This is a genomic window from Bradyrhizobium sp. SPXBL-04 (assembly GCF_051853035.1).
GTDB classification, from domain to species: Bacteria; Pseudomonadota; Alphaproteobacteria; order Rhizobiales; family Xanthobacteraceae; genus Bradyrhizobium; species Bradyrhizobium zhanjiangense.
In genome coordinates this window covers 6,538,931-6,594,430 of record NZ_CP182472.1, presented here as the reverse complement: position 1 = coordinate 6,594,430, position 55,500 = coordinate 6,538,931, and the positions used below count along the sequence as shown (strand labels likewise).

Annotated in this window: 51 protein-coding genes (2 of these 51 only partly in view); 26 read left to right on the top strand and 25 right to left on the bottom strand. The window is 65.3% G+C overall.

Annotation, left to right across the window (positions count from 1 at the left end; all coding sequences use genetic code 11):
* A protein-coding gene (queE, locus tag ACNJX8_RS31710) for a 7-carboxy-7-deazaguanine synthase (protein ID WP_128935591.1) crosses the window boundary here: on the bottom strand, positions 1-268 show its 5' portion. Its footprint begins 365 nt before the window's first position; only the first 268 of its 633 coding nucleotides appear in the window; its start codon is at positions 266-268; its stop codon lies beyond the left edge, outside the window.
* A gap of 10 nt (positions 269-278) precedes the next feature.
* Entirely contained in the window at positions 279-746 is a 468-nt protein-coding gene (locus ACNJX8_RS31705; protein ID WP_439362002.1) for a tRNA (cytidine(34)-2'-O)-methyltransferase, read from the bottom strand.
* Between the two features lie 278 nt (positions 747-1,024).
* Between ACNJX8_RS31705 and petA the strand changes: the two genes are divergently transcribed.
* The 5 genes from petA (at position 1,025) to ACNJX8_RS31680 (ending at position 7,619) form a co-directional block, all read left to right on the top strand.
* Positions 1,025-1,555: a ubiquinol-cytochrome c reductase iron-sulfur subunit gene (gene petA / locus ACNJX8_RS31700; RefSeq protein ID WP_011085272.1), complete on the top strand. Its 531-nt coding sequence runs from the start codon at positions 1,025-1,027 to the stop codon at positions 1,553-1,555.
* A gap of 62 nt (positions 1,556-1,617) precedes the next feature.
* Complete coding sequence (fbcH, locus tag ACNJX8_RS31695) at positions 1,618-3,690, top strand: cytochrome b/c1 (protein WP_128935589.1); 2,073 nt, start codon at positions 1,618-1,620, stop codon at positions 3,688-3,690.
* A gap of 234 nt (positions 3,691-3,924) precedes the next feature.
* Positions 3,925-4,599, top strand: a complete 675-nt coding sequence (locus tag ACNJX8_RS31690; RefSeq protein WP_439358016.1) for a dienelactone hydrolase family protein — start codon at positions 3,925-3,927, stop codon at positions 4,597-4,599.
* 304 nt (positions 4,600-4,903) lie between these two features.
* On the top strand, positions 4,904-7,069 hold the full coding sequence (locus ACNJX8_RS31685; protein WP_439358015.1) for an anthranilate synthase component I: 2,166 nt from the start codon (positions 4,904-4,906) through the stop codon (positions 7,067-7,069).
* 10 nt (positions 7,070-7,079) lie between these two features.
* The gene (locus tag ACNJX8_RS31680) at positions 7,080-7,619 is read left to right on the top strand and encodes an adenine phosphoribosyltransferase (RefSeq protein ID WP_128935586.1); all 540 of its coding nucleotides are present in this window, start codon (positions 7,080-7,082) and stop codon (positions 7,617-7,619) included.
* Positions 7,620-7,646: 27 nt separating this feature from the next.
* Here ACNJX8_RS31680 and ACNJX8_RS31675 read toward each other — a convergent pair whose 3' ends face one another.
* The 8 genes from ACNJX8_RS31675 to ACNJX8_RS31640 form a co-directional block, all read right to left on the bottom strand.
* Positions 7,647-8,315: a hypothetical protein gene (locus ACNJX8_RS31675; protein ID WP_439358014.1), complete on the bottom strand. Its 669-nt coding sequence runs from the start codon at positions 8,313-8,315 to the stop codon at positions 7,647-7,649.
* A 59-nt stretch (positions 8,316-8,374) separates the two neighbouring features.
* Positions 8,375-9,127 carry a hypothetical protein gene (locus tag ACNJX8_RS31670; protein WP_128935584.1) on the bottom strand — a complete coding sequence of 251 codons (753 nt, stop codon included), beginning with the start codon at positions 9,125-9,127 and terminating at the stop codon, positions 8,375-8,377.
* Positions 9,128-9,323: 196 nt separating this feature from the next.
* Entirely contained in the window at positions 9,324-10,562 is a 1,239-nt protein-coding gene (locus ACNJX8_RS31665) for a M48 family metallopeptidase (protein ID WP_439358013.1), read from the bottom strand.
* A 33-nt stretch (positions 10,563-10,595) separates the two neighbouring features.
* A complete protein-coding gene (locus ACNJX8_RS31660; RefSeq protein ID WP_439358012.1) occupies positions 10,596-11,156 on the bottom strand; it encodes a LemA family protein in 561 nt (186 codons plus the stop codon).
* Between the two features lie 138 nt (positions 11,157-11,294).
* Positions 11,295-12,272, bottom strand: a complete 978-nt coding sequence (locus tag ACNJX8_RS31655; protein ID WP_439358010.1) for a small ribosomal subunit Rsm22 family protein — start codon at positions 12,270-12,272, stop codon at positions 11,295-11,297.
* Positions 12,273-12,464: 192 nt separating this feature from the next.
* Positions 12,465-15,929, bottom strand: coding sequence for a chromosome segregation protein SMC (gene smc, locus ACNJX8_RS31650; protein ID WP_128943717.1), 3,465 nt, complete (start codon positions 15,927-15,929; stop codon positions 12,465-12,467).
* A gap of 216 nt (positions 15,930-16,145) precedes the next feature.
* Positions 16,146-16,817 carry a DsbA family protein gene (locus ACNJX8_RS31645; RefSeq protein WP_091894218.1) on the bottom strand — a complete coding sequence of 224 codons (672 nt, stop codon included), beginning with the start codon at positions 16,815-16,817 and terminating at the stop codon, positions 16,146-16,148.
* A 138-nt stretch (positions 16,818-16,955) separates the two neighbouring features.
* On the bottom strand, positions 16,956-17,447 hold the full coding sequence (locus tag ACNJX8_RS31640; protein WP_128935580.1) for a DUF721 domain-containing protein: 492 nt from the start codon (positions 17,445-17,447) through the stop codon (positions 16,956-16,958).
* A 161-nt stretch (positions 17,448-17,608) separates the two neighbouring features.
* Between ACNJX8_RS31640 and mutY the strand changes: the two genes are divergently transcribed.
* Both mutY and ACNJX8_RS31630 read left to right on the top strand, forming a co-directional pair.
* Positions 17,609-18,709 carry an A/G-specific adenine glycosylase gene (mutY, locus tag ACNJX8_RS31635; RefSeq protein ID WP_439358009.1) on the top strand — a complete coding sequence of 367 codons (1,101 nt, stop codon included), beginning with the start codon at positions 17,609-17,611 and terminating at the stop codon, positions 18,707-18,709.
* Between the two features lie 70 nt (positions 18,710-18,779).
* On the top strand, positions 18,780-19,199 hold the full coding sequence (locus ACNJX8_RS31630) for a PaaI family thioesterase (protein ID WP_439358008.1): 420 nt from the start codon (positions 18,780-18,782) through the stop codon (positions 19,197-19,199).
* Positions 19,200-19,393: 194 nt separating this feature from the next.
* On the opposite strand, the gene ACNJX8_RS31625 is transcribed toward ACNJX8_RS31630, so the two are convergent.
* Positions 19,394-20,674 (bottom strand): flavin-dependent oxidoreductase, encoded by a 1,281-nt coding sequence (locus ACNJX8_RS31625; RefSeq protein ID WP_439358007.1) that lies wholly within the window; start codon positions 20,672-20,674, stop codon positions 19,394-19,396.
* 128 nt (positions 20,675-20,802) lie between these two features.
* On the opposite strand from ACNJX8_RS31625, the gene ACNJX8_RS31620 reads away from it, so the two are divergent.
* Entirely contained in the window at positions 20,803-21,423 is a 621-nt protein-coding gene (locus ACNJX8_RS31620) for a glutathione S-transferase family protein (RefSeq protein WP_128935576.1), read from the top strand.
* A gap of 109 nt (positions 21,424-21,532) precedes the next feature.
* Here the strand turns inward: ACNJX8_RS31620 and ACNJX8_RS31615 are convergent, their stop codons facing one another.
* The gene (locus tag ACNJX8_RS31615) at positions 21,533-22,456 is read right to left on the bottom strand and encodes a LysR family transcriptional regulator (RefSeq protein WP_091894200.1); all 924 of its coding nucleotides are present in this window, start codon (positions 22,454-22,456) and stop codon (positions 21,533-21,535) included.
* Between the two features lie 91 nt (positions 22,457-22,547).
* Here ACNJX8_RS31615 and ACNJX8_RS31610 point away from each other — a divergent pair, with 91 nt between their 5' ends.
* The 3 genes from ACNJX8_RS31610 (at position 22,548) to ACNJX8_RS31600 (ending at position 25,438) form a co-directional block, all read left to right on the top strand.
* Positions 22,548-22,991, top strand: a complete 444-nt coding sequence (locus ACNJX8_RS31610) for a nuclear transport factor 2 family protein (protein WP_128935574.1) — start codon at positions 22,548-22,550, stop codon at positions 22,989-22,991.
* 53 nt (positions 22,992-23,044) lie between these two features.
* The gene (locus tag ACNJX8_RS31605) at positions 23,045-23,212 is read left to right on the top strand and encodes a DUF1127 domain-containing protein (protein WP_439358006.1); all 168 of its coding nucleotides are present in this window, start codon (positions 23,045-23,047) and stop codon (positions 23,210-23,212) included.
* 216 nt (positions 23,213-23,428) lie between these two features.
* Positions 23,429-25,438, top strand: a complete 2,010-nt coding sequence (locus tag ACNJX8_RS31600; protein ID WP_439358005.1) for a methyl-accepting chemotaxis protein — start codon at positions 23,429-23,431, stop codon at positions 25,436-25,438.
* A gap of 55 nt (positions 25,439-25,493) precedes the next feature.
* On the opposite strand, the gene ACNJX8_RS31595 is transcribed toward ACNJX8_RS31600, so the two are convergent.
* From ACNJX8_RS31595 to ACNJX8_RS31585, 3 genes are all read right to left on the bottom strand, one after another.
* Positions 25,494-26,180, bottom strand: a complete 687-nt coding sequence (locus ACNJX8_RS31595; RefSeq protein WP_249760259.1) for a glutathione S-transferase family protein — start codon at positions 26,178-26,180, stop codon at positions 25,494-25,496.
* A gap of 130 nt (positions 26,181-26,310) precedes the next feature.
* Positions 26,311-26,637 (bottom strand): hypothetical protein, encoded by a 327-nt coding sequence (locus tag ACNJX8_RS31590; RefSeq protein ID WP_091894190.1) that lies wholly within the window; start codon positions 26,635-26,637, stop codon positions 26,311-26,313.
* A 189-nt stretch (positions 26,638-26,826) separates the two neighbouring features.
* The gene (locus ACNJX8_RS31585) at positions 26,827-27,957 is read right to left on the bottom strand and encodes a site-specific DNA-methyltransferase (protein WP_128935570.1); all 1,131 of its coding nucleotides are present in this window, start codon (positions 27,955-27,957) and stop codon (positions 26,827-26,829) included.
* A gap of 427 nt (positions 27,958-28,384) precedes the next feature.
* Here ACNJX8_RS31585 and ypfJ point away from each other — a divergent pair, with 427 nt between their 5' ends.
* Positions 28,385-29,326, top strand: coding sequence for a KPN_02809 family neutral zinc metallopeptidase (gene ypfJ, locus ACNJX8_RS31580; RefSeq protein WP_091894186.1), 942 nt, complete (start codon positions 28,385-28,387; stop codon positions 29,324-29,326).
* A 154-nt stretch (positions 29,327-29,480) separates the two neighbouring features.
* Positions 29,481-30,044 (top strand): molybdenum cofactor biosynthesis protein B, encoded by a 564-nt coding sequence (gene moaB / locus ACNJX8_RS31575; protein ID WP_128938030.1) that lies wholly within the window; start codon positions 29,481-29,483, stop codon positions 30,042-30,044.
* 245 nt (positions 30,045-30,289) lie between these two features.
* On the opposite strand, the gene ACNJX8_RS31570 is transcribed toward moaB, so the two are convergent.
* Positions 30,290-31,219, bottom strand: coding sequence for a bifunctional helix-turn-helix transcriptional regulator/GNAT family N-acetyltransferase (locus ACNJX8_RS31570; RefSeq protein WP_439358004.1), 930 nt, complete (start codon positions 31,217-31,219; stop codon positions 30,290-30,292).
* A 61-nt stretch (positions 31,220-31,280) separates the two neighbouring features.
* Entirely contained in the window at positions 31,281-31,856 is a 576-nt protein-coding gene (locus tag ACNJX8_RS31565; RefSeq protein ID WP_439358003.1) for a glycosyl transferase, read from the bottom strand.
* A gap of 339 nt (positions 31,857-32,195) precedes the next feature.
* Between ACNJX8_RS31565 and ACNJX8_RS31560 the strand changes: the two genes are divergently transcribed.
* Positions 32,196-33,035, top strand: coding sequence for an RMD1 family protein (locus ACNJX8_RS31560; RefSeq protein ID WP_128935565.1), 840 nt, complete (start codon positions 32,196-32,198; stop codon positions 33,033-33,035).
* Positions 33,036-33,272: 237 nt separating this feature from the next.
* On the opposite strand, the gene ACNJX8_RS31555 is transcribed toward ACNJX8_RS31560, so the two are convergent.
* Both ACNJX8_RS31555 and ACNJX8_RS31550 read right to left on the bottom strand, forming a co-directional pair.
* Entirely contained in the window at positions 33,273-34,475 is a 1,203-nt protein-coding gene (locus ACNJX8_RS31555; protein WP_439358002.1) for an acetate/propionate family kinase, read from the bottom strand.
* Positions 34,476-34,479: 4 nt separating this feature from the next.
* Positions 34,480-36,894 carry a phosphoketolase family protein gene (locus ACNJX8_RS31550; protein WP_439362001.1) on the bottom strand — a complete coding sequence of 805 codons (2,415 nt, stop codon included), beginning with the start codon at positions 36,892-36,894 and terminating at the stop codon, positions 34,480-34,482.
* 209 nt (positions 36,895-37,103) lie between these two features.
* On the opposite strand from ACNJX8_RS31550, the gene ACNJX8_RS31545 reads away from it, so the two are divergent.
* From ACNJX8_RS31545 to ACNJX8_RS31530, 4 genes are all read left to right on the top strand, one after another.
* On the top strand, positions 37,104-38,279 hold the full coding sequence (locus ACNJX8_RS31545) for a PA0069 family radical SAM protein (protein WP_439358001.1): 1,176 nt from the start codon (positions 37,104-37,106) through the stop codon (positions 38,277-38,279).
* A gap of 23 nt (positions 38,280-38,302) precedes the next feature.
* Positions 38,303-38,758, top strand: coding sequence for a VOC family protein (locus ACNJX8_RS31540; protein WP_439358000.1), 456 nt, complete (start codon positions 38,303-38,305; stop codon positions 38,756-38,758).
* A 75-nt stretch (positions 38,759-38,833) separates the two neighbouring features.
* A complete protein-coding gene (locus ACNJX8_RS31535) occupies positions 38,834-39,745 on the top strand; it encodes a ribonuclease HII (protein WP_439357999.1) in 912 nt (303 codons plus the stop codon).
* Between the two features lie 177 nt (positions 39,746-39,922).
* Positions 39,923-41,431: a glycosyltransferase family 39 protein gene (locus tag ACNJX8_RS31530; protein WP_128938021.1), complete on the top strand. Its 1,509-nt coding sequence runs from the start codon at positions 39,923-39,925 to the stop codon at positions 41,429-41,431.
* A 114-nt stretch (positions 41,432-41,545) separates the two neighbouring features.
* Here the strand turns inward: ACNJX8_RS31530 and ACNJX8_RS31525 are convergent, their stop codons facing one another.
* Positions 41,546-42,355: a uracil-DNA glycosylase gene (locus ACNJX8_RS31525; protein ID WP_439357998.1), complete on the bottom strand. Its 810-nt coding sequence runs from the start codon at positions 42,353-42,355 to the stop codon at positions 41,546-41,548.
* A 135-nt stretch (positions 42,356-42,490) separates the two neighbouring features.
* On the opposite strand from ACNJX8_RS31525, the gene ACNJX8_RS31520 reads away from it, so the two are divergent.
* From ACNJX8_RS31520 to ACNJX8_RS31510, 3 genes are all read left to right on the top strand, one after another.
* Complete coding sequence (locus ACNJX8_RS31520; RefSeq protein ID WP_439357997.1) at positions 42,491-44,152, top strand: electron transfer flavoprotein-ubiquinone oxidoreductase; 1,662 nt, start codon at positions 42,491-42,493, stop codon at positions 44,150-44,152.
* 325 nt (positions 44,153-44,477) lie between these two features.
* A complete protein-coding gene (locus tag ACNJX8_RS31515; RefSeq protein ID WP_439357996.1) occupies positions 44,478-46,274 on the top strand; it encodes a tetratricopeptide repeat protein in 1,797 nt (598 codons plus the stop codon).
* Positions 46,275-46,297: 23 nt separating this feature from the next.
* Positions 46,298-47,182 carry a 4-(cytidine 5'-diphospho)-2-C-methyl-D-erythritol kinase gene (locus tag ACNJX8_RS31510; protein WP_439357995.1) on the top strand — a complete coding sequence of 295 codons (885 nt, stop codon included), beginning with the start codon at positions 46,298-46,300 and terminating at the stop codon, positions 47,180-47,182.
* A gap of 124 nt (positions 47,183-47,306) precedes the next feature.
* Here the strand turns inward: ACNJX8_RS31510 and ACNJX8_RS31505 are convergent, their stop codons facing one another.
* The 5 genes from ACNJX8_RS31505 to ACNJX8_RS31485 form a co-directional block, all read right to left on the bottom strand.
* A complete protein-coding gene (locus tag ACNJX8_RS31505; RefSeq protein WP_439357994.1) occupies positions 47,307-48,182 on the bottom strand; it encodes an alpha/beta fold hydrolase in 876 nt (291 codons plus the stop codon).
* On the bottom strand, positions 48,175-48,807 hold the full coding sequence (locus ACNJX8_RS31500; protein WP_249760272.1) for a LysE family translocator: 633 nt from the start codon (positions 48,805-48,807) through the stop codon (positions 48,175-48,177). The genes ACNJX8_RS31505 and ACNJX8_RS31500 overlap by 8 nt, the downstream gene beginning before the upstream one ends.
* 44 nt (positions 48,808-48,851) lie before the next feature.
* Positions 48,852-50,114, bottom strand: coding sequence for a beta-ketoacyl-ACP synthase II (gene fabF, locus ACNJX8_RS31495; protein WP_439357993.1), 1,263 nt, complete (start codon positions 50,112-50,114; stop codon positions 48,852-48,854).
* Position 50,115: 1 nt separating this feature from the next.
* Positions 50,116-50,631: a winged helix-turn-helix transcriptional regulator gene (locus ACNJX8_RS31490; protein WP_128943216.1), complete on the bottom strand. Its 516-nt coding sequence runs from the start codon at positions 50,629-50,631 to the stop codon at positions 50,116-50,118.
* Positions 50,632-50,912: 281 nt separating this feature from the next.
* Entirely contained in the window at positions 50,913-51,920 is a 1,008-nt protein-coding gene (locus ACNJX8_RS31485; protein WP_128942627.1) for a polyprenyl synthetase family protein, read from the bottom strand.
* 134 nt (positions 51,921-52,054) lie between these two features.
* Here ACNJX8_RS31485 and ACNJX8_RS31480 point away from each other — a divergent pair, with 134 nt between their 5' ends.
* From ACNJX8_RS31480 to ACNJX8_RS31460, 5 genes are all read left to right on the top strand, one after another.
* Positions 52,055-52,282, top strand: a complete 228-nt coding sequence (locus ACNJX8_RS31480) for a putative signal transducing protein (protein ID WP_080135683.1) — start codon at positions 52,055-52,057, stop codon at positions 52,280-52,282.
* On the top strand, positions 52,275-53,042 hold the full coding sequence (locus tag ACNJX8_RS31475) for a tRNA1(Val) (adenine(37)-N6)-methyltransferase (RefSeq protein WP_439357992.1): 768 nt from the start codon (positions 52,275-52,277) through the stop codon (positions 53,040-53,042). The genes ACNJX8_RS31480 and ACNJX8_RS31475 overlap by 8 nt, the downstream gene beginning before the upstream one ends.
* A gap of 214 nt (positions 53,043-53,256) precedes the next feature.
* Complete coding sequence (locus ACNJX8_RS31470) at positions 53,257-54,165, top strand: S49 family peptidase (RefSeq protein ID WP_128935549.1); 909 nt, start codon at positions 53,257-53,259, stop codon at positions 54,163-54,165.
* Positions 54,166-54,270: 105 nt separating this feature from the next.
* On the top strand, positions 54,271-54,462 hold the full coding sequence (locus ACNJX8_RS31465) for a hypothetical protein (RefSeq protein ID WP_091892621.1): 192 nt from the start codon (positions 54,271-54,273) through the stop codon (positions 54,460-54,462).
* A gap of 227 nt (positions 54,463-54,689) precedes the next feature.
* Positions 54,690-55,500, top strand: partial view of a glycine--tRNA ligase subunit alpha gene (locus ACNJX8_RS31460; RefSeq protein ID WP_439357991.1) — the 5' portion only. 125 nt of this gene lie beyond the right edge of the window; 811 of the gene's 936 nt are visible here — the first part of the coding sequence; the start codon lies at positions 54,690-54,692; its stop codon lies beyond the right edge, outside the window.

Here is a 55,500-nt window from a genome sequence, read left to right as displayed (position 1 = left end):
TGAGCACCACGTAGCGGTTGGCAGTGGATGCGGCCCATTGCGCGGCGATGGTGTCGGCGAGTTCCGCAGCCGAGGCGTAGCGGCCGCCGAGCGTGCCGTCGGTGCCGACGAAATCCGTGTCGCAGAACTTGCAGGTCGCCTCGCTGCGGTCCGCCTCGCGGCCGCTCCAGAGGTTGCAGCCGGCAAAACGGCAAAACACCGACGCGCGCCCGGCATGGGCGCCTTCGCCTTGCAGGGTCAGGAAGATTTCCTTGACCGCGTAACTCAACTCTCTCTCCTCAATCCTTTGGGCCTTCGGGGTTCCGGATCTGGCGCAGCGCCTCGCCGGCGGCCATCGCCGCGGTCATGGCCACATTGAGCGACCGCAGGCCGGCCCTGATCGGTATCACCAGCCGCGCATCCGCAGCCTCGAGCACCGCATCCGTGACGCCGGCGCTCTCGCGTCCGAATAGCAGGATGTCCGACGTCTGGTAACGGAAATCGCGGTAGTCGGTGGCACCTTTGGTGGTGAACAGCAACAGGCGGTAGCCTTGTTCCGCACGCCAGTCCTCGAATCTCGCCCAGGAGTCGTGCCGGGTGATGCTGACCTGGTCGAGGTAGTCCATTCCCGCCCGGCGGAACGAGCGGTCCGAGACGGGGAACCCTGCCGGTTCGATGATGTGAGCGGCCATGCCCAGACAGGCGCAGAGCCTGAGAATCGTGCCGGTGTTCTGGGGAATGTCGGGTTGGAAAAGCGCTATCTGCATGGGCTGTGGCGGGTTGGTTGCGGGGGCAAAATGTCTCAATAAAACATCGCATCCCCGGGAATTCGTGCATTGCACGCTCCCGCGCCGATAGCGGGCTTGCGCTCGCCCGGCAAGGGTGCCAATAGAACGATTCTGGACTGCTGTTTTCCCCGTTTTGGGCGTGAGCAAGCAAAGTTCTGCCGCCGCGGGGGGCCGCGGGCGCCGGCAGCCTTCTGGGGACCTCATGGGCGCCCCCCGGAGCGGTTCGACCGGTCGCATAAGAAGAAAGGGTTGGAATCGTGACGACAGCGTCTTCGGCGGACCATCCGACACGCCGTGATTTCTTATTCGTTGCAACGGGGGCAGCCGCTGCAGTAGGGGGCGCGGCCGCGCTCTGGCCCTTCATCTCGCAAATGAATCCGGATGCCTCGACCATCGCCGCCGGTGCGCCGATCGAGGTCGATCTTAGCCCGATCGCCGAGGGTCAGGACATCAAGGTGTTTTGGCGCGGCAAGCCGATCTACATCAGCCACCGCACCAAGAAGCAGATCGACGAAGCGCGCGCCGTCAACGTGGCGAGCCTGCCCGATCCGCAGTCCGACGAAGCCCGGGTCAAGTCCGGCCACGAGCAGTGGCTGGTCGTGATCGGCATTTGCACCCATCTCGGCTGCATCCCGATCGCTCATGAGGGCAATTACGACGGGTTCTTCTGCCCCTGCCATGGGTCGCAGTACGATTCGTCCGGCCGCATACGCCAGGGGCCTGCGCCCGCGAACCTGCCAGTGCCGCCGTACCAGTTCGTTTCCGACACCAAAATCCAGATCGGCTGAGCTTCGGACCCGCGTCCGAAGCTTCGCGCCGTCTCGTCGTACTATTTCCTCAGGATCGCATCATGAGCGGACCATCCGACTACCAGCCGAGCAATCCGGCCCTGCAATGGATCGAGCGGCGTCTGCCGATCTTTGGTCTCATCCATTCCTCCTTCGTCGCCTATCCCACCCCGCGCAACCTGAACTATTGGTGGACCTTCGGCGCCATCCTCTCCTTCATGCTGGCGATGCAGATCCTGACCGGCGTGATCCTGGCGATGCACTACACGCCGCAAGCCGATCTCGCCTTCAAGTCGGTCGAGCTGATCGTTCGTGACGTCAATTACGGCTGGCTGCTGCGCAACATGCACGCGGTCGGCGCGTCGATGTTCTTTGTCGCCGTCTACGTTCACATGTTCCGCGGCCTTTACTATGGGTCGTACAAGGAGCCGCGCGAGGTGCTGTGGATCCTCGGCGTCATCATCTACCTGCTGATGATGGCGACGGGCTTCATGGGCTACGTGCTGCCCTGGGGCCAGATGAGCTTCTGGGGCGCCACGGTCATCACCAATCTGTTCTCCGCCATTCCCTATGTCGGCGAGAGCATCGTGACGCTATTGTGGGGCGGCTATTCGGTCGGTAACCCGACGCTGAACCGCTTCTTCTCGCTGCACTATCTGCTGCCGTTCCTGATCGCGGGCGTTGTCGTCCTCCACGTCTGGGCGCTGCACGTCGCCGGTCAGAACAATCCTGATGGCGTCGAGCCGAAGACGGAAAAGGACACGGTGCCGTTCACGCCGCACGCGACCATCAAGGACATGTTCGGCGTCGCCTGCTTCATGCTGCTCTACGCCTGGTTCATCTTCTACATGCCGAACTATCTCGGCGACGCCGACAACTACATCCCGGCGAACCCGGGCGTGACGCCGCCGCACATCGTGCCGGAATGGTATTACCTGCCGTTCTACGCGATCCTGCGCTCGATCCCGAACAAGCTCGCGGGCGTCATCGCGATGTTCGGGGCGATCATCATCCTTGCCTTCCTGCCCTGGCTCGACAGCGCCAGGACGAGGTCGTCGAAGTATCGTCCGCTGGCCAAGCAGTTCTTCTGGATCTTCGTCGTGGTCTGCATCCTGCTCGGCTATCTCGGCGCGCAGCCGCCGGAAGGCATCTACGTGATTGCCGGCCGGGTGCTGACGGTGTGCTACTTCGCCTACTTCCTGATCGTGCTGCCGCTGCTCGCGCGCATCGAGAAGCCGCGACCGGTTCCGAACTCGATCTCGGATGCTGTGCTGGCCAAAACCGGGAGCAGATCGACGCCGATGGTGTCGACCGCGATCGTGCTGGCGCTCGCCGGTTCGTTGTTCGCGGGTTCGATCGACAGCGCGAAAGCGTCCGAAGGCAGCGACCAGCCGCCGGCCAACAAATGGTCGTTCTCGGGCCCTTTCGGTAAGTTCGACCGCGGCGCGCTCCAGCGTGGCCTGAAGGTCTACAAGGAAGTCTGCGCCAGCTGCCACGGCCTGTCCTACATCGCCTTCCGCAACCTCGCGGAAGCCGGCGGCCCCGGCTATTCGGTGGCGCAGGCGACGGCGTTTGCCTCCGAGTACAAGGTCAAGGACGGCCCGAACGATGCCGGCGACATGTTCGAGCGTCCGGGCCGGCCGGCGGATTATTTCCCCTCGCCATTCCCGAACGAGCAGGCCGCGCGTGCGGCGAACGGCGGTGCGGCACCGCCGGACCTGTCCCTGATCACCAAGGCGCGCTCTTATAAGCGTGGCTTCCCCTGGTTCATCTTCGACTTCTTCACCCAGTACCAGGAGCAGGGTCCGGATTACGTCGCGGCCGTGCTTCAGGGCTTTGAAGAGAAGGTGCCCGAGGGCGTCACCATCCCGGAAGGCTCCTATTACAACAAGTACTTCCCGGGTCACGCCATCAAGATGCCGAAGCCGCTCAGCGACGGCCAGGTGACCTACGATGACGGCTCGCCGACCACGGTCGCGCAATACGCCAAGGACGTCACCACGTTCCTGATGTGGACCGCAGAGCCGCACATGGAAGCGCGCAAGCGCCTCGGTTTCCAGGTGTTCGTGTTCCTGATCATCTTCGCGGGCCTGATGTACTTCACCAAGAAGAAGGTCTGGGCCGGCTCGCACTGAGTGGCGCGAGACGAGAATGAAGAAGCCCCCGCGGGGGCTTTTTTGTTGGGCTGTCATTCCGGGGCGATGCGCAGCATCGAGCCCGGAATCCATTCCTCCACCAACGCCGTAGCCCGACGGATTCCGGGTTCGCCCCTGCGGGCGCCCCGGAATGACCTGAGTGTGGATTGCGTCATCCTCTTGCACCCGCCAGAATACCCACAACCGCTCCCCCAAAACTCATCGGAGGACACCATGGGAACCACCATCACCTTCAAGCGCCCGGACGGCAAGGACGCCTCGGGCTATCTCGCCAATGCCGGGCGCGGCAACGCGCCGGGCGTGGTCGTGATCCAGGAATGGTGGGGCCTGTCGGACCAGATCAAGGGCCTGTGCGATCGCTTTGCGCTCGCGGGCTTCGATGCGCTGGCGCCGGATCTCTACAAGGGCAAGGTGGTGCCCTATCACGATACGGACAGTGCCAACAAGGAGATGAACTCGCTCGACTTCATGGACGCCACCACGCAGACGGTGCGCGGCGCCACGCAATATCTGTCGCGCAACGGCGCCAAGGTCGGGCTAACAGGCTTCTGCCTCGGCGGCGCCGTCACCATCATCGGCGCGACCAAGATCCCGGAGCTCGCGGCCGGCGTCGTGTTCTACGGCATCCCGCCGGAGCAGGCGGCCAAGCCCGCCGACGTCAAGATCCCGCTCCAGGCTCACTTCGCCAACAAGGACGATTGGTGCACGCCGGAGTTGGTCAATGGCTTCGAAAAGGCCATGAAGGCCGCCGGCAAGTCGCTGGAGCTGTTCCGCTATGACGCCGAGCACGCCTTCGTCAACGAGCAGCGCCAGGCCGTGCACGACCGCGAGGCCGCCGAGCTCGCCTGGGGCAGGGCGACGGAGTTTTTCCGAAAGCATCTCGGCTGATAGCCCGTAGCCCGGATGGAGCGAAGCGTAATCCGGGGATTGTCTCGTGGCATGACCCCGGATTACGCTGCGCTCCATCCGGGCAACAGCCCTTGGCGCCGCCCTTGACGCCGCCCCCGCGCCATGGTGAGTATCCGCCCCATGAGCACCGCCGTCCGCCCAGCCCGTCTCTGGTGGCGCACCTCCTAACGAGGTGGCCGTGCGATTTTCTTTTCCCAAATCGTCTGAGGTCGCCAACGCAGTGCGGCGGCCTGATCGTTTGTCCTGTGTGGCGTTCCCTCGGCAAGTTTCGTAAGAGGACGACATGAACAGGACAGTCTTTGCCCTCCCGGCCAGAAGCGACTACGTGACCCGCGCAGGTCTCGCGATCACGCGCGTGGCCGAGCAGTTCACCGGCGGCGCGAGCCGGCTCGACGATCTCGTCAACCTGCTCGACCGCCGCCGCGGCGTGGTGCTGTCCTCGGGCACGACCGTGCCCGGCCGCTACGAGAGCTTCGATCTCGGCTTCTCCGACCCGCCGCTCAAGCTCGAGACATCAGGCGTCAATTTCAAGCTGGAAGCGCTGAACCAACGCGGGCAGGTGCTGATCGCCTTTCTCACTGAGGTCCTGCGCGAGCCCTGCGTGGTGATCTCCGAGAAGACGGCCACGCGGCTTGCAGGTCACATCATCCGCGGCGATGCGCCGGTCGAGGAGGACCAGCGCACCCGGCGTGCCAGCGTGATGTCGCTGGTGCGCGATCTCGTCGCCGCCTTCTCCGCCAATGACGACGGGCTGCTCGGCCTGTTCGGCGCCTTCGCCTACGACCTCGTCTTCCAGATCGAAGACCTCGTGCAGAAGCGGCCGCGCGAAAACGACCAGCGCGACATCGTGCTCTACGTGCCCGATCGCCTGCTGGCCTATGACCGCGCCACCGGCCGCGGCGTGGTGCTCACTTACGATTTCGCCTGGAAGGGCAAGTCGACCGAAGGCCTGCCGCGCGAGACGGCCGACAGCCCATATCTGAAGACGCCGCGCCAGGGCTTTGCCGATCACGCGCCCGGCGAATATCAGGCCACCGTCGAGACGGCGCGCGCAGCCTTCGCGCGTGGCGATCTGTTCGAGGCGGTCCCGGGCCAGCTCTTCGCCGAGCCCTGCGACCGCTCGCCGGCCGAAGTGTTCCAGCGCCTCTGCGTCATCAACCCCTCGCCCTATGGCGCGCTGATGAATCTCGGCGAGGGCGAGTTTCTCGTCTCGGCCTCGCCGGAGATGTTCGTGCGCTCGGACGGCCGCCGCGTCGAGACCTGCCCGATATCAGGCACGATCGCACGCGGCACCGATGCGATCGGCGATGCCGAGCAGATCCGCCAGCTCCTGAACTCGGAGAAGGACGAGTTCGAGCTCAACATGTGCACCGACGTCGACCGCAACGACAAGGCGCGCGTCTGCGTGCCCGGCACCATCAAGGTGCTGGCGCGGCGGCAGATCGAGACCTATTCGAAGCTGTTCCACACCGTCGACCACGTCGAGGGCATGCTGCGCCCCGGCTTCGACGCGCTCGACGCCTTCCTCACTCACGCCTGGGCAGTGACGGTAACAGGCGCGCCAAAGCTCTGGGCGATGCAGTTCGTCGAGGATCACGAGCGCTCGCCGCGGCGCTGGTATGCCGGCGCGATCGGCGCGGTGAATTTCGACGGCAGCATCAACACTGGTCTTACCATCCGCACCATCCGCATGAAGGATGGCTTGGCTGAAGTGCGTGTCGGCGCGACCTGCCTGTTCGATTCAGATCCCGCCGCGGAAGACCGCGAATGCCAGGTCAAGGCTGCCGCCCTGTTCCAGGCGCTGCGCGGCGATCCGCCAAAGCCGCTGTCGACCTTTGCGCCCGATGCCACCGGAAGCGGCAAGCAGGTGCTGCTGATCGATCACGACGACAGTTTTGTCCATATGCTCGCCGACTATTTCCGCCAGGTCGGTGCCAGCGTTACCGTGGTCCGCTATGTGCATGCGCTCGACATGCTCAAGCAGAAGAAGTGGGATTTGCTGGTGCTGTCGCCCGGCCCCGGCAGGCCGGAGGATTTCGCGATCAAGAGGACCATCGATGCGGCGCTGGAGAAGAGGCTGCCGGTGTTCGGCGTCTGCCTCGGCGTGCAGGCGATCGGCGAATATTTTGGCGGCGAACTCGGCCAGCTCACCCATCCCGCCCACGGCCGGCCCTCGCGGGTGCAGGTGCGCGGCGGCCGCCTGATGCGCAATCTGCCGAACGAGATCGTCATCGGCCGCTATCACTCGCTGTTCGTCGAGCGCGACAGCATGCCCGAAGTTCTTAACGTCACCGCCAGTACCGAGGACGGCGTCGCCATGGCGCTCGAGCACAAGACCCTGCCCGTCGCCGGCGTGCAATTCCACCCGGAATCGCTGATGTCGCTTGGCGGCGAGGTGGGGCTGCGTATTGTTGAAAACGCGTTCCGGCTGGATGCGCGCGTTGATTGAGAGGCACCAAATGACCTTTGACCACGATCTGAAGGCGAGCGTCCGCACCATTCCCGACTATCCCAAGCCAGGGATCATGTTCCGCGACATCACGACCTTGCTTGCGGATGCGCGCGCCTTCCGCCGCGCGGTTGACGAGCTCGTCAATCCCTGGGCCGGCAACAAGATCGACAAGGTCGCCGGCATGGAGGCGCGCGGCTTCATCCTCGGCGGCGCAGTGGCGCATCAGCTCTCGGCCGGCTTCGTGCCGATCCGCAAGAAAGGCAAGCTGCCGCACACCACCGTGCGCATCGCTTACTCCCTCGAATACGGCATCGACGAGATGGAGATGCATGTCGACGCCATCCTGCCCGGCGAGCGCGTGATCCTGGTCGACGATCTCATTGCCACCGGCGGCACCGCGGAGGGCGCGGTGAAGCTGTTGCGCCAGATCGGCGCCAACGTCGTCGCGGCCTGCTTCATCATCGACCTGCCCGAACTCGGCGGCGCCGCCAAGCTGCGCGCCATGGACGTGCCCGTGCGCACGCTGATGACGTTCGAGGGGCATTGACCAATATAGAGCCCGGGTAATTCCAGGCTACGATCGCTGCAGAATCAGGTTCAGCTCGAGCTCCCGGAAGGCGATGTAGTTTCGCCGGGTCCACTGGTGCAGCTCGGTCGAGGCGTCCTTCTCCTGACGCAGATAGCCGGTGAAAGAGAAGGTCAGCCGGTCGATATAGGTCTTGAGGAAGCCGGGGAGCGCGGGCAGGCGGAACAGCCGGCCGCCGGCCATCGCGGGCGGCAGCTCGCCGCGCACGACATATTCGTTGTCGACCGTGATCAGGTTCATGCGCGGGATCTGCGCGCGCAGCATCTCGTGCGCGCGGGCCGAAACGCGGTCGGTGTCGGCGACGAACAGGATCTGAGGCGCGACGTGACGGCGGGCCGCCTCCTTCAAGAGGCCGATCTCCTCGGTCATCTTGAAGAACTCGTCGAAGGCGTGGAAGCCGAGGTCGATCACCTTGGCAAGGCCATCATCGACGATGACGCGGTCCATCAGCTGCATCTTGCCGTAGGTGTCGATCACGTCCGCGGTCTCGGTGATCTTCGGCAAGTAATCCAGCAGCGACGGCTCCTTCAGGTTGACGTCGAAGGCCGCGACGTCACCATTCTTGAGCAGCAGAAATTCGCTCAATAGCCGCGCCAGCAGGGTCTTGCCGACCTGCGGGCGGGGCGAGCAGATGATGTAGACGGGTGTCGCGGGCATTACGCATTATCTGAGCGAACTTGTCGCCCAATCCAGCCGCATCAGCCCTGCTTGCGCAACTATTTTTCGCTGTTGCGGGTGACGGGTTTCGAACCGACGATGTCGGTCAGCCGGATCCGGTCGAACTCGCTCCAGACATTCGCGAGCCAATGCCGGACATAGCCGCGCAGCACGAACGAATAGTTCGCGGCGTCGTCGTTCATGCCCTTGTTGGCGACGAATTTCAGGAACGGGACGGAGGAGACCTCGACCTGCTCATAGGCCATTTCATTGAGCTTGGGGATGGTCAGCTCGGTCGCGTCCTTGATGCGGTGGAAGTAGGAATTGTAGGTCGACTGGTCCCACTGGAAGAACTGGGTGTCGTTGATGAAGTTCTTCACCAGGAAATATTTTGCGCCGTTCATGAAGCCCGCGGTCTCGGCGATCTCCTCCAGCGAGGCGATCGAGGGGCCGAGGATGTGGAACACCGCGAAGGTGATCTGGCCGGCCTTGGCAGCGTCGAGGAAGCCGATGTCGCGGAGCGAAGCCAGCGCCGGCGAGAGCAGGCCGGCGCGGACGTCAATGACGGTCACCGACGGGCTCACCGCGTTGAGCGTGTCGAAGATCTTCATCTGGTCGGCCGTGGTCGTCATGTCGACGATCTCGGTGATGTCGGGGTGGAAGCGCTTCAGGGTTCCGCGCGGCGACTCCGTGTCGAACGCACGCGTCGGCACGTTGTTGGCGGAAAAATAATCGAGCAAGGTACGCGACACCGTGGTCTTGCCGACCCCGCCCTTGTCCGCGCCCACCACAACCACTGCCGGCTTTGCCATTGCTGTCCCCTAACGCGCGCCCCCGATCGCGAGGTCGCAATCGGCCGGGCCCCAAATCGATGTCCCGAGTCTGCTGTTGGGCGCGAACATGGCAGAAACAAGGGAGAATTCAAATTCCGTAGGCCCCAGTTACGGCAATTCCCGAGGTTTTTCCCAATCGCGGTGAAACTCGCCGCGTGTGGCGGGAATCAGGTGCTCAATGGCGGCCCCAAGGACCCATAGAGTTACCCATTGGATTGGCCGCCGGGTTGCTGGGGGCGGTTCCGGAGGGACTGGGGGCGGGCACGGGCGGTGGGCTGGCCGATCCGTCGGCGTCATCCCACGGGCCATGGCGCAACGGCGGCGGGGCGTCCTGCTGCCGGTCGGCTTGCGCCCCCAGCTCCTCCGTCTCCTCCGTGAGCGTCGGCAGGGGGCCGGGGTCGCGGCCGCCGGCAAACTTGACCAGCGCGTCGACCCGGGACTGCACCGAGGGGTGGGTCGCGAACAGATCGGCAAAGCCCTCGCGCGGGTTGTCGACGCAGAGCTCCATCACCGCCGAGGTCGCGCCCGGCAGCTCGCCGCGGCCCTCGATCTTGCGCAGCGCCGAGATCATGGCGTCGGGGTCTTTCGTCAGCTCGACCGAGCCGGCGTCGGCGAGATATTCGCGCGACCGCGACAGCGCGAGCTTGACCACCTGCGACAGCAGCCAAGCCAGCACGATCAGCACGACCGCGATGATGATGACGATGATTGCGCCGCCGCCGGAGCTCTTGCTGTCGCTCGACGACGAGGACGACCGCGACGAAGAGGAGGAGCCTGAGGACCACGAGCCGCCGGAGCTGGGGCTCCAGTCAAAGCTCGTGAACAGGCGGAAGAACAATTCACCGAAGAAGCCGACCACGCCGGCGATGATGACGGCGACCACCATGAGCTGCACGTCGCCGTTCTTGATGTGGGTCAGCTCGTGGCCCAGCACCGCCTCGATCTCCTTGTCGTTCAGCGCATCGAGGAGACCGGTGGTGACGGTGATGGAATATTGCCGCGGATTGAGGCCGGTCGCGAACGCATTCAGCGCCGGGCTCTCCATGATCTTCAGCTTCGGCATGGTGATGCCGCGCGAGATGCAGAGGTTTTCGAGCAGGTTGTAGAGCCGCGGCTCCTCCTGCCGGGTGACGTCGTGGCCGCCGGTCACGGCGTCGATCATCGACTGGTGGAAGAAATAGGCGATCGCGATCCAGGCGATCGCCGCAATGGTCGCGAAGGGCGCGGCTTTGAGCAGGTCGGCGAAGGCGCGGCTCAGATAGTAGGCCACCGTGCCATTGCCGTTGATGACGACTTCGGCCACCAGCGCGCCGGCATAGACCAGCACGTAGGCCAGCATGAACAGGCCGGCGAGCAGCAGCATCGAACGAAACTTGTTCGAGGCGATGTGCGTGTAGAGACCATACGCGGCCATGACGCGGGTGCCCTGCCGGCCTATCGGCTCAAATCAGAACTTCACCTGCGGTGTCGCCTCGACCTCGGTGCGGCTGGTGCCGAGATCGAAGAACTCCTTCCTGGTGAAGCCGAACATGCCGGCGAACAGCGCAGCGGGCATCTGCTGGATGCCGGTGTTGTATTCCTGGACTGAATTGTTGAAGAAGCGGCGGCTCGCCGCGATCTTGTTCTCGAGGTCGGAGAGCTCGCTGGCGAGCTGCTGGAAATTGGCGTTGGCCTTGAGGTCGGGATAGGCCTCCGACAGCGCGATCAGCCGGCCGAGCGCGCCGGAGAGCTGGTTCTCGGCCGCGGATACCTGCGCCGGTCCCTGCGCCGACATCGCCGAGTTGCGCGCCTTGATGACGTCGTCGAGCGTGCCGCGCTCGTGCGAGGCGTAGCCCTTCACCGTCTCGACCAGGTTCGGAATCAGGTCGTGGCGCTGCTTGAGCTGGACGTCGATGTCGGCAAAGGCCTGGCCGACGCGCTGGCTCAGCGCCACCAGGCGGTTGTAGGCGCTGAAGGCCAGGAACACGAGGACGACGATGACGCCGAGAACGATCCAGCCGGTCGACATGGAGAACTCCTGAAGGGGGAAGAAGGCGGGCGCTAGGGTAGACCAAATTGGCGCGAAGCGAGAGCCCGGCGCAGAGGGGAGGTAAGGCTTGGTCGGATCAGGAACCACCCAAGTTCAAGGCCAAAGTGCCGGACGAGGTTAACTTTCGGACATGATCGCATCGCCCCAGCGCCAGCGTCGGGCGTCCGCATAGGCGGGCTTGTCGCGTCGTGGGACTTTGGTCAGCGCGACCCCAGCCTCGGTGCAGAGCTTCGCCGTGATCTCGGCCTTGTTGACATCCGGCGGCGCCAGCACGCGAGCGGCGCGCGCGGCGGGCGGCGTGCGGGTCAGGGCGACGTAGATGAAGCGCTCGTCCTCGAATGGCACCTCGGCGCCCTTGATCTGCCGGTGCGCCTGCGAGCGCGGCAGGCGCTGGGAGAAATGGCACCAGTCGGGCGCGATGAGCGGGCACGGTTTTTCGTGTGGGCAGGGTGCGGCGACATAGGCGCCTGCCGCGCTCAGCTGCTGGCGCAGGGCGAGGATGCGCGCGTAGCCGGCGGGCGTACCGGGCTCGATCACCACCAGCGCGTGGCGCGCTTTCGCCCACATCGCGTCCGCGAGCTTGCGCTGGTCGCCTTCGTTGAGCTCGCCGATGATGTAGCTGGCGACGACGAGATCGGCTTGAGAGACCTCGGCGAGGTTACCGCCGGCGTCACCGGGCAGGTAGCGGCAATCTGCCAGACGCGTGCTATCACGGGCCAGTTCGAGCGCGAGCCGGCTAAGGGTGGCGTTGGCGTCGAGTAGGGTGAAATCTTGCAGCGACGGAAACGCCTCGGCAGCGGCCCAGCTGGCGGTGCCCGGACCTGCGCCGACGTCCAGCAATGTTTCCGGAGCGAAGTCCGGCGCGATCTCGGTCAGCGCATTCAGGCTTGCGGCGACGGCCGCGTAGGTCGCCGGCATGCGCGCCAGCGCATAGGCGAGGGCATCGGCCTCCGACTTGATCGTGCCGGAGCCGCCGCCGGCGCGATAGGTGGTCGAGATTTTCTGCGATCGCTGTGCGGCGTCGCTGCGCGGGAAGCCCTGGAGCTTGCCGTCGAGGGCTGCTTTCAGTTCGGCGGGGAGGGTGGGTGCGATCATCTTCCCATCGTCATGCCCCGCGCAGGCGGGACATCCAGTATTCCGAGACGGTAGCCGTCAACCGAGAAGCCGCGGCGTACTGGATCATCCGCTCCAGTGCGCAATTTGCGCACAAGGCGGATGATGACGTCAATGGTTGTGGCGCGAGATTCCGGGTTCTGGCTTTGCGAGCCCGGGCCGACGGCAGAGATATCACGCCACGTTCTGGTCGAGAATGTCCACGGCCTCTGCGAGGCTCACCGACACCAGCTGCGAGACGCCGCGCTCGGCCATGGTGACGCCGAATAGCCGGTTCATCCGCGCCATCGTGATCGGATTGTGCGTGATGATGATGAAACGGGTGTCGGTCGAGCCGGTCATCTCGTGCAGCAGGTTGCAGTACCGTTCGACGTTGTGGTCGTCGAGCGGCGCGTCGACTTCGTCCAGCACGCAGATCGGCGAGGGGTTGGTGAGGAACACCGCAAAGATCAGCGCCATCGCGGTCAGCGCCTGCTCGCCGCCGGAGAGCAGGGACAGCGTCTGCGGCTTCTTGCCCGGCGGCTTGGCGATGATTTCGAGACCGGCTTCCAGCGGGTCGTCGCTCTCGATCAGATGCAGCGCGGCCTCGCCGCCGCCGAACAGCTCGACGAACAGGCGCTTGAAGTGGTTGTTGACGATCTCGAATGAGGTCAGGAGCCGCTCGCGCGCTTCCTTGTTGAGGCTCTGGATGCCTTGGCGCAGCCGCTTGATGGCCTCCACCAAATCGTCGCGCTCGGTGACGAGGCCGGTGTGCTGGGTCTCGACCTCGCGCAGCTCTTCCTCAGCGCGCAGGTTGACTGCGCCCAGGCGCTCGCGGTCGCGGCGCATCTTTTCGAGGTCTTCCTCGATGTCGTGCAGCGGCGGCAGCTCGGCGCCGGGCTCGATCTCGGCGAGGCCGGCGACGGCCTGCGGCTCGACTTCGAGCATGTCGCGGATCTCGCGCTCGATGTCCTCGAGCCGGCGCCGCGCGCTTTCCATGCGCTCCTCGGCGCGGGCGGTGGCCTCGCGGGCGCTGGAGAGCGCCTCTAACGTCAGCTTCGCGACGCGGTCGGTCTCGGCCATTGCGGTTTCCGCGGTGGCGAGCGCATCGGCGGCCATGCGGCGATCGTTCTCGGCGTATTCGATCTCGGTGATCAGCGCGCTGCGCTTCTCCGCGAACACGGCCGGCGCGTTTTCGAGCTCGCTGCGCTCGATCGTCAGTTCGGCGATGCGGGCCTGGATGGTGTCGATGTGGGAGGCCGCGCTCTCCTTGCGGTTCTGCCACTCGGTGCGCTCGGCCAGGATCGCCTGCACGCGGCGGTCGGCGAGCTCCGCCTCGCGGGCCAGCGCCTGCGCCTCGGCGCGGACCTGGGCGGCCATGCGGCGATGGGCTTCGATGTCGCTGCGGACGGCGGCGAGACGGGTCTCGGTGTCCTCGCTCGACGGTAGTTCGCTGATGCCTGCTTCGGCATATTCGTAGGCTGCCTCGGCCTCGGCACGGTCGGCGGCGAGACGGCTGTGCGCTTCCGACAGCGTCGCCTTGCGTGCGGCGTGGCGGCTGATCTCGCGCTCGGCACCAGCGTGGCGCTCGCGGGCAACGTTGAGCTCGCGCTGCGCGGCCCGCCAGGCTTCGCGGCTGGCACCTTCGGTGCTGGCGGCCATCTGCAGCTCGGACTCGGCGTTCTCCAGCGCCTGGCGCTTGATCTGCGCGTCGATGCGGGCCTGCTCCAGCTCGTTCTCGATGTCGACGAGGCGGGCGCGTTCGGCAAGCCGCCGCGCGGCACCGGTCGGGGCGTGGGCCGCGGCGACAAAGCCGTCCCAGCGCCAGACATCGCCCTCCGGCGAGACCAGCCGCTGGCCGGTCTTGAGCTGCGAGACCAGCTCGGCGCCGCGCTCGCGCGGCACCACGCCGATCTGCGCCAGACGGCGCGCCAGCTCGGCCGGCGCCTGCACATGGTTGGCGAGCGGAACGACGCCCTCGGGCAGCTCCGGATCGCCGTCGGTGACGCCGGCATTGGTCCAGCGCATCGGCGCCGACGGATCGACCGGCGCGTCGAGATCGTCGCCGAGGGCGGCGCCGATCGCCTTCTCAAAACCCTTGTCGACGGTGATGCCGTCGATGATAGGCGGCCACAGATTCTTGGTCTCGCCGTTGACGATCTTCGAGATCGTGCGCGCCTCGGTCTCGAGCCGCTGCACGCGCTTGTCGGCTTCGACCAGCGGCGAGCGCGAGGATTCCAGCGTCTGGCGCGCGGCGACATGGGCGGCTTCGCTCGCCTGCGCCGCGGCTTCCGAAGCGGCCAGCGTCTGCTCCGCGGTCTCGACCAGGGCGGTCAGCTCGTCGAGATCGCCGAAGCCGCCGGTCTCCTGCGCAAGCTTCTGCTCTTCCGCCGCGACACTCGCGATCTCCTGGTCGAGCCGGGCGAGCTTGTCGCGATGGGTGCGGACATTGGCTTCAAGCTGGTTGCGCTTGGCGGTGAGGTCGGCGAGCGCGGTGGTGAGCTCGGCGAAGCGCTGCTCGGTTTCGGTCAGCACCGCCTCGGCTTCCGCGACGCGCTCGTCGACGCCGGAGCGCTTCTCGACGCGCGACTTGATCTCTTCCTTCAGCTCGGCGTCCTCAGTGTCGAGCCGCTGCAGCGCGACGTCGGCGTCCATGGTCTGCTGCTGGGCGCGCGAGATGTCGCCCTCGAACTGGGCGAGGCGGCGCTCGAGCTCGGCGACGCGCTCCTTGGCGCGCTCTTCCTCGCGGTCGAGCTGCTCGCGGGCATTGGTGAGGCGCTGGAGCCCGGCCGCGGCGCGCGCTTCGGCATCGCGCAGCGCCGGCATTTCGGCGGCGCGAATGGCCTGGATGCGGGCGGCTTCGGCCTGGTGCTGGGTGCGCTCGGCCATCTCGCGGACCGCGAGATCGTGCGTCTGCCCGGACTCGTTGACGTCGGCATGGGCGCCGATCCAGCGCAGATGGAACAGGGTTGCTTCGGCCTTGCGCACCTTGGCCGCGACCTCGCGGTAGCGCACAGCCTGGCGGGCCTGCTTCTTCAGGCCTTCCATCTGGCCGGAGAGCTGGCCGATCACGTCCTCGACGCGGGTGAGGTTGGTTTCGGCCGCCTTCAGCCGCAGCTCGGCCTCGTGACGGCGGGCGTGCAGGCCGGCGACGCCGGCGGCGTCTTCCAGCACGCGGCGGCGCTGCTCGGGCTTGGCCTGGATGATTTCGCCGATCTTGCCCTGGTGGACGAGCGCCGGCGAGCGCGCACCGGTGGCGGCGTCGGCGAACAGGATCTGCACGTCGCGAGCGCGCACGTCGCGGCCGTTGATGCGATAGACCGAGCCGGCCTCGCGCTCGATGCGGCGGGAGATTTCGAGAAGCTGGCTGTCGTTCATCGCCGCGGGCGCGGTGCGATCGGCATTGTCGATCGTCATCGTCACTTCGGCGTGGTTGCGCGCGGGACGGTTGCCGGAGCCGGCAAAGATCACCGCGTCCATGTCGGCGGCGCGCAGCGACTTGTACGAGGTCTCACCCATCGCCCAGCGCAGTGCCTCGACGAGATTCGACTTGCCGCAGCCATTGGGTCCGACCACGCCGGTCAGGCCGGGCTCGATAACGAAGTCCGTGGGCTCAACGAAGGACTTGAAACCGTGAAGGCGCAGGCGGGTGATTTTCATAAGCACGCATCTCTGTTGGCAGGCGCGAATCCCCTGCCGGGACAATACCATGGAAGGCGTTGTCGCTGTCTGGGCGAGTCGCGCGAGGCGGCTCGTGCGGCGGACAATGGCCGTGGTGCGCCGCGAGGGCAACCGGCGAGAGCCGCTTTTCCCAAGGGATTTATGCCGGGAATGATACGGCTTTAGATGCGCGAATCAGGATTGTGGCGTTGCGAATCAGCTCTTCAGCAGCGGATTGATCTTCTTGGCAAACTCCTCGAACGAGGCCTCGCCCTTGATCTTCTCGCCGTTGATGAAGAAGGTCGGCGTCGAGTCAACCTTCAGAACGTCGCTGGCGTATTTCTGGTCCGCGGCGATCTTGTCGAGCAGCGACTGGTCCTTCAGGCAGGCCTCGACCTGCTGCTGGGTGAGGCCGGCCTGCTTGCCGATCCGCGTCAGGGTCTCGGTGGTGTTCTTCATCACCCAGTCGCTCTGCTGGCGGAACAGCATGTCGGTGACCGCGAAATATTTCGGCGCGTCGTCCTTGGCGATGCAGCGCGACAGCATCGAGCCGGCGGCGGCTTTGATGTCGAGCGGGAACTCGCGGAAGATGTAACGTACCTTGCCGGTGTCGATGTATTCCTTCTTGATCTTGGGGAACACCTGCTCGTTGAAGGCCGCGCAGTGCGGGCAGGTCATCGAGGCGTATTCGGTGATGGTGACGGCGGCATCCTTCGGGCCGAGCGCCATGTCGGGCAAAGACACCGGCTTGGCCACATCCGCGGCGGATTGCGCCATTGCTTCAGGGATCATGGCCTCGGAGATGAACCGCAGCGGCGAGAGTCCGGCGAGCGCGGCAAGCCCGGTCAGCGACAGCATCGTGGTGAAGGCGCGGCGGGTGATGATCAAGGTCGGCTCCCGGATTGGCAAGGTGTCGCCCCAGGGGTCTATCGAGTTCCCGCTCGGGCGGCCTGTCGCTAGCTTGAAACGTCGTTTGAGGCAATGGCGAGCGGCAAGTCGGGGTCCAGATTAGCTAGGGAATGAGGCTCAATTTCGCTTGATGGCGGCCCCGAGCCGCGCGAGCGCCGTCTTGAGCTGTTCATCTTCGATGTCGCCCAGGCTCTCCGCCACCTTGGCCACCGCTTTGGGATCCGGCGGGCCGGGCCGCACCCGCCGCCGGGGGCGCGACAGGGGGGCCTGGCGGAAGGCCAGCTTGCCGACCGCGCTCCAGCCGAAGAAGCGGTTGACCCGTTCCAGGATCACATCGGCCGAATGCTGGATCTCCAGCGCCATCGGCCCTTCGACCCGCAGCACCAGCGTCGCCGGCTCCTGCGGCTGGCCCTCCACCGGCCGCGGCCATTGCATCTTCAAGGGCTCGGCATGCGCCGCAATCTCCGGCCCGGCAATCTCCGCCCACCGCGTCACCAGCTCGCGCGCCGCAAAACCCTGCTTGGCATAGGCCTCGGCAAAGACGTCGTTGAGCAGGAGCGACAGCGGCTTGGCGCTGATGGGACCCGGCTTGGGAGGGAATTTGGACATCGGGACCTTATAGCACCGCGCGCGATGTCTCAGAAACTGCTGCCGTCATGGCCGGGCTTTGTCACGGCCATCCACGTCTTGCCGCGAAGAAAGACGTGGATGCCCGCGACAGGCGCGGGCATGACGTGGAGAGACCGGCGCGTTGCCGCTACAGTGTAGCCATGAGCCCCAGATCTGCCCTCATGGCCAAGTCGGAACCAGTTCAGTCGAAAGCCTCATCGCGCCCGAAACTCCTACTCGCCTGGTACGACCGCCACCGCCGCCGACTGCCTTGGCGGGCAGCGTCCGGAGAGGCACCGGACCCTTACCGCGTCTGGCTGTCGGAGATTATGCTCCAGCAGACGACGGTGAAGGCGGTCGGGCCCTACTTCGAAAAATTCGTCGCGCGCTGGCCTGACGTCACGGCGCTGGGGCGGGCCTCGCTCGACGACGTGCTGCGAATGTGGGCCGGGCTGGGTTACTACTCGCGGGCGCGCAACCTCCATGCCTGCGCGATCGCGGTGACGCGCGAGCATGGCGGCGTCTTTCCCGACACAGAGGAAGGCCTGCGCGCGCTGCCGGGCATCGGGCCTTACACGGCGGCCGCGATCGCCGCGATCGCGTTCGATCGCCGCACCATGCCCGTCGACGGCAACATCGAGCGGGTGGTGTCGCGCCTGTTCGCGGTCGAGGACGAGCTGCCGCAGGCCAAGCCGCTGATCCAGCAGCTGGCCGCGACGCTGCTGGCGGATTCTCGTGCCGGCGACAGTGCGCAGGCGCTGATGGACCTCGGCGCCTCGATCTGCACGCCGAAGAAGCCGGCCTGCTCGCTGTGTCCGCTCAACGAGGATTGCATCGCGCGTGCGCAGGGCACGCAGGAAACATTTCCGCGCAAGGCGCCGAAGAAGAGCGGAACGCTCCGGCGCGGCGCTGCCTTCGTCGTCACGCGCGGCGACGAGCTGCTCGTCCGCTCAAGACCCGAAAAGGGTCTGCTCGGCGGCATGACGGAGGTGCCGGGCTCAGATTGGCTCGCCGGTCAGGACGACGCGGCGGCGAAGCAGCAGGCGCCGGAGCTGAAGGGGCTGACGCGCTGGCAGCGCAAGGTGGGCGTCGTCACCCACGTCTTCACGCATTTTCCGCTGGAGCTGATCGTCTACACGGCGAAGGCGGAGGTCCGCACCAGGGCGCCCGAGGGCATGCGCTGGGTGCCGATCGCCACGCTTGCCGGCGAAGCGCTGCCCAACGTCATGCGCAAGGTCATCGCGCATGGATTGGATCTCTAGCGTCCAACCCTGCTGACATCATGCTGGCAGCAGGCCTGCGTTATCCCCTTCGTCGGCAACGGAGGTTCGTATGGTCAAGACTGCGCTGGACAACTTTCGAAAGCCGCCCTGCGCCGAGCTATTGGGCTGGCGCCTGCTCGATGCCCGCCCGCAGGAGGGCTGGATCAAGCTCGGCTTCGAGGGCAAGCCGGAGTTCTGCAATCCAGCAGGCTTCATCCAGGGCGGCATGCTCTCGGCCATGCTCGACGACACGATGGGCCCGGCCGTGCTCGTGATGAGCGAGGGCCGGCTCTACACCACCACCATCAGCATGACCGTGAACTTCCTCAGCCCCGCAAAGCCGGGCCCGATCATCGGCGAGGCCAAGGTGACGCAGCTCGGCAAGACCATTGCGTTCGTCGAGGGCAAGCTGACGGCGGAGGACGGCACCGTGCTGGCGACGGCGAGCGCGAGCGAGCGGCTGCTGGAGGCGGCGAGGGTGGTGAAGTGAGGTGTGCACCGCTCTCTCACTCCCTCGCCCCGTTCTTACGGGGAGAGGGTTGGGGTGAGGGGCTTCTCTCCACCCGGGAGATTGTCGAGAGACCTGTACCCCCTCACCCGGATTGCATCTTCGATGCAATCCGACCTCTTCCCGCAAGCGGGGCGAGGTGAAGAGGAGTCCGCGGCTCGACGATCAGCAAAAACTCACGCCCCCGCGCGCGTCGCGCCTGCGTTCACGATCGCCGGCTTCGCATTCAGCGCCTCGACCTGGAATCCCGCGACGCGCTTGTAATTGGCGGCGATGTCTTCCAGCTCCTGCTGCGACAGCACGTCGGTGACGACCTCAAAGCCGTCGGGCGCGCGCTCCTCGACCAGCTGCATCACCTGCTCGGGACCGTTCTTGCGGTTGAGCAGGACGAGGTCGGTGGTCGCGGGCCGCCGCTCGGCCTCATAGGCGAGCAGCGCGGCTTCCGTCGGTCCATGCGCCAGGATTTCGCGCGTGATGACGCGTGCATCGAGGATCGCCTGCGAGGCGCCGTTCGATCCGATCGGGTACATCGGATGTGCGGCATCGCCCATCAGCGTGACGCGGCCAAACGTCCATTGCGACACCGGATCGCGGTCGACCAGCGGATATTCATAGGCGTGCGGGCAGTTCTTGATCAGGCCGGGCACGTCGAGCCAGTCGAACGTCCAGCTCTCGAACCAGGGCAGAAACTCCTCCAGCCGCGCGGTGCGGTTATAGTCCTCGCGGCGCCATTGATAGGTCGGCGGCATGTGGCGCTCGGCCACCCAATTGATGAGGTGATTGCCCGCTGCATCCGGCTCTTTCGAGATCGGGTAGCAGACGAATTTCAGGATTTCGTGACCGGCCATGATCATGGTGCGGCCGCTGAGGAAGGCCTTCGCAGGCGTGACGCCGCGCCAGAGGATGCGGCCGTTCCAGATCGGCGCGCCTTCGCCCGGGTACAGCTTTTCGCGCGCGGCGGAATGGATGCCGTCGGCGGCGATCAGGATCGCGCCGTCGTAAGTCTCTGCGGCCCTACCGGTCGCCTTGTCGATGAAGTCGACGCGCACGCCTCCCGCCGTCTCGGTCCAGCCGGTCAGATGATGGCTGGTGAGAATGTTCTCGCGGCCGAGCCGCTCGACCGTGGTGTCGAGCAGGAGCTGCTGGAGCGTGCCGCGATGGATCGAGAATTGCGGCCATTTGTAGCCGGCCTCCAGCCCGCGCGGCTCGCTCCAGATCGGCTTGCCGTGCTTGGAGAAATAGGCGAGCTCGCGGGTGCGCACGCCGCTGGCATCCAGCTTGTCCATCAAGCCGAGCTCGATCAGTTCGCGCACCGCATGCGGCAGCACGTTGATGCCGACGCCAAGCGGCTTCAATTCCGCGACGCTCTCGAACACTTTTACGGGAACGCCGATTCCGTGCAGGCTGAGCGCAAGCGTCAGCCCGCCGATGCCGCCACCGGCGATGAGTACCGTCATGACAAAACCCCTCCGACTGCGGGCGTCTTGGCATAGGCGGGCGGCGGTGGGCAACTGCGAAGAGGGGCTCGTGCTATGGACCTGACGGCCGACAGCCGCTAATTTCCAGCTTTCCTAGGAGGTCCGACATGCTCAAGCTCTATTACGCCACCGGCACCTGCGCGCTCGCCACCTACATCACCCTGGAGGAGGTTGGCGCCGACTACACGGCCGAGCGGCTGAGCTTCAAGGACAACCAGCAGAACAGTCCGGACTATCTCGCGATCAACCCGAAGGGCCGCGTGCCGGCCCTGGTGACCGATCGCGGGATCCTGACCGAGACGCCGGCGATGCTGGCTTATATCGCGCAGACCTTTCCCAAGGCGAAGCTCGCGCCGCTCGACGATCCCTTCGATTTCGCCCAGGTGCAGTCGTTCAACTCCTATCTCTGTTCGACCGTGCACATCAACCATGCCCACAAGATGCGCGGCGCGCGCTGGGCGACGCAGGAGAGCTCATTCGCCGACATGAAGGCGATGGTCCCGAAGACCATGGCGGCCTGCTTCGCCCTGATCGAGCAGAAGATGTTCAGAGGGCCCTGGGTGATGGGTGAGCAGTTCACGATCTGCGATCCCTATCTCTACACGCTCTCGACCTGGCTCGAAGGCGACAGCGTCGACATCAACGCGACGCCGAAGATCGCCGATCATTTCAAGCGCATGTCGGATCGGCCCGCGGTGCGCAAGGTGATGGACGCGCAGAAGGCGTAGCGCGCGGCCACACACTCAGGCTCTTGTAGGGTGGGCAAAGGCGCGAAGTGTCGTGCCCACCATCTTCCCACGATTGTAAGAGCGGTGGGCACGCTTCGCTTTGCCCACCCTACGAGAGCTTGCGCTTGGCTTGCTCCAACTCCCGTCCCGTCGCCAGCATCAGCCGCCGCAGCCAGATCGAGCCGGGGTCCATCTGCGCGCGCGTCGGATGGAACATGAACTGCTCGTCGATCCCAGGGTCGAGCGGCGGCGTCACCGTGACGAGGCCGAGCTGCTTCGACAGCGCCGCGATCAGCCTTCGCGGCACGAAGGCGACGAGATCGGTGCGGGCGGCGACGTGCAGCGCTTCGAGATAGCCTGCCACCACCAATGAGATGTGCCGCTCGATGCCCTTGCTGCGCAGCCATGTGTCGATCAGGTCCTCAGCGCTGCCGCGGATGATGACGCCGACATGGCGTGCGGCCAGGAACGTTTCGCGCCGCGTGAGCTTCGCAGCCATCGGATGGCCGCGCCGCACCGCCAGCGCGTCGCTGTCGGTGTAAAGCAGCTGGCGGTGAAAGCCCTTGAAGGCGTTGCCGATCGAGATCACGAGGTCAATGGTGCGGGCGAACTCGGCGTGGAAGATCGCAGATCCGCGCCACGGCACGATCTCGATGCGGACGTTGGGCGCAAGGCGCGTCACCTTCTCCATCAACGGCGGCATCAACAGCTCGACCGCCAAGTCCGGCATCATCAGGCGAAATTGCCGTTCGCTGCGCGCCGCGTCGAAATCCTCAGGCACGAACAACCCGCGCACCTGGTCGAGCGCGTGGGCGAGCGGTGCGCGGAGCGCCTCGGCCCGGGGCGTCAGTTCCATCCGCGCGCCGGTGCGCACCAAAAGCGGATCGCCAAAGATGTCGCGCAGGCGCTGGAGCGCATGGCTCGCTGCCGGTTGCGACAGGCCGATCCGAAGTGCGGCGCGGCTGACATTGGCCTCGCGCAGCAATGCGTCGAGGGCGGTCAGCAAATTGAGGTCAAGCGAATTCAAATTCATGAGGTGAATAGATATCATATTCGCTATCGATTTGAAGAATTCCCGTTGAGCGGCGATGTTCTCGGTGTTGCCACCAAACGGAGATGCCGCCATGAGCGCGAGCGCCAACAAGAAACTGATGCAGGATATCTTTGCCGCCGCCGCCAACCCTGACCCCGCCGCGCGTGACCGCGCGCTATTCACCGCGAGCCTTGCCGACGACGCCAAATGGGTCGTGACCGGGCAATATTCCTGGTCGCGCACCTTTTCGGGCAAGGAGGCGATCCTCAACGATCTGCACGGATATGTCCGCACCCGCCTGCGTGACCGCACGCGCACGGTCGCCCACCGCTTCATTGCCGATGGCGACATCGTCGTGGTGGAAGCCAAGGGCGACAACGTCACGCCCGAAGGCGTCCGTTACGACAACGACTATTGTCTCGTGTTTCGCCTGGAGGACGGCAAGATCAAGGAGATCCGGGAATATTGCGACTCGGTCCTGACCGAGAGGGCGCTCGGTCCTTTTCCGCAAGCGGGCGTGAGGGCTGCGAGCTGAGTGGATTGAGCTGCATCACGTCCGCCGGCCGATCTCGTCCGTCAGAGCCGGTGATGATCGTGCGGGCCTGGCAGACGCTGGTCGAGATGGTTCGTATCAGGCGCGAGCGGTCTCGGGCACGGTGTCAGCTCGCCGCCATGACCGAACGGGAGCTTCAGGACTGTGGGATGAGCAGGGCGGAGATTGCGTACGAGCTGAAGAAGCCTGTCCGGCGGAAGTAGGGAGCGGGAGCAACTGCCGACAAAATCAGCAGGTTTTGTCGGCGCTGCCGCAGCTCTGCGTGAACAATTGGAAGGTTCAATTAACGAGTGTCCCCCATTGTGTCGCGGTGCAGCGTGAGTCGCAAAGACGCGACACGCGGCTGCCGGGGTGGCCGGTGACGATCGCCGGAATCGTTCGGCCGCTCGAAGTGAAATGCATCTGGGTGGACAGTGGGAATGCCGAAGTTTCGTTTGCGGATCAGGGGACGCCTGTACGCAGGCTTCATGGCCCTCGTGGCAGTCGGTCTGGTGATGGCGGTGGTCGCCGTCTGGAATTTGCGGGCGGTGCAGGATCAGGTCGCAAGACAATCCGCGCTCTCGGACAGCACGGCGCGGGTGCTGGAGATATCGACCCATCTTCAGGCGATCCAGCGCGCCAATCTGCGTTACGTCTACGACGCCAACGAACCCGCAATGAAAGAGGCGCAAGAGCGGGAGACCGCGGCGACCGAGCTGTTGCAGGTCGGGGTGAAGGGCACGCTCTCGGAGGAGCGGCGAGCGCTCTACAACGGCCTCATCGGCGACATCGCCAAGATGCGACGCCTGCGTGACAATCTCGGGGATGCCGTCAACGAGGCGAGAACGGGCAAGGCGACGCTGCTGCCGAGCGGGGAGGAGCTGGCCGTCAAGATGGGCAAGCTGGTCGATGCGGCGCGCGCCGCCGTCGATGAAGACACCGCGGCCCTGGTCGCCGACCTCGAATCCAGGATCCTCCTTGTCCGGGTCGCAAACTGGCGTTTCCTGGCCCTGCGCGACGCGCAGGGACCGGCGAATTTCAGGGCGAGTGTGGACAGGGCTGCGCAACGGCTCGCGGCGATCGAGAAAAGCCCGCAGGCCGCGGATTTGCGCGCCACGATCGCGCCGGTGAAGACCTCGCTCGGAATCTATAAATCCGCGTTCGAGACGACATCGGCCGCGATGCTTCAGGCCGACGAGATCTATCACAAGAATCTCGCGCCGCTCATCGTCGAGAGCATCGGCAGGCTCAAGGCCGCAGAAACGACGCTGAAGAAGGACTATCAGGAATCGCGCAACCATGCCGCAGCCGTGATCGCCGGCACGACGACCGTTCAGGAGATCGCCGGCGGCCTCGCCATCCTGTTCGGCGGCATCGTCGCCTTCCTGATTGCCCGCAGCATCGTCGGTCCCCTGACCTCGATGACGCGTGCGATGGGGCGGCTGGCCGGCGGTGATCTCGACATCGAGGTTCCCGGGCGCGGCAAGGCCGACGAGACCGGCGACATGGCCAAGGCGATCCAGGTGTTCAAGGACAACATGATCGACACCGAGCGCATGCGCGCCGAGCAGGCCGAGCTCGAGGCGCGGCAGGCCGAGAGCCGCAAGAAAGACATGGTCAGGCTCGCCGACCAATTCGAGCAGGCTGTCGGCGAGATCGTCAACACCGTGTCGGCGGCGTCGAACGAGCTGGAAGCCTCCGCCGGCACGCTGACCACGACCGCCTCGCGCGCCCAGGATCTGTCGACCGAAGTGGCATCCGCATCGCAGGAAGCCACCGCCAACGTGCAGGCGGTCGCATCCGCCACCGAGGAACTGTCCTCCTCGGTGAGCGAGATCGCCCGCCAGGTGCAGGAATCCGCCCGCATCGCGGGCGAGGCCGTCGGGCAGGCGAGCAGGACCAATGACCGCGTCGGCGAGCTCTCCAAGGCGGCCGCCCGGATCGGCGACGTGGTCGAGCTGATCAGCACCATCGCCGGCCAGACCAATCTCCTCGCGCTCAACGCCACCATCGAGGCCGCGCGCGCGGGCGAAGCCGGCCGCGGCTTTGCCGTGGTCGCCTCCGAGGTCAAGGCGCTCGCGGAGCAGACGGCGAGGGCGACCGGCGAGATCGGCCAGCAGATCGCCAACATCCAGGCCGCCACCGAGCAATCGGTTGGCGCCATCAGGGAGATCAGCGGCACCATCGAGCGGCTGTCGGAGATTTCCTCAGCGGTCGCCGCCGCCGTGGAAGAGCAGGGCGCCGCCACGCAGGAAATCTCGCGCAACGTGCAGCAGGCCGCTCACGGGACCCAGCGCGTCTCGACCAATATCGGCGACGTGCAGCGCGGGGCTTCCGAGACCGGATCGGCCTCATCGCAGGTGCTCTCGGCGGCGCGCTCGCTGTCGGCGGACAGCAACCGCTTGAAGGTCGAAGTCGCCAGGTTCCTGGAGACGGTTCACGCCGCCTGAGCTTTAAAAGCAAGAGGCCACGCGCATGCGCGTGGCCTCGAAGAACGGCGCGCGATCAGGCCGCTTTCGTTTTCATGTGCTTGAACATGTTGGCTCTCGCCTCGTCGTCCATCTCGGCCTTGAAGGTGAACTTGTCCTTCAAGGCGATCGCGCGCGCCGCCGCGGGCCGCGCCGAGATCTCGTCCACCAGCCGCTTCACGTTCGGGTATCGGGCAAAGGCGTCGTCGCCGAGCTTGAACGGCACCATCCGTGCCCAGCCCCACAGCGCCATGTCGACGATCGAATAGTCATCGCCGACCATGTAGCGGCGGCCTTTGAGGTGACCGTCGAGAACCCTGTAGTGGCGGTCGGTCTCGTACTGGTAGCGGTTGTGGGCGTAGTCGTGGTTCTGGTCCTTCGGCGCAAAATGCTTGAAGTGCACGGCCTGACCCGAATAGGGCCCGACGCCGGTCGCGATGAACATCAGCCACGACAGCGTCTCGCCGCGCACGCTGGCGGCGGGCAGGAATTTTCCGGTCTTCTCGGCGAGATAGAGCAGGATGGCGTTCGAGTCGAACACGATGGTGCCATTGTCATCGATCGCCGGCACCTTGCCGTTCGGATTGATCTTGAGGAACTCCGGCGTGAATTGCTCGCCCTTGCGGGTGTCGACCGCGACCGGCTCGAAGGGCAGGCCGGACTCTTCGAGATAAAGCGCGACCTTGGTCGGGTTCGGCGATCCGTTGAAATAGAATTTGAGCATCGATCATCTCCCCAGGGGGTTGTTGCCGAGAGCGAGCGCAGCATCATTGCAGCGAGGCCGCTTGTCTTGCCCGAACCTTTCGGAAGCGCAACCGGCGAGTTTGCCGGGCGGTATCTGCGCGCAGCGCAGATCAGGCGGCGTAACAGAGGCCGATCGCCGCCGTAATGATCATCGCCGCGCCGACCGCTTCCAGGCGCAGGCCGAGTCGCGTGGCGAGATGCATATCGGACGCCCGCGCCTTGCGCTCCGTTCCGCGCGCGTAACCGTGCACGATGACGTCGTGATTGAAATTGTCGTGGGCCTCGTTGCTGCTGGCGAGCCCGACACAGACCACGAGCACGCCGAACAAGGCGAGGCCGAAAAATCCCAAGAGCGCAATCAGGAACATCGGAAACATGCCGAGCAGGAAGATCGGCAGCAGCGGCACCAGCAGCAATGTCTCGGACTGTCGTCGCATGGGAGGACCGGTCGGGACGAGACTGATCGGGCGAATCTAGTCCTGGCGGGGGCGGCATTCAAGCACCGCCGCCGTCATTCCGGGGCGCGCCTCTTGGCGCGAGCCCGGAATCCATTGGGCGGCTTGCGCTGTGGTTCGATGGATTCCGGGTTCTCGCTGCGCGCGCCCCGCAATGACGATGGAGGGACCTTACTCCGCCGCCATGCCGGCGCGGATCTCGGCGCGCAGCTCGTCGATCAGCTTGAGGCCCTTCTTGGTCTCGACGTGCCAGAAGGTCCAGCCGTTGCAGGCGGCCGAGCCTTGCGCCACGGCGCCGATGCGGTGGATCGAGCCGACCTTGTCGCCGAACATGATGGCGCCGTCGGCGCGCACGAGGGCGCCGAGTTTCTTCTTGGCGTCGAACAGTTTCGTGCCGGGCATGATCATGCCGCGCTCGATCAGCTCGGAGAATGCGACCCGCGGCGCCTCGCGCGCGGTCATGAATGGGGCGAGGCTCTGTTCCGGCAGCGGCTCGACCGCCGCGATGCGGGCTTCGGCCGCCTTCGCATAGGTCTTGTCACGCTCGAATCCGATATAGGAGCGGCCGAGACGCTTTGCGACCGCACCGGTGGTGCCGGTGCCGTTGAAGGGATCGATCACGAGATCGCCGGGCTTGGATGAGGACAGCAGCACACGCGCGAGCAGGCCCTCCGGCTTCTGCGTCGGATGAACTTTCTTGCCGTCGGCGCCTTTGAGGCGCTCCTCGCCGGTGCAGAGCGGGATCAGCCAGTCGGAACGCGCCTGCACGTCCTCGTTCGCGGCTTTCAGGGCCTCGTAGTTGAACGTGTAGCCCCTGGCCTTCTCGTCGCGCGCGGCCCAGATCATGGTCTCGTGCGCGTTGGTGAAACGGCGGCCGCGGAAATTCGGCATCGGGTTGGTCTTGCGCCAGACGATATCGTTCAGGAGCCAGAAGCCGAGGTCCTGCATGATGGCGCCGACGCGGAAGATGTTGTGATAGGAGCCGATCACCCAGATCGTCGCCGACGGCTTCATAGCGCGGCGGGCGGCAAGCAGCCAGGCGCGGGTGAAATCGTCATAGGCGGAGAACGAATCGAACTTGTCCCATTCGTCGTCGACGGCATCGACATGGGATTCGTCAGGACGCTTGAGATCGCCCTTGAGCTGGAGATTGTAGGGCGGATCGGCGAACACGAGGTCGACCGAACCGGCCTGAAGCTTCGACATCTCGGCGACGCAATCGCCGAGGATGATGCGATGCGAAGGGGACTCAAAATTTGTGCGGGGCGCCCTTGCAGACGCCCCGCGACGCGACTCTACCATGACTCAAGAACTCTGACTCAGGCGACGCTGTCGGCGACGCGGGACCAAACAACCGACTGACCGCTACATTGAAGCGGCAAAGTAAAAATCGACTTAACCCGCCGCTTTCGTGAGCAGCCTCCGCATCGCGCCTCGTGTGCGGGACGTTGCGCGCATTCGCCGTGTTTTTACAGTGCATTTCGTGCTTCTTCGCCTCACGCGAGCAGTCGAGGCTTCAGAAAAGATCCAAATTTCTCTCGGAAAAAATTGCTCGACCCTCGGAAAAAATTGCTGGCATCGGCATGGTGTCGCACTAGGCAATTTTTGCCGGCCACGATATTGATAAACGCAACGGAAATTTTACCTGTGTGGCGCGTTGAGCTTTGGCGCTCATGCGCCCGACGAAGCCGACGATACATAATCAGGGACCCCCAGGGGAAAGGCCGCCATGCGTTACGATGACTTCCGCCGCAGCGACGACATCGAGGATCGTCGCGACGAAGGTGGTGGGTTTGGCGGCGGCGGAGGAGGTGGGTTCGGGCTGCCGATGGGCGGCGGCGGGCTCGGCATCGGCACCATCATCATACTCGGCCTGGTCGGCTACGCCTTCGGCATCGACCCGCGCATCCTGATCGGCGGCGCCGAGATCCTCACCGGCGGCGGCCATGCGCCGACCTACCAGACCGACCGCCAGGCCTCCTCCGGCAAGCGCGGCGCGCCGACCGACGAGATGGGCAGCATGATCTCCGGCATTCTCGGCGAGATCGACGATCGCTGGAGCGAGATCTTCCAGGCCAGCGGCCAGTCCTATACCGGTCCGAAGATCGTACTGTTCCGCAACGCCACCAATGGCGGCCGCTGCGGCATGGCGCAATCGGCGATGGGGCCGTTCTATTGTCCGCCCGATCGCACCATCTTCCTCGACACCGGCTTCTTCCGAGAGGTCGAGACGCGCTTCCGCGGCTGCTCCGGCAAGTCCGCCTGTAACTTCACCACCGCCTACATCATTGCGCATGAGGCCGGCCATCACATCCAGAACCTGCTCGGCATCATTCCGCGCGTGACGCGGCTGCAGCAGCAGGCCGGCAGCAAGGCCGAGGCGAATGCGCTTCAGGTGAAGGTGGAATTGCAGGCCGACTGCCTGTCCGGCGTCTGGGTCAACCGCGAGGCCAAGAAGCGCCCGAACTTCCTCGAGCCCGGCGACATCGACGCCGCGCTGACCACGGCGAGCGCGATCGGCGACGATACGCTCCAGCGCCAGGCGACGGGTCGCGTCGTGCCCGATTCCTTCACCCACGGCTCGGCGGCGCAACGCAAGCAGTGGTTCATGACCGGCTACCAGCAGGGCTCGGTGCAGGCCTGCAACACGTTCGGTGCCGGGGCGCTGTAACGAAGGCTTCGTGCCCCGGACGCAGCGCGGCACGAATTATGTTGCGCGGTTGCGCTTCTGAGGATTCAGAAGTAGTGGCGTCATCCTGAGGTGCTCGCCGCTTCGGCGAGCCTCGAAGGATGACGGCGGTGGGCGGGATAGAAGGTGCGATACAATGGCCTCCATCGACGAGACAAAGCAATTCATCCCGCTCAACATCGCGGTGCTCACCGTATCAGACACGCGCGCCCTCGCCGACGACAAGTCGGGCCAGACGCTGGCCGACCGTCTCCTAGCTGCCGGCCATAAGCTCGCCGCGCGCGAGATCGTCACCGACGACATCGAGGCGATCCGCAACGTGATCCGCCGCTGGATCGCGGATGCCGGCATCGACGTCGTCATCACCACCGGCGGCACCGGCTTCACCGGGCGCGACGTCACGCCGGAGGCGATCGAGCCGCTGTTCGAGAAGCGCATGGATGGTTTCTCGATCGCGTTCCATATGCTGAGCCACGCCAAGATCGGCGCGTCGACGATCCAGAGCCGCGCCACTGCGGGCGTCGCCGGCGCGACCTACATCTTCTGCCTGCCAGGTTCGCCCGGCGCCTGCCGCGACGGCTGGGACGGCATCCTTGCCGCTCAGCTCGACTACCGCACGCGGCCCTGCAATTTCGTCGAGATCATGCCGCGGTTAGATGAGCATCTGCGGAGACCGAAGGCGCAGGGCGCGACGGTGTAAGCACGGATAGCTCTCCGGCGTCTCTCCACACCATCAGTATCGTAGGGTGGGCAAAGCGAAGCGTGCCCACCACTCCTGTCGCAATGCTAGATTGGTGGGCACGGCGCTAATGCGCCTTTGCCCACCCTACGATTCCAGACTCGCGGCGAGAGACCCTCACCCAACCGAGTTCGTATCCGCCAGCGGAGATGCCCTCTCCCGCAAGGGGAGAGGGCGCAATCATGCGCATGCCGCCCGCTGCGAGATCAGAGATCCAGCTCCCAGGTCTCGCCGACCAGATCGGCACCGAAGCTGTGGTGCTTCTCTTCCTTCACGAGCTTGAAGCCTGCACTTTGATAGATGCTGCGCGCGGCGACGAGGATGCTCTGCGTCCACAGCGTCATCTTGCTGTAGCCCCTCTCGCGTGCGCCTTGGATGCATTGCCCGACCAGTGCGCGGCCGACGCCGAGCCCTCGTGCTTTCTTCTCCACCTGCAAGAGGCGCAGCTTGGCGATCTCATCCGAGGCCTTGACCAGAAAGATCGAGCCGACCGGCTCGCCACCTACTTCCGCGATCCAGCAGTGCTCGCGCGCGGCGTCGTAGTTTCTGATGAACTGTGCACAGATCTCGGCGACCAGCGCCTCGTAGCTGATATCCCAGTTGTAATCCGCGGCGTAGGCGGCGGCCTGTCGGGAGATGACCCAGCCCATGTCACCGACGCGATGGCTGCGCAGCATGAAAGCCGCGGGCTGGCTTCGACGTTGCTCCAGCACAGCCTCGATGGTCGCCATAGCCTGCGTGAGCCGCGTTGCATCGCTGGCCGAAAGCTGAGCCAGCATGGCGGCAACGTCGTTTTGCGAGCCTAGGTTCAGCTTGGCGAAGGCCTGGCGGCCCTTGGCGGTGAGGCTGAGCTGGTATTGCCTGCGATCTGCGGGCAGGGGTCTTCGCGTGATCAGCCCCTTTTCGTCGAAGCTTTGTACGATGCGGCTGAGATATCCGGGGTCGAGACCAAGCTCGTTTCCGATCTCTTTGGCTGCCAGGTCGTCGCGATGCGCGAGTTCATAGAGCACTCGGGCCTCGCTGAGCGAAAACGGGCTCTTTCCAAGGTGCTGGTCGAGCACACCAAGCTTGCGGGTATAGAAGCGGTTGAAGGCGCGGACCGCTCCGATGTGGTCGTCGGTAGCTTCAAAGGACATGGGTCACCTCGATACTTGCCATTGTCAAACAATTATTTGACTTTGGCAAGTATTGGAGGCTTCAGCCGACCATGACGATCCGGCTGCGCAACATGGTCCGGGACGAGCGGCCGAGCCGCCGGAGCAGCCGTGCCTCGGACCGGCGGGCCTGCGGCGGGTAGCCGCCGATCCGGTCATAATGATCGCGCGCGATCAAAAGCCCCTGATCGCCAAGCGGGCCGACGAGCTTGCGCGCCACGGCGCGGAGGATGTCGCCGAGCCCGGTGTCGGCGTAGGGCGAGCGCGCATAGCGAAACACCGCCGCTCGATCGCGGCCGCTGCTCGACACGGCCTGGATGAACTGGGTGGTCTCCTCGATCCAGCCGGTTTCCAGCACCGCGCCAGCGGGGAGGAACATCAGCCACGGCGAACGGGCCTGGAGGGCGCCGGCGGCGCGCGCGGCCCCTTGCGAAGAGCCCTCGAAGCCGATGAAGCGGCAACCTGCGACGTCGGCGACGCGCTCAATGACGCCGTTGCGGGTGCCGTCGACCAGGAGCACTTCCCGGATGATGCCCGCCGCGGCGCCGGGGACGAGCGCGGCCAGCGTTGCGACTGCCGTCTGCTCGACGCCTTCGGTCGGAATGATGACGCTCAGCATGATTGAAGCTTCAATATCTGCACTTCGGAAGAAGCGTAGCTTTTCATGATGTTGTCATAAACACGTGGCGTTGCCGAGTGCAACTTTTTCGGCGGGGCTTCGGCATGCAATGGTAAACTCGCAGCCAAATGTGTCGCGCGCGGGATGGTATTTTGGTCGAATGTTTCGGCACAAGCTCGTCCGGTCCGTATTAACCCGGAGCCCGACGATAATGTTGCGCGGCGCAGGGCAGTTCGCAACCGTCCAAGGAGAGGATGGGATGCAACCAACCGTCGAACGGGAACGATGTGCGACTTGGGTGCTGACTTGGGCGCTGATTGGTGCTGACGGAGGCTTTGCATGAATGCCGATCAACTCGCCGTCAACGCGACGGCAGCAACGCCGAAGCAGGACGCCGCGCCGACCCTGCGGGTTCGCGCGCTGATGTTGGGCGACCGCATCAATGCCTCCGGCCTCGAGATCGGCACGCTGGTCTCCTCGACGCCGGCTGCCTTCCGCGTCCACGCCGGACTTGTCGTGATTTTCCGGTACGGCGTCGTGGTGCTGATCGGTCTTCTGCCCTCGGAGGAGAAGGTGCTGATCGACAGCCTGAAGCCGCGGGTGATCGGCGAGCTCAGTCCTCATGAGGAAGAGACCGCGCAGGCGCAGCTCTGCAAGGACGAGAATGTTGAGGCGATCCAGCCGGGCGGGCCGATCTGCCTCGCCAAATTCTCCGACGACCGGCTGCTCCTGATCGCGGATGCGCTCGCCAAGAGCACGTCGCTGGCGCGCGACGAGCGGCGCGTCGCGGCGGTCTTCGACGTGATCGAGCCGTTTGCACGGGAACTCGCCGAGCGCGGCCGCACGCCGCGGCGGCGCAAGGGCATTTTACAGCTGATCGGCAATGCGCTTCTTGTCCAGCAGCGTGTCGCGGGCCGTGTTGCCGTCGCCGAGAAACCCGACGTGCTCTGGGAGAAGCCCGAGCTCGACCGGCTCTATGCCCGTCTCGAGGACGAGTATGAGCTGAAGGAGCGCCTCGACACGCTCGAGCGCAAGCTCACAGCGGTGTCGGAGACCGCCAACGCATTGACCGACATCATCGACACCCAGCGCTCGCTCCGCCTCGAAATCGCGGTCGTGGTGCTGATCGTGATCGAGGTCGCGATCGGGTGCTTTCAGATATGGTCGGGGACGCATTAGCCAAGCTGAATTTTGTTCGCGAGCGAGACGCGTTACTGTGCCCTCTCCCCTTGTGGGAGAGGGCGGCGACGCTGGTCGACACAAGCTCACTTCGGTGAGGGGTTGTCGCCGCATAATCGCCGGTGCGTTGTGATGCGTTGCTTTGCCGCATTCGTCGTCATTGCGAGCGGAGCGAAGCAATCCAGAGTCCCGCCGCAGAGCCAGTCTGGATTGCTCGCAACGGCGGATTGGCGGCCATCACGGGCTAATCGGATAAGACTCTATTGTCTGCCGCACCGCCGCACAATGCCGCGCGATCGTTAGTTCCTCATTCGTTGGAATGACGAACACCTCAACAGCGCTATCGCCCCCGCTGATGCACTCGCGCGCGGCATCATTCGCCGCGGCATCGATGCTCACACCGAGCCACCTAAGACGTTCGCCGATCGCGCTGCGGATCTCCTTCGCATGCTCGCCGATGCCGCCGGTGAAGACCAGGCAGTCCAATCCTTCAAGCGTGGTCGCCATCATCGCGATCTGCTGCGCCGCTCGGAAAACGAATAGATCGACCGCCTCCCGCGCCGCAGCCTCGCTGCTTGCGAGCAGCGTGCGCATGTCCGCGGAGATGCCGGAGACGCCGCGCAGGCCGGACTCGTTGTAGAGCAGATGCTGTATATCCTCGCTGGACATGTTCTGGTGCTGTTGCAGATAGAGCAGCACGCCGGGATCGATGGCGCCGCAGCGCGTCCCCATCACGAGGCCATCGAGCGGTGTCAGTCCCATCGTGGTGTCGACGCTGCGGCCATCGCGCAGCGCGCAAAGGCTCGCCCCGTTGCCCAGATGCGCGATGACGGTGCGCTTTGCGACGAGCTGCGGCGCGATTGCCGCGAGGCGCCCCGCGACATATTCGAAGGAGAGGCCGTGAAACCCGTAGCGCCGGACGCCGCGCTCCTCATAGCGCCTCGGAATGGCGAAACGGCTCGCGGGCTGGGCCATGCTGTGATGAAAGGCGGTGTCGAAGCAGGCGATCTGCGTCAGACCGGGGCGGATCGCCTGGATGGTGCGAACCGGCTCGAGGCAACGCGGCTGATGCAGCGGAGCCAGCGGCGTCAGCGCCGCCAGCTTGGCATAGACGTCGTCCGTCAGCGCAACGGGTCCTGAGTAATCCGGACCGCCGTGGACAATGCGGTGACCGATGGCGCGCAGGCGGTGCTCGCCAAAACGCTCGTCGATGAACGCCAGCACCTCGGCGAACAGATGACCACTGTCCGTATCGGATGAGTCCTTCCGCGCCTCGAACATTGTCTCGCCCGCTGGGCTCTTCACCACGAGCCGGGGCGCTGCCTCGTGCTCGTCGAGCAAGCCGTTGCAGAGCAGGTCGGGGCCGGACGCCGGCAGCTCGAACAGGCCGAACTTGATGCTCGATGATCCCGAGTTGAGCACAAGGACGGTATCCGACATGGCTTCAGTCGCCGGCTTTGGCCGGCGTGTTGCCGCCGGCGCTGTTTGGCCAGACCCAATCGCGGACCTCAGGCATGTCCTCGCCATGCTCGCGGACATAGCGGGAATGTTCGATCAGCTTGTCGCGGAACTGTTGCTTGACCTGCGCAGCCCTGGTCGCAAGCCCCGGCACGCGCTCGATCGCCTCGATGGCGAGATGGTAGCGGTCGAGCTCGTTGAGCACGACCATGTCGAACGGCGTCGTCGTGGTGCCTTCCTCGGCGAATCCGCGCACATGCATGCCGGCATGGTTGGTGCGGTTATAGGTCAGCCGGTGAATGAGGTAAGGATAGCCGTGGTAGGCGAAGATGACCGGCTTGTCTGATGTGAACAGGCTGTCGAAATCGCGGTCGGATAGGCCGTGCGGATGCTGCTCCTTCGGTTGCAGCGTCATGAGGTCGACGACGTTGACGACACGGATCTTCAGGTCAGGCAGCGCCTTGTGCAAGAGGTCGACGGCGGCGAGCGTCTCCAGTGTCGGCACGTCGCCGGCGCAGGCCATCACCACGTCGGGCTCTGCGTTTGTGTCCTCCGTGCCCGCCCAGGTCCAGATGCCGATCCCGGCATCGCAATGCGTGGCCGCCTCCTGCATCGACAGCCATTGCGGCGCCGGCTGCTTGCCGGCGACGATCACGTTGATGCGGTTGTAGGTGCGCAGGCAATGATCGGCGATCCACAGCAGCGTGTTGGTATCAGGCGGGAAATAGATCCGGACGATATCGGCCTTTTTGTTGGCGACGAGATCGACGAAACCAGGGTCCTGATGGCTGAAGCCGTTATGGTCCTGGCGCCAGACATGCGAGGTCAGGAGATAGTTGAGTGAGGCGATCGGGCGCCGCCAGGGCAGATCGCGCGTCACCTTCAGCCATTTGGCGTGCTGGTTGAACATGGAATCCACGATGTGGATGAAGGCCTCATAGCAGGAGAACAAGCCGTGCCTGCCGGTCAGCAGATAGCCTTCGAGCCAGCCCTGGCAGAGATGTTCGCTGAGGACCTCCATCACGCGGCCGTCCTGCGCGAGATGCACGTCGTAAGATTCGATCGGCTCCATCCAGACCCGTTCGGTCGTCTCGAACACCGCATCGAGCCGGTTTGATGCCGTCTCGTCCGGGCCCATGATGCGGAAGTTGCGCGCCTCGGCATTGAGGCGGACGACGTCGCGCAGGAATTTGCCGAGCTCGCGGGTGGCTTCCGCCACCATGCCGCCGGGCTGCGGCACCTCGATTGCGAAGCTGCGGAAGTCCGGCAGCTTCAGCTCTTTTTTCAACAGCCCGCCATTGGCATGCGGATTGGCGCCCATCCGCCGCTGGCCTTCGGGCGCCAGCGCCTGAAGCTCGGGAATGAACGCGCCGCCGGCGTCGAACAACTTGTCCGGCTCATAGCTGCGCATCCAGTCTTCGAGCAGCTTCAGATGCGCGGGATTCTCGCGGCAGCTCGCAACGGGCACCTGATGCGCGCGCCAAAAACCTTCGACCTTCTTGCCGTCGACCTCCTTCGGGCCGGTCCAGCCCTTGGGGCTGCGCAGCACGATCATCGGCCAGCGCGGTCGCTCGACGTTGCTGCGCCCATCGCGGGCGTGCTGCTGGATCGAACGGATGCTGGCGAGCGCGACGTCGAGCGCGTCCGCCATGGCCTGGTGCATCAATTTGGGATCGTCGCCCGCTACGAACAGCGGCTCGTGGCCGAGCCCGCGGAAGAGATCGCGGATCTCGTCGTCCCGCATCCGCCCGAGCACGGTTGGGTTGGCGATCTTGTAGCCGTTGAGATGCAGGATCGGCAGCACCGCGCCGTCATGGGCAGGGTTGAGGAACTTGTTGGAGTGCCAGGACGCCGCGAGCGGGCCGGTTTCGGCCTCGCCGTCGCCGACGACGCAGGCGACGATGAGGTCGGGATTGTCGAATGCTGCGCCATAGGCGTGCACCAGGGCATAGCCGAGCTCGCCGCCCTCGTGGATCGAGCCCGGCGTTTCCGGCGCCGCATGGCTCGGAATGCCGCCGGGGAAAGAGAACTGCCTGAACAGCTTGCGCAATCCGTCCGCATCGCGCGCGATGTCGGGATAGATCTCGCTGTAGCTGCCTTCCAGGTAGGTGTTGGCGACCATGCCCGGGCCGCCATGGCCGGGGCCGCAGACGTAGATCACGTTGAGGTCAAGCGCCCGGATGACGCGATTGAGATGGGCATAGATGAAGTTCAAACCGGGCGTCGTGCCCCAATGGCCGAGCAGGCGCGGCTTGATGTGCTCGGGCCGCAGCGGCTCGCGCAGCAGCGGATTGTCGAGGAGATAGATTTGCCCGACGGAGAGATAGTTGGCGGCACGCCAGTAGCGATCGAGGAGATCGAGTTCGCTGCTTGCGGCGTGCAATTGTCGTTGACTTGTCATGTTCTTGCCGACCTTCACCCAGCGATCGTCACCAACATTGTTCCGGCGCGATTGATCCCTTTTCATGAAACGGGATCGCCGCGCCGCCCGTGTTGCGTGAGGTCAAGGGCGCGCGCCCGAAGTTTGGGCAGCGCTACTGTGCATGGGGTTGTTTTCGCGTTTTTTGTTCTTGTTCTTGATTTGTTCCGTTCGGGTGCTATGTTGGCTTCATGAGTCGAGCATCTTCTCGTGCCCTCAAGCACCCGCCGGTCACGGCGCCCTCCGAGCCGGCGGGTGCGCCTTCTGATTTTCCTGCCGATTTTCCCGAGCTTGGCGTCGCCATCGACCGTGCGCGCCGGCGAGGGCGGGGTGCCCAGTCCAATGCCAGCGGCCGCTATGAGGCCGAGGCGCGCGTCGCCTTCGACGATGGCTGGCAGAGCCTGGAGGAACTGCCGCCGTTCAAGACCACGGTCGCCGTCGACACCTCGCGCAAGGTGATCACCCGCAACGATTCTCCCGACATCGGCTTCGACCGCTCGATCAATCCCTATCGCGGCTGCGAGCACGGCTGCGTCTATTGCTTCGCGCGGCCGACCCACGCCTATCTCGGCCTGTCGCCCGGGCTCGACTTCGAGTCGAAGCTGTTCGTGAAGCCCGAGGCGCCGGCGCTGCTCGAGAAGGAGCTCGCAGCCTCAGGCTACGAGCCGCGGATGATCGCGATCGGCACCAATACCGATCCCTATCAGCCGATCGAGCGTGAGCGCAAAATCATGCGCGGCATTCTCGAAGTGCTGGAGCGCACCGGCCATCCCGTCGGCATCGTCACCAAGTCGGCGCTGGTGGTGCGCGACACCGACATTCTCGCGCGCATGGCGAAGCGCAACCTCGCCAAGGTCGCGATCTCGGTGACGTCACTCGACCCAAAACTTGCGCGCACCATGGAGCCGCGGGCCTCCACGCCGCCGAAGCGGCTGGAGGCGCTCAAGCAGCTCTCGGAGGCCGGCATTCCGACCACGGTGATGGTCGCGCCTGTGATCCCCGCGCTGAACGATTCCGAGATCGAGCGCATCCTCGATGCCGCAGCCCATGCCGGCGTCAAGGAAGCCTCCTACGTGCTGCTGCGGCTGCCGCTCGAGGTGCGCGATCTGTTCCGCGAATGGCTGATGGCGAACTATCCGGACCGTTATCGCCACGTCTTCACGCTGATCCGCGACATGCGCGGCGGCCGTGACTACGATGCGAAATGGGGCGAGCGGATGAAGGGAACCGGCCCGATGGCTTGGACCATCGGCCGCCGCTTCGAGATCGCCTGTGACAGGCTCGGCCTCAACAAACGGCGCTCCAAGCTGACCACGGATCACTTCGCGCGCCCGAAGCGGAACGGCGATCAGCTCAGCCTGTTCTGATTGGGAAGTCGACGAGGCGTAGCATGGCTAAGGAACTTACCGTGCCTGTGCCGCGGCTGACCGTCATCACGCTCGGTGTCAGCGACATCCGCGCCAGCATCGCTTTCTACGACTCGCTGGGTTTCTCGCGCCGGCTGAAGGCGACCGGTGAGGCGGTCGCCTTTTATGATACAGGTGGACCGGTGGTCGCCTTGTATCCCTGGGATCAACTTGCCGCCGACGCGGCGTTGCCGGACAATCCGAGGCCGTCGACCTTTCGTGGGATGACGCTCGCCTGGAACTGCCGGACGCGCGCGGAGGTCGATGCGGTGCTGGCTTTTGCTGTCGACAAGGGCGCAGCGCTGCTGAAAGCGGCGCACGAGACCGATTACGGCGGCTATTCCGGCTATTTCACGGACCTCGACGGCCATCCGTGGGAGGTCGTGGTCGCGCCCGGCATCGATGTCGGTGACGATCGGCGGGTGCATCTGGCGGAGTAGGGGACGACCTGAATAACGGGAATTATCTGGGGTTCCTAGTTGCGCTGGCGAAGTCCCTTGCGCACGATCCCGGCCATGATTCGGGACAAGTCCGCCAAGAAGCCGGCCAAAGACGCGCCAAAAAAGAACGGTGCGAAGAAGGCCGCGCCTGCCAAGGCCTCGGAAACCAAGACGCCGGAAGCCAAGCCGTCGCAAGCCAAGAAGTCGGAAACTAAGCCTTCGGAAGTTGAGGCTTTAGCCGGCAAGAGTGAGGGCCCGAAAGGCATCATCGCCGTAGCGCCGCCGAGCTTCCGTCGGGAGCGCGCGCTGATCAAGCGCGGCGTCTGGCCGGTCGCGGGCTGCGACGAGGCCGGCCGCGGCCCGCTGGCCGGCCCCGTCGTGGCGGCGGCCGTGATCCTTGATCCCAACCGCATTCCGCGTGGCATCGACGATTCCAAGCGGCTGACGGTAGAGGAGCGCGAAAAGCTGTTCGACAAGATCTGCGCCAGCGCGCAGGTCTCGGTTGTCGTGGCTTCGCCCGCGCGGATCGACCGCGACAACATCCTGCGCGCCTCGCTGTGGGCGCTGAAGCGTGCCGTGGTGGCGTTGCCCGAGACGCCGCGCCATGTCTTCGTCGACGGCCGCGACCGGCTCGATACGGAATGCGACTGCGAGGCCGTGATCGGTGGCGACGGCATCGTGCTGTCGATCGCGGCAGCCTCTATCGTCGCCAAGGTCACGCGCGACCGGCTGATGTGCGCGCTGGCGCAAGACTGCCCCGGCTACGGCTTCGAGCAGCACAAGGGTTACGCCGTGCCCGAGCATCTCGACGCCCTCGACCGCCTCGGCCCCTCCATCCACCACCGCCGCTTCTTCGCCCCCGTCGCGGCCGCCCGCGCCAAGCATATGCCCTGGACCATCGAGCCGGTGCAGGATCTGTTCTCCGTCACCGAGGTCGAGATGGAGGTGGAGGCGGGTGTCGAAGCCGGCCCCTCCACAGGTCTCTAGGACTCCGTTTTTCGCTGCGGCCTCTTTGCTTCCCCCGCGCGCGGGGAGAGGGGAAGAGGTACACTGTCGGGGAGAGGCAGCAGACCGAAGTTGCCACGACGCGCAGCGCCCTTTATCAAAACAGACGTGAGCGAATAGGGCCGGCTGGATGGGTTGGCTGCATCTTTCGGACCTTGCATGCGGTTTACCTCCCTGGTCATCGAGCTCATTCGCGCCCGGCCGCGGCTGATCGTGTGGATCGCCGTGTTGCTTCAGGCGGCGATGTGGCTGTTCGTGGCGCTGGTGTTCTACCGCAGCCCGCCCGGCACCCTTGCGACGCTGCTGGCTTTCGGCCGCGAGTACCAAGTCGGCACCGATCTCGGCCCTCCCTTGCCGATCTGGCTCGCCGACATTGCCTATCGCGCCGCCGGCGGTCACATGTTCGGCGTCTATGTGCTCGCCCAGCTCTGCGAGATCGCGACTTTCATCGCGCTCTTTCATCTGTCTCGCGCCGTGGTCGGCTCCCAGCAGGCCGTGCTCGCCGTGCTGCTGACCATGACCGTGCTGGCCTTCTCCTCGTCCGCGCTCGACTTCGGCCCGCTGGTGCTGGCGCGACCGCTTTGGGCGCTGCTGCTGCTGCACTCCTGGCAGATCATCGGCCAGCGCCGCGGCAATGCCTGGTTCGCTTGGTCGATCGAAGCCGGCCTGTTGTTGCTCACGACGCCCGCCGCAATCTTCCTCCTCCTGCTGATCGTCGTCTTCGCGATCTCGACCGCGCGCGGCCGCAGGACGCTATGGGGGCTCGATCCGCTGTTTGCGCTGATCGTCGTTGCCGTGCTGGCGCTACCCTACGCGGTCTGGCTGATGCGGGCCGAGACGTTGACCATGCCGGCCTTGCCGCAGGTTTCGGAGCTTAGCGCCCGCGCTCTGCACGCAGCCTGGCTGCTCGGCGGGCTCGTGGTTGGGGCAGCGGCGATTCCGGCGCTGACCTTCCTCAACACTGGGATGTTCGCCGACAAGGGCGAGGAAGCGCCGATCATCTATCGCCCGCCGGTCGAGCCGCTCGCGCGCAACTTCGTCTATTTCTTCGCGCTGGCGCCGCCGCTCGGCGCGGTGCTGATCTCCGGTCTGCTTGGGCTGGAATCCGCCGCCGGCGGCGCCGGTGTCGTGCTCGTCATGTCCGGGCTTGTCGTGGTGGTTGCCGCAGGGGATCTCATCGCGATGCGCCGCGCGCGGATGCTGCGCATGGTATGGGCCGCCGCCGTCGTGGCGCCCGCCATCGGCGTCGTGCTCGCCGTCCTGGTCATGCCCTGGACCGGCACCGGCGAGATCGCGACCTCGATGCCGGCGCGCGCGATCTCCGATTTCTTCGACGAGAGCTTCGCCCGCCGCACCAACCATCGCCTGCGCGCGGTCGCCGGCGAGACCCAGCTTGCGAGCCTGATCACGCTGCATTCCGGGCGGCCGCATCTCTTCATCGACGCCGACCCGGCGCGCACGCCGTGGATGAATCAGGCCAGGTTCAGCGAGACCGGCGGCGTCGTGGTCTGGCGCGCCTCGGATACCGCCGGCACCCCGCCGCCGGAGATCCTCAAGCGCTTCCCCGGCATCGTGCCGGAAGTCCCGCGCGCCTTCGAATGGCTGGTGAACGGCCGCCAGCAACTGCTGCGCATCGGCTGGGCCATCGTGCGGCCGAAGGGGACGTAGCGCGGTCTCTCCGTCGTCATTGCGAGCGGAGCGAAGCAATCCAGAGTCTTTCCGCGGTGGCAGCCTGGACTGCTTCGCTCCGCTCGCAATGACGGGGAGGGAGCATTCCGCCCCTCACGTGCCCGCCAGCACCTTTGCGACCGCGCGCAGATCCTGCCAGGCCAGCCGCTTGTAGGACGGCGAGCGGAGCAGGTACGCCGGATGAAATGTCGGCAACGCGCGGATGGTGCGCTGGCCGGTGTCGTAGTCGAACCAGCGGCCGCGGGTGCGCATGATGCCTTCGCGCGTCGACAGCAGCGTCTGCGTCGAGGGATTGCCGAGCGTCACCAGCACGTCCGGATTCACCAGCTCGATCTGGCGCTGGATGAAGGGCAGGCAGATTTGGGTCTCCTGCGGCGTCGGCGTGCGATTGCCGGGCGGCCGCCAGGGAATGACGTTGGCGATATAGGCGGTGGTGCGGTTGAGCCCGATCGCGCCGATCATGAGGTCGAGCAGCTTGCCGCTGCGCCCGACGAAAGGCAGTCCCTCGATGTCCTCGTCGCGCCCGGGCGCCTCGCCGACAAACATGATGCGCGCCTTAGGATTGCCGTCGGCGAACACCAGCCGCGTCGCGGTATGCTTCAGCGCGCAGCCCTCGAAGCTCTGCATCAGCTCGCGCAGCGCCTCCAGCGTCGGCGCGGTCCGCGCGGCCTCGCGTGCGGAAGCGATCGCGACGTCGGGCGCAGGGGCGGCTTCGCCGCGCATGACCGTCGGCGCGGCGACCGGCCGCGATGGCTCGACCGGCGGTGCCACGCGCGCGGCCGGCGGCGGGGCATCTAATTCCGCCAGGCGGTCGATTGGTTCCTCCGCGAGCGTGCAGTCGACGCCGGCCTCCAGATAGAAGGCGAGAAGCTCACGAACGGTGGGTGCGGGCTCGGGGATCATGGGAAAGTTTGACTATTATATCACCTTGGGCGGCCTTGCATCCCGGCAGAACGCGATTCCGAGGTTGTCCTACCCGGAAAAATCGGAAACAAGAGGGCGCAATCGACCAAGGACCGTCTCAAGGGCTGAGATCAGATGAGCACCGAAGAACTTCCCCCGCGCGAATCCATGGAATTCGACGTCGTCATCGTCGGCGCCGGCCCCTCCGGCCTGTCGGCTGCGATCCGGCTGAAGCAGCTCAACGCCGATCTCAACGTGGTCGTGGTGGAGAAGGGCTCCGAGGTCGGCGCGCATATTCTCTCGGGCGCCGTGATCGACCCGGCGGGGCTCGACAAGCTGATCCCGGACTGGCGCGAGGATTCCGACTGCCCGCTGAAGACGCAGGTGAAGGACGACCGCTTCTACTGGATGACGGGCGCCGGCGCGATCAAGCTGCCGAATTTCATGATGCCGCCGCTGATGGACAATCATCACTGCTACATCGGCTCGCTCGGCAATGTCTGCCGCTGGCTGGCGCGCAAGGCCGAGGCGCTCGGCGTCGAGATCTATCCGGGCTTTGCGGCGGCCGAAGTGCTCTATGACGAGGAGGGCAAGGTCAAGGGCATCGCCACCGGCGACATGGGCATCGGCCGCGACGGCAAGCCGAAGGATTCCTTCACCCGCGGCATGGAATTGCTCGGCAAGTACACGCTGTTTGCCGAAGGCGCCCGAGGCAGCCTGACCAAGCAGCTCATCAACAAATTCGCACTCGACGCCAAGGCCGAGCCACCAAAATTCGGTATCGGCCTCAAGGAGGTCTGGCAGATCGATCCCGCCAAGCACCAGAAGGGCTTGATCCAGCATTCGTTCGGCTGGCCGCTCGACATGAAGACCGGCGGCGGCTCGTTCCTCTATCACTATGACGACAATCTCGTCGCCGTCGGCTTCGTCGTGCATCTGAATTACGACGATCCTTATCTGTCGCCGTTCGACGAATTCCAGCGCTTCAAGACCCATCCCTCGATCCGCGGCACTTTCGAAGGCGCCAAGCGGCTCGCTTATGGTGCGCGCGCCATCACCGAGGGGGGCTATCAGTCGGTGCCGAAGCTGAGCTTCCCCGGCGGCGCGCTGATCGGCTGCGCAGCCGGCTTCGTCAACGTGCCGCGCATCAAGGGCGTGCACAATGCAATGGGCACCGGCATGCTCGCCGCCGAACATGTCGCCGCGGCGATCGCCGCCGAGCGCGCCAATGACGAGCTCGTCGAATACGAGAATGCCTGGCGTTCCTCGTCGGTCGGCAAGGATTTGTTCCTGGTCCGCAACGTCAAGCCGCTGTGGTCGAAGTTCGGCACCGTGCTCGGCGTCGCGCTCGGCGGCTTCGACATGTGGTGCAACACGCTGTTCGGCGCATCGCTGTTCGGCACCCAGTCGCATCGCAAGCACGACCGCGCCACACTCGATCCGGCCAAGAGCCACGCGCCGAAGAACTACCCGAAGCCGGACGGCAAGATCACCTTCGACAAGCTGTCCTCGGTGTTTTTGTCCAACACCAATCACGAAGAAGACCAGCCGATCCATCTGAAGGTCACGGACATGGACCTCCAGAAGACCTCGGAGCACGACGTGTTCGCCGGTCCCTCGAACCGCTATTGCCCGGCCGGCGTCTATGAGTGGATTGAGGAGGGTTCTGGCCCGCGCTTCCAGATCAACGCCCAGAATTGTGTCCACTGCAAAACCTGCGACGTGAAGGACCCCAACGGCAACATCACCTGGGTTCCCCCGGAGGGCGGTGGTGGCCCGAATTACGAGGCGATGTAAGCCGGGGAACATGCAGCCTGGGCCGATGTAACCAAGGTTACGCGACCCCGGCAATGTGACGCACGTTCGCGTGAGAACCGGGCCGCGGGAGCGGCCCGCGGCCACGATAAGGCCATAGTAGCAGCGTCTTGGGGCGCTCTTGGCCGATTCATCTGACCGATTTGGGGCGTGCGGCGGGGATCGCCCGGTCCGAATCCTTGCGGCGAAGCGCCAAAAGCGGCATTGTCGGCCTGACGGTTCCGGGTCCCGATGCGACCGGCCGCGTTCGCATGCGATACGGCCTTCTGCTGCAGACCCAGGCACTACCAACTCAAGGCGAGCCCTGATGTTTTCAAATCGTTTCAACCGCTGGACTGCTGCCGCCATCGCTCTCATGGGCACCGCGTTCGTCGCGGTCCCCGGCGCGGTCCTGGCGCAGACGCCGGATCACCCGGAAAACACGGCGGCGCAGTTTCCGACCCGGAACGATCTGAAGTCGCTCACCGGCGCCGGCAGCTATCTCGCCGCCCGCCACGCCAGCGTCGAGCGCGACGCCTCCTCCGCCGCCGCGTTCTACCGCTCGGCCCTGCGCACCGATCCGAAGAACAACGAACTGCTCGACCGCGCCTTCATCTCCTCGGTCGCCGACGGCGACATCGACGAGGCCGTCAAGCTCGCCGAGCGCATCCTCACCATCGACAAGACCAACCGCGTCGCGCGGCTCGTCGTCGGCGTGCATGATCTCAAGCTGAAGAAGTATGCGACGGCGCAAACCAACATCAACCAGTCGATCCGTGGTCCGATCACCGATCTCGTCGCCACGCTGCTGTCGGGCTGGGCCGCCTATGGTGCGGGCGACGCCAAGGGCGGTGTTGCCACCATCGACAAGCTGGCCGGTCCGGAATGGTATCCGCTGTTCAAGGACCTCCACGCGGGCATGATCCTCGAGCTCTCCGGCAAGGAGAAGGATGCCGGCACCCGCTTCGAGCGCGCCTACAAGCTCGACGATTCCATGCTGCGCGTCACCGAGGCCTATGCGCGCTGGCTGTCGCGCAACAAGGATTCCGCCGCCGCGACCACCGTGTACCAGGCTTTCGACAAGAAGCTCGCCCGCCATCCGCTGATCGTGGAAGGCCTGCGCGAGACCAAGGCCGGCAAGAAGATGCCGCCGCTGGTCGATTCCGCGCAAGCCGGCGCCGCCGAAGCGCTCTACGGCATCGGCGCCACGCTGACCCGCCGTGGCGGCGAGGATCTGGCGCTGGTCTATCTCCAGCTCTCGCTCTACCTCCAGCCCAGCCATCCGCTGGCGCTGCTCTCGCTCGCCGATCTCTATGAATCGGTGAAGCGGCCGCAGATGGCGATCAAGGTCTACGAGCGCGTGCCCTCGTCCTCGCCGCTCAAGCGCAACGCGCAGATCCAGCTCGCAATTGACCTCGATTCCGCGGACCGCACCGACGAGGCCATCAAGATCCTAAAGGGCGTCACGTCGGAGGATTCCAAGGATCTCGAAGCCATCATGGCGCTCGGCAACATCGAGCGCGGCCGCAAGAAGTTCGGCGATTGCGGCGCGACCTATTCGCAAGGCATCGATGTGCTGCCGGCCGGCAACGACAAGGCCAACAGCGTCTGGTACTACTATCGCGGCATCTGCGAGGAGCGCTCCAAGCAGTGGGCCAAGGCCGAATCCGACATGAAGAAGGCTCTCGAACTTCAGCCCGATCAGCCGCACGTCCTCAACTACCTCGGCTATTCCTGGATCGACCAGGGCGTGAATCTCGACGAAGGCATGAAGATGATCAAGCGCGCCGTCGAGCAGCGTCCCGACGACGGCTATATCGTGGATTCCCTCGGCTGGGCCTATTACCGCATCGGCAATTACGAGGAGGCGGTGAAGAACCTCGAGCGCGCGATCGATCTCAAGCCCGAGGATCCCACCATCAACGACCACCTCGGCGATGCCTATTGGCGCGTCGGCCGCACGCTGGAAGCCAAATTCCAGTGGTCGCATGCGCGCGATCTCAAGCCCGAGCCGGAAGAACTGCCGAAGATCGAAGCCAAGATCGCCAACGGGCTGACCGACGACAATTCGAACTCTTCGGCGGCGCAGGCCGAGAAGAAGAAGGACGACGGCAAGGGCGGCTGAGGTTTGTTGGGGGCGTGTCGCCGATGTCGGCGTTGATTGAAGAGGGACGGGCGAAGGTCAATTTGAGCCTTCGCGTCGTCGGCCGTCGTGCCGATGGCTATCATGATCTCGAAAGCGTGGTTGCGTTTGCCGACTGCGCCGACCGGCTGACGCTGGAGCCGGGTGGCGAACTGAAGCTCACCACCACCGGACCGCTGGCGGCAGCTTGCGGCGACACCGCCGACAATCTCGTGCTCAAGGCCGCCAAGCTTCTCGCCGAGGCTGTGCCCGGCCTCAAGCTGGGCGCCTTCGTGCTCGACAAGGTGCTCCCGGTTGCAGCCGGCATCGGCGGCGGCTCGGCGGATGCCGCGGCGGCGCTGCGGCTCTTGGCGCGTCTCAACGATTTGTCGCTCGATGATTCCCGCGTTCAGAAGGTCGCGCTCGCGACCGGCGCGGATGTGCCGGTGTGTCTCCAATCGCGCGCCTGTGACATGACCGGGGTCGGCGAGCAGCTGCTGTCGCTCGCGTTGCCGAGCATGCCCTGCGTCATGGTCAATCCGCGCGTGCCGGTCGCGACCAAGGACGTGTTCAAGGCGCTGGGCCTGCGCAACGGCGAGCTCCTGGTCGGCGTCACCGACGTCATCCGCGCCCCGGCCTGGCCGGAGGAGGGGGCGTCGATCGCTGACTGGGTCGACGTTCTCGAAACCGTCCCCAACGACCTCGAAGCGCCCGCGATGCGCATCGAACCTGTCATCGGCGAGGTGCTGCAAGCCTTGCGCGATTCCGCCGGCGTCAAGCTCGCCCGCATGTCCGGCTCCGGCGCGACGTGCTTTGCGATCTATGGCGCGCCGGCCGAGGCCCATACCGCCGCCGAAAAGATCCGGCGCGATCACCCCGGCTGGTGGGTGCATGCGGGGACGTTGAGCTAGGTATTTCTGCGAAGACGGTGCCGTAGGGTGGGCAAAGCGAAGCGTGCCCACGAACTTATTCGTCAATCTGGATGCATGGTGGGCACGGCGCTGTTGCACCTTTGCCCACCCTACGGCAGTTGAGTTAGCCGCTGACCGCTGCCAGCCCAAGAAACTTTCGGATCGCGCCCAGCACCTCCTGCGGCCGGTCATGCTGCAGCCAGTGTCCCGCCCCGGCGATCGTCTCGATGCGCGCGTTCCGAAAATACCGTTCCAGGCCTGCTGCCTTTGCGCCCGCCAGAAAACTTTCGCCGGCGATGAGCAGCAGCGTCGGGCAGGCGATGCGTGACCACAGCGCGACGTGGTCGTCCGGCCAGAGCCGGTGCGGCGCGCTGGCGCGCTGGTAGGGATCGAATTTCCAGCTATAGGTGCCGTCCTCGTTCCGCCGCGCGCCATGCGTGGCGAGATGCAGCGCGAGGTCGCGGGCGAGGCGCTTGTTGTGCAGCATCATCTGCGCGGCTGCGGCCTCGAGGCTCGCATAGCGGCGCGGCGTGCGGTCATGCAGCTTGTCGAGCTGGGCGATCCATTTGCCGATGCGCTCATGCACCGGCGGCTTCGGCGTGTCCGGCAACATGGTCACGCCGTCGAGGACGACGAGCTTCGAGACCAGATCGGGGAATGATCCTGAAAAGATCAGGCTGACCATGCCGCCCATCGAATGGCCGATGAGCGTCACCTGAGGCGCTGCGATGCTGCGGACGAGCTGGGCAAGATCGTACACATATTCCGTCAGCGCGTAGCTGCCGCCTCGGGTCCATTCGGAATCGCCGTGTCCGCGCAGGTCGGGTGCGAGCACGTGAAAGTGCGGCTGCAACGATTCTGCGATGACGTCCCAGCTGCGGCAATGATCGCGGCCGCCATGGACCAGGATGGCGACGGGCGCGCCGTCATTGCCCCAGTCGGCATAATGCAGCCGCAGGCCGTGCGATTCATAGAAGCGGCTTTGCGGGGCGCTAGCCATTTGCCGGGCGCCGCGCCAGTGCGAGCGACAGGCCAAGGCCGGCGATGAAGACGCCCGAGCCTTGCGTAAGTCGCCGCATCAGATGCGGCCTTCCGATCAGCTGCTTGCGCGTTGCTGATGCCATCAGCACCACCGCCACATCGGCGAGCGTGTTCAAGATCACCGAGATCGCGCCGAGCACGATGAAATGCAGCGTGGGGTTCGATCCCGCGGGATCCAGGAATTGCGGAATGAAGGCGAGGAAAAACGCCGCGGTCTTCGGGTTCAGCGCCTCCACCAGCACGCCGTCGCGGAAGGCGCGCTTGTCGCCGACGGGCTCGCTCTCGAGCGACAGCGTCCGGCCGGCGCTGCGGAACGTCTTGATACCGAGCCAGACCAGATAGAGCGCGCCGACGAATTTTACGGCCGCGAACAGTTCGGCACTGGCCAGGATGATCGCGGAGATGCCGAGGCTGCCCGCCACCACATGAACCAGTCCGCCCAGCGCCGTGCCCGCGGTTGATGCAAAGCCGCTGATGCGTCCCTCCGACAAGGTCCGTGCCGCGACATAGAAAATGCCGGGGCCTGGAATGGCGGCAATGAGACAGGCTGCTGCCAGGAACAGCCAGAAGTTCGTCGTGATCATGCTGTTTTGGTAACGAAGCCGGCCGCGATTGCAAGGTCCCTCGTTTAGCCCATCCGGCGGAAGATCACGCTGGCATTGACCCCGCCAAAGCCGAAGCCGTTGGAGATGGCATTCTGCATCGGCATCGGCCGCGCTGCGCCGGAGACGATGTCGATGCCATCAGCGCCAGGATCCGGGTTTTCGAGATTGAGTGTCGGCGGCGCGATCTGGTCGCGCAAAGCGAGCACCGTGAAGATCGCCTCGAGACCGCCGGCGGCGCCAAGCAGATGGCCGGTGGCCGATTTGGTCGCGCTCACGGCAATGCCCCGGTTACGGCCGAACAGCGCGCCGATCGCACCAAGCTCGCTCTCGTCGCCGGCCGGCGTCGACGTCGCATGCGCGTTCAGGTGCTGCAAATCCGTGGGCGCAAGATCCGCCTGCCGAAGCGCGATCTCCATGGCGCGGCGGGCGCCGTCGCCATCGGGCGAACCCGATGTCATGTGATAGGCATCCGCGCTCGTGCCGTAGCCGACGATCTCCGCGATCGGCGTTGCACCGCGCGCCAGCGCATGCTCCAGCCCCTCGATCACCAGGATGCCGGCGCCTTCGCCCATCACAAAACCGTCGCGCTTCCGATCGAACGGGCGCGAGGCGCGCGCGGGCTCGTCGTTGTAGCCGCTCGACAGAGCACGTGCGGCTGCAAAGCCACCGAGGCTGACGATATCGATACAGGCCTCCGCGCCGCCGCAGATCGCAACGTCGGCTTCGCCAGCGCGGATCATGCGCGCGGCATCGCCGATCGCCTGCACGCCGGCGGCGCAGGCCGTGACAGGCGTGCCCAGCGCGCCCTTGTAGCCGTATTTGATCGAGACATGGCCGGCGGCGAGATTGGCGAGGAACGAGGGGATCGTGAACGGCGAGAGCCGGCGCGCGCCGCGCTGCTCGGTGATGCGCACCGCCTCTGCCATCGCCGGAAAGCCGCCGACGCCGGAGGCGATGATCGTCGCAGTCCGTTCCTGCGCCGCTGCGTCTTGCGGCATCCATTTGGCTTGCGTCACCGCTTCTGCGGTGGCGAGCAGCGCGAACAGGATGAAGCGGTCCATCTTGCGCTGATCTTTTGGCGCGGCCGCCTGTGCGGGATCAAAGCCGCCTTCGGCGTCATCGGCCCTGTCGGGCACGAGCCCGGCAATGCGCGCCGGCAGTGCCTGCGCCCATTCCGGCAGCGGGCGCAGCCCGCTTTGACTGGCCAGCAGCCGGCGCCAGGACAGTTCGACACCGCAGCCAAGCGGCGACACTGCGCCCATTCCGGTCACGACGATACGACGCATGTCAGTCTCCAGCCGGCGCGACGGCCGGGTTCATGGCTTTGAGCGAAGCGAGCCGCGCACGCATCCCGCGGCTGGCGCGGGGGCCTGCGATGACGACTGCATTGGTGAGCGTGATCGGACGCATGTCGGCGGCGTCGACGACGACAGGATCGAGCGGGCGAACGTCGCTTCGGTTCGCCAGCAGGATAGATTCGCCTTTGGGAGCGAGATGCTTGTTGCCCCAGGCGAGCAGCGCCACGATCACGGGGAAGAAATCCCGCGCCTTATCCGTCAGCACATATTCGTAGCGCGGCGGCCGCTCATGATAGCGGCGGCGAACGAACATGCCGCTCTCGGTGAGATGGGCGAGTCGCCGCGACAGGATGTTCGGCGCGATGCCGAGGCTTTGCGAAAACTCGTCGAACTTCGTCGCGCCCTGAAACGCATCCCGCAGGATCAGGATGCTCCACCATTCGCCGACCGTCTCCACGGCGCGGCCGACCGGGCATTCCAGGATGGAAGGGGATTTGGGCTGCATGGCGGGAAGGTAGGGTAGTTACTTTCAAAATGCAAGTTACTAGGTGAGCGCGGGTGGAGGCCGGTAAGGAAGCGGCGCGACCGTTGGGCTGTGGGGTGAGTTGAAATGCGAGTTGGCGAAAGATGGTCGTGCGCCTCACTCCGTCATTGCGAGCGGAGCGAAGCAATCCAGACTATTTCCGCGGAGGGATTCTGGATTGCTTCGCTGCGCTCGCAATGACGATGTGGAGGCAGCGGTGGGCGATCTCACCGGTGTCGCCGGTGTGTGCCGTAGAGGCGCCCCTAATGCGACCGCGCCAGGCAGAACGCCACCACCTGCTCCAGCGCGCTCTTCATCGGCGAGGACGGGAACAGCGCCAGTGCATCGACTGCCATGGCGCCGTAGTGCTGGGCGCGGCTCAGCGTGTCCTCGAGGGCGCGGTGCTTGTTCATCAGGCCGATGGCGTGGTCGAGATCGGGATCGCCGATCTCGCCGCGCTCCAGCGCCCGGATCCAGAAGGCGCGCTCGGTGTCGTTGCCGCGGCGGAAGGCGAGCACGACCGGCAGGGTGATCTTGCCCTCGCGGAAATCGTCGCCGGTGTTCTTGCCGAGCTTGGCGCTCTTGCCACCATAGTCGAGCACGTCATCGACGAGCTGGAAGGCGATGCCGAGATTCATGCCGACCGAGCGGCAGGCGGTCTGCTCCGCCTTCGGACGGTTGGCGATGACAGGGCCGACCTCGCAGGCGGCCGCGAACAGCTCGGCGGTCTTGCCGCGGATCACAGCGAGATATTCGTCCTCAGTGGTCGCGGTGTTCTTGGCAGCCGCGAGCTGCATCACCTCGCCCTCGGCGATGGTGGCGGCGGCCGCGGAGAGGATGTCGAGCGCGCGCAGCGAGCCGACCTCCACCATCATGCGAAAAGCCTGGCCGAGCAGGAAGTCGCCGACCAGCACGCTCGCCTCGTTGCCCCAGAGCATGCGCGCCGACAGCTTGCCGCGGCGCATCTCGCTCTCGTCGACGACGTCGTCGTGGAGCAGGGTCGCGGTGTGCATGAACTCGACGGAGGCGGCGAGCTTGATGTGGCCGTCGCCGGTGTAGCCGGCGAGGTTGGCCATGGCGAGCGTCAGCATCGGCCGCAGTCGTTTTCCTCCGGAGGAAATCAGATGGTTGGCGACCTCCGGGATCATGGTTACATCCGAACCGGTCCGCGACAGGATCGTGGCGTTGACGCGCTCCATGTCACCGGCGACAAGGGTAACCAGCTCTTCGATCGACGCGCCGGGAGTTTCGAAAGGTACGATGACGGCCACGCCGGTCTCCAATATTTGCCCCGGAAGGGCTATTCTGATGGAAAGACAATAGAAACTGGCGGCGGACGCGGCAAGTGCCGCGGAACCATTGACATTTGCCGCTTTCCCCCTTTTTCAGGCAGGAGACCTGCGTTTTGCGTGAACTGGTTCGGACCAACGACATGGTGCTGGTGTCGGCGATCGGCGCACTGCTCGACGGTGCCAACATCCATCATCTGGTGCTGGACCAGAACATGAGCATCATCGAGGGCTCGCTCGGCATTTTGCCGCGCCGTATCCTGGTCCATGAAGACGACGCCCTCGAGGCCCGTCAGCTCCTCACCGAGGCTGGCCTCAGCCACGAACTGCGCGGCGATGATTGAGGCGCCGGCTGATATCACCGAGGACGCCTTTCTCGGCGGGCAGTTACGCCTGAAGCAGAAGCGGTCCGGCCATCGCGCCGGGCACGACGCCATCCTGCTCGCGGCGGCGACCGAGGCCAGGGCAGGCGATCGCGTGGTCGATCTCGGCGCCGGCATCGGCGCGGCGGGCCTCGCGCTCGCCCGGCGCGTGGCGGGGATCAACCTCAGCCTGATCGAGATCGATCCGAAGCTGGCGGAGCTTGCGCGGGCCAACGCCGTGGCAAATGGAATTGCCGCCGAGGCGATCGTGCTCGACGTCACGGCCGATGCCCAGGCGTTTGCGGCACATGGGCTCGTGCCCGACAGCGTCGACGTGGTGCTGATGAACCCGCCTTTCAACGATCCGGCGCGGCATCGCGGGTCGCCGGACCAGGCGCGTCACACCGCCCATGTCGCGAGCGAGGAGACGCTGAATGCATGGGTGCATGCGGTGCGGCGCATCCTGCGATCGAATGGCGTGCTGACATTGATCTGGCGGGCAGATGGGATCGCCGACGTCCTGGCAGCGCTGTCACGCGGCTTCGGCAGCCTGTCGATTCTTCCGGTTCATGGGGAAGCCGGACGTCCCGCGATCCGGGTGCTGGTGCGGGGGGTCAAAGGCGGCCGGGCGCCGACGCGGCTGCTGCCGGGCCTCATGCTCAACGACGAGTCAGGCGTCCCTAAAAAAGAGGTCAAGGAGATTCTGGAGGGGAGGGCGGTGTTGCCGCTGGCGGAGCCGTGACGGCCTACTGCGGAAGCGATTCCGACTGCTGTTCCTGCGGCGTCGTCAGACGGATCGCCATGAATAGCGCACCGATCAGCAGCATCAGCAAATAGATTTTCATGGCGTTCTCCGCTGCCTCATTGCAGCCTCCCAACGGAAAATCTGCAAAACACGTTCCAGGCACTTCCAATGACAGTCGCGTGATAAGAAATGGTTAAGCAGAGGTAACGGCATGGCCGAACAATTGAACGATCGTGAGAGTTCCGGCCTGGCCGACAAGCTCATGCAATATCTGCCGGCGCGTTTCCGGCCCGGCGCGGCAATCGTGCCGGTGGTGCGGCTATCCGGCGTAATCGGCGCAGTGACGCCGCTGCGTCCGGGCATGACGCTCGCGACCGTCGCACGGGTGCTGGAGCGGGCGTTTTCGTATCGGAACGCCAAGGCGGTGGCGCTGGTGATCAATTCGCCCGGCGGCTCGCCGGTGCAGTCGCGCCAGATCTACCTGCGCATCAAGCAGCTCGCGGCGGAGAAGAAGCTGCCCGTGCTGGTCTTCGTCGAGGACGTTGCGGCCTCGGGCGGCTACATGATCGCCTGTGCCGGCGATGAGATCATCTGCGATCCCTCATCGATCCTCGGCTCGATCGGCGTGGTCGGTGGCAGTTTTGGTTTCCAGGAGGCGATCAGGCGGCTCGGCGTCGAGCGGCGCCTCTACACCGCCGGCGCCCACAAGGCGATGCTCGACCCGTTCCTTCCGGAAAACCCGGATGACGTCGCCAAGCTGAAGGCGATCCAGCGCGAGATCCATCAGATCTTCATCTCGCTGGTAAAGGACAGCCGCGGCGCGCGGCTGAAGGGCGCGGACGACACCCTGTTCACGGGAGAATACTGGGCCGGCGAGAGCGCGATCGCGCTGGGGCTCGCCGACGGCATCGGTGATATCCGCTCAACTCTTCGTGCCCGCTATGGCGAGAAGGTTCTCACCCCCGTGATCGCGCAGCCGACCGGGCTCCTCTCCGGCCTTCTGGGCCGGAAAGCGCCGGGCGCGGGGCAGCTTTCGGCCCTGGAATCAATGGCCGGCCTGCCGGACGAACTGATCTCGGCAGTCGAGACGCGGGCGATTTGGGCGAAATTCGGGTTCTAGGGCTCGCGCTCCCGCGCCATTTGGCCCCTCGACGCTCCGATTGCGGCGCAGGTCCATCTGCGCAACAATGCGCATGGGGGCTGAGCACTAGACAAGGATCGACCGATGCCGCCGTTCGTCGCTTTCGCGGGCGTCCTGGGTGGGCTTGCCGTGGTCCGCTGGGCCTACAAGACCGCTGTCCGGATCAACCAGGAGCTGGAGGAGATGCGCCTGTCGCGCGTCACCGAGGCCGCCCCTATGGGGGACATCCAGACGCTGAAACGTGACCCCGTGACCGGAGCTTACCGGCCGGGCTAGCTCTTCCCGCGCGCAAGGTGCGCCTCCTCTCCCGCTTGCGGGGGAGGGCTGGGGAGAGGGTCTCTCCACGAGCGAGAACCCCAAGAGGAGAAAGCCCTCACCCGGCGCTTCGCGCCGACATCTCCCGCAGGCGGGCGAGGTAAGAAAGCCCCCTTCGCCTTGATTCCCATCCCCGCCGTCGATACGGTCCCGCGCGATTCAACCCCCCGCGAGAGCCTGATCTGACGATGGACGCCTCATTGCCCGCCCATATGCGCCCGGAACGCTCGTTCCAGGGCCTGCTCCTGGCCTTGCAGCGCTACTGGGCGGATTACGGCTGCGTGATCCTTCAGCCCTACGACATGGAAGTTGGCGCCGGCACCTTCCACCCCGGGACGACCCTGCGCGCGCTCGGTCCGAGGCCGTGGAATGCCGCCTATGTGCAACCCTCCCGCCGGCCCAAGGACGGCCGCTACGGCGAGAATCCGAACCGGCTCCAGCACTATTATCAGTTCCAGGTCATCCTCAAGCCGTCGCCGCCGAACCTTCAGGAGCTGTACCTGAAGTCGCTCGCGGCCATCGGCATCGATTCCGCCGTGCACGACATCCGCTTCGTCGAGGACGACTGGGAAAGCCCGACGCTGGGCGCCTGGGGCCTGGGATGGGAGTGCTGGTGCGACGGCATGGAAGTCAGCCAGTTCACCTATTTCCAGCAGGTCGCCGGCGTCGAATGCGCGCCGGTCGCGGGCGAGCTCACCTACGGGCTCGAGCGGCTGGCCTGCTATCTGCAAGGCGTCGACCGCATCATGGATCTGAACTTCAACGGTCGCGAGGGCGCCGAGAAGGTCACCTACAAGGAGGTGTTCTTCCAGGCCGAGCAGGAATATTCGCGGCACAATTTCGAGCACGCTGACACCGCGATGCTGTTCGAGCAATTCAAGATGGCCGAAACGGCCTGCAAGAAATACCTCGATGCCGGCTGGAAGGACGAGAAGCGCGAGGCGCATCTGATGGCACTGCCGGCTTACGACCAGTGCATCAAGGCGAGCCATGTCTTCA

Excerpts from the sequence above, each read along its gene's own strand:
- ACNJX8_RS31515 (WP_439357996.1), top strand. The coding sequence starts at position 44,478 with ATGTTTTCAAATCGTTTCAACCGCTGGACTGCTGCCGCCATCGCTCTC.
- ACNJX8_RS31625 (WP_439358007.1), bottom strand. The coding sequence starts at position 20,674 with ATGACGGTACTCATCGCCGGTGGCGGCATCGGCGGGCTGACGCTTGCG.
- smc (WP_128943717.1), bottom strand. The coding sequence starts at position 15,929 with ATGAAAATCACCCGCCTGCGCCTTCACGGTTTCAAGTCCTTCGTTGAG.
- ACNJX8_RS31565 (WP_439358003.1), bottom strand. The coding sequence starts at position 31,856 with ATGCTGAGCGTCATCATTCCGACCGAAGGCGTCGAGCAGACGGCAGTC.
- ACNJX8_RS31550 (WP_439362001.1), bottom strand. The coding sequence starts at position 36,894 with ATGACAAGTCAACGACAATTGCACGCCGCAAGCAGCGAACTCGATCTC.
- ACNJX8_RS31665 (WP_439358013.1), bottom strand. The coding sequence starts at position 10,562 with ATGGCCGCGTATGGTCTCTACACGCACATCGCCTCGAACAAGTTTCGT.
- ACNJX8_RS31630 (WP_439358008.1), top strand. The coding sequence starts at position 18,780 with ATGGTCAAGACTGCGCTGGACAACTTTCGAAAGCCGCCCTGCGCCGAG.
- ACNJX8_RS31465 (WP_091892621.1), top strand. The coding sequence starts at position 54,271 with ATGCCGCCGTTCGTCGCTTTCGCGGGCGTCCTGGGTGGGCTTGCCGTG.
- ACNJX8_RS31500 (WP_249760272.1), bottom strand. The coding sequence starts at position 48,807 with ATGATCACGACGAACTTCTGGCTGTTCCTGGCAGCAGCCTGTCTCATT.
- ACNJX8_RS31470 (WP_128935549.1), top strand. The coding sequence starts at position 53,257 with ATGGCCGAACAATTGAACGATCGTGAGAGTTCCGGCCTGGCCGACAAG.
- ACNJX8_RS31560 (WP_128935565.1), top strand. The coding sequence starts at position 32,196 with ATGAATGCCGATCAACTCGCCGTCAACGCGACGGCAGCAACGCCGAAG.
- ACNJX8_RS31510 (WP_439357995.1), top strand. The coding sequence starts at position 46,298 with ATGTCGGCGTTGATTGAAGAGGGACGGGCGAAGGTCAATTTGAGCCTT.
- ACNJX8_RS31660 (WP_439358012.1), bottom strand. The coding sequence starts at position 11,156 with ATGTCGACCGGCTGGATCGTTCTCGGCGTCATCGTCGTCCTCGTGTTC.
- moaB (WP_128938030.1), top strand. The coding sequence starts at position 29,481 with ATGGCCTCCATCGACGAGACAAAGCAATTCATCCCGCTCAACATCGCG.
- ACNJX8_RS31545 (WP_439358001.1), top strand. The coding sequence starts at position 37,104 with ATGAGTCGAGCATCTTCTCGTGCCCTCAAGCACCCGCCGGTCACGGCG.
- ACNJX8_RS31680 (WP_128935586.1), top strand. The coding sequence starts at position 7,080 with ATGACCTTTGACCACGATCTGAAGGCGAGCGTCCGCACCATTCCCGAC.
- ACNJX8_RS31690 (WP_439358016.1), top strand. The coding sequence starts at position 3,925 with ATGGGAACCACCATCACCTTCAAGCGCCCGGACGGCAAGGACGCCTCG.
- ACNJX8_RS31655 (WP_439358010.1), bottom strand. The coding sequence starts at position 12,272 with ATGATCGCACCCACCCTCCCCGCCGAACTGAAAGCAGCCCTCGACGGC.
- ypfJ (WP_091894186.1), top strand. The coding sequence starts at position 28,385 with ATGCGTTACGATGACTTCCGCCGCAGCGACGACATCGAGGATCGTCGC.
- ACNJX8_RS31540 (WP_439358000.1), top strand. The coding sequence starts at position 38,303 with ATGGCTAAGGAACTTACCGTGCCTGTGCCGCGGCTGACCGTCATCACG.
- ACNJX8_RS31640 (WP_128935580.1), bottom strand. The coding sequence starts at position 17,447 with ATGTCCAAATTCCCTCCCAAGCCGGGTCCCATCAGCGCCAAGCCGCTG.
- ACNJX8_RS31705 (WP_439362002.1), bottom strand. The coding sequence starts at position 746 with ATGCAGATAGCGCTTTTCCAACCCGACATTCCCCAGAACACCGGCACG.
- ACNJX8_RS31525 (WP_439357998.1), bottom strand. The coding sequence starts at position 42,355 with ATGATCCCCGAGCCCGCACCCACCGTTCGTGAGCTTCTCGCCTTCTAT.
- mutY (WP_439358009.1), top strand. The coding sequence starts at position 17,609 with ATGAGCCCCAGATCTGCCCTCATGGCCAAGTCGGAACCAGTTCAGTCG.
- ACNJX8_RS31570 (WP_439358004.1), bottom strand. The coding sequence starts at position 31,219 with ATGTCCTTTGAAGCTACCGACGACCACATCGGAGCGGTCCGCGCCTTC.
- ACNJX8_RS31505 (WP_439357994.1), bottom strand. The coding sequence starts at position 48,182 with ATGGCTAGCGCCCCGCAAAGCCGCTTCTATGAATCGCACGGCCTGCGG.
- ACNJX8_RS31670 (WP_128935584.1), bottom strand. The coding sequence starts at position 9,127 with ATGGCAAAGCCGGCAGTGGTTGTGGTGGGCGCGGACAAGGGCGGGGTC.
- fabF (WP_439357993.1), bottom strand. The coding sequence starts at position 50,114 with ATGCGTCGTATCGTCGTGACCGGAATGGGCGCAGTGTCGCCGCTTGGC.
- ACNJX8_RS31530 (WP_128938021.1), top strand. The coding sequence starts at position 39,923 with ATGCGGTTTACCTCCCTGGTCATCGAGCTCATTCGCGCCCGGCCGCGG.
- ACNJX8_RS31615 (WP_091894200.1), bottom strand. The coding sequence starts at position 22,456 with ATGAATTTGAATTCGCTTGACCTCAATTTGCTGACCGCCCTCGACGCA.
- ACNJX8_RS31685 (WP_439358015.1), top strand. The coding sequence starts at position 4,904 with ATGAACAGGACAGTCTTTGCCCTCCCGGCCAGAAGCGACTACGTGACC.
- ACNJX8_RS31520 (WP_439357997.1), top strand. The coding sequence starts at position 42,491 with ATGAGCACCGAAGAACTTCCCCCGCGCGAATCCATGGAATTCGACGTC.
- ACNJX8_RS31620 (WP_128935576.1), top strand. The coding sequence starts at position 20,803 with ATGCTCAAGCTCTATTACGCCACCGGCACCTGCGCGCTCGCCACCTAC.
- ACNJX8_RS31600 (WP_439358005.1), top strand. The coding sequence starts at position 23,429 with ATGCCGAAGTTTCGTTTGCGGATCAGGGGACGCCTGTACGCAGGCTTC.
- ACNJX8_RS31590 (WP_091894190.1), bottom strand. The coding sequence starts at position 26,637 with ATGCGACGACAGTCCGAGACATTGCTGCTGGTGCCGCTGCTGCCGATC.
- ACNJX8_RS31535 (WP_439357999.1), top strand. The coding sequence starts at position 38,834 with ATGATTCGGGACAAGTCCGCCAAGAAGCCGGCCAAAGACGCGCCAAAA.
- ACNJX8_RS31675 (WP_439358014.1), bottom strand. The coding sequence starts at position 8,315 with ATGCCCGCGACACCCGTCTACATCATCTGCTCGCCCCGCCCGCAGGTC.
- ACNJX8_RS31605 (WP_439358006.1), top strand. The coding sequence starts at position 23,045 with ATGATCGTGCGGGCCTGGCAGACGCTGGTCGAGATGGTTCGTATCAGG.
- ACNJX8_RS31585 (WP_128935570.1), bottom strand. The coding sequence starts at position 27,957 with ATGGTAGAGTCGCGTCGCGGGGCGTCTGCAAGGGCGCCCCGCACAAAT.
- ACNJX8_RS31555 (WP_439358002.1), bottom strand. The coding sequence starts at position 34,475 with ATGTCGGATACCGTCCTTGTGCTCAACTCGGGATCATCGAGCATCAAG.
- ACNJX8_RS31595 (WP_249760259.1), bottom strand. The coding sequence starts at position 26,180 with ATGCTCAAATTCTATTTCAACGGATCGCCGAACCCGACCAAGGTCGCG.
- ACNJX8_RS31490 (WP_128943216.1), bottom strand. The coding sequence starts at position 50,631 with ATGCAGCCCAAATCCCCTTCCATCCTGGAATGCCCGGTCGGCCGCGCC.
- ACNJX8_RS31610 (WP_128935574.1), top strand. The coding sequence starts at position 22,548 with ATGAGCGCGAGCGCCAACAAGAAACTGATGCAGGATATCTTTGCCGCC.
- ACNJX8_RS31475 (WP_439357992.1), top strand. The coding sequence starts at position 52,275 with ATGATTGAGGCGCCGGCTGATATCACCGAGGACGCCTTTCTCGGCGGG.
- fbcH (WP_128935589.1), top strand. The coding sequence starts at position 1,618 with ATGAGCGGACCATCCGACTACCAGCCGAGCAATCCGGCCCTGCAATGG.